Genomic DNA, 57671 nt, shown 5'->3' with positions numbered 1-57671 from the left:
CATCGACGAGGTCGAGCGCGTGCGCGAACAGTTCGACGTGCCCGACCGTGTCGTCGATGGCCACGACGTCGTCCACGACGTGACGCCGCGTGAGCAGTACCGAAGCGTCCACGACGACGGTGTCCACGCGGTCGAGGAGGCGCAACGCGTCCGGGTCGAAGGTCAGCGCCCGTGCTCTGGACAGGTCCGTGTCGAGTTGGGCGGCGAACGCCTCGCGGCCCACCTTCGCGGCCCGTGACACGCCGGCGATCAGGGCGGCGAGGGCGCGTTCAGGGCTTCGACCGACGGTGCGCCCGACGGCGAAGCCCGCGAGGCCGAGCACGGCCGAGGTGTTCGCCACCCGCTCGATCGGGCCGTCGGGAAGGGGGCTCGGACGCGGGACCTCGTCGACTGGCTCGGCGCGGTGTGCCTCGGGCAGGTCGGCGACGCTCGACTCCCACCGTTGCCAGGCCTGTCGTCTGGCCGTCGCCTCACGTTGCAGGCAGTACCGGTACGCGGCGTCGGCGAACAGGACGACCGGCCGCCGCGACAGGGCGACCCCCACCGCGCCGCCGATCCCGAGCAGGGTGTCGGTCGCCTCCCTGCCGAGCGCCGCCTCCACCTTCGCGCGCAGCCGCGGTGCGGTGTCCACGACACCGATCAGTGCGGGTATCAGGGGCGGGAGCCCGCCGACCGGCAGCACCCGACCCAACACGGCGTAACCGAACCCGACCAGGTCGATGCCCAGCGCGGCGACCTCGCGAAACCGCGGGCTGTCCATGTCACCGGGGTGGGTAGCGCTCGACGGTGGTTCGTCCAGGTGCAGGCCCAGCTCCCGCTCGATCTCCGCCACCAGGGCGGTCAGCGCCTCGCTGTCGAGCACGGCCGGGTCGTGGCCGACCACCACCCGGCCGAGGACGCCGTTGGCCGCCGCACTGCGCACCCCGGGCAGCGCGGTCAGCCGTTGGCACAAGATCCCTGCCGCGTCCTCGCTACCGGGCCGCCGCAGCCCCCGCACCTCGATGTGCGTCCGGTCGCCGGACGTCCACACCCGGCGGTCAGGGCCGGTCGGCCGGACTGTCGTCGTGATCAGCCCGGTGATCTTCGAGGCCAGCGCGCCGAGGATCCCCACCGGTCGTCAGCCGGTCGGCTTCGCCGTGCTCCCGCGTTTCGTCGCGGAAGTGTCCTCACGGCCGCGTTGCTCTCCGCGCGGCGCGAGGGCCGCTCCGACGCCGATGGCCGCGGCGACCGGCCACTCGATCACTTCCAGGGCGGCCATCACGGCGAGGCCGCCGAAGTACAGGACGGTGCGCGGTTCGGGCAGGAACGAACGCACCGTCTGGACGACCGCGCCGACGTCCTCGCGGCTGGGGGCGTGGATCTGCGGCATGTGCAGCTCCGGTGCGCGGAACTGCGCGGTCACGAAGGGCAGGTTCACGGTCGCGGTTCGTGCAACCCCTCGTTCGCCGTCGGTCCGGGTGCCCCCGGTCCTGGATTCCTGGGTCCTGCTTTCCGCGGTCTTGCTTTCCGCGTCACGGCGCGGGCGGGCCTGGGCACGTGATGTTGTCGTCGCCATCAGGTCTCCCTGGGGCAGTGTGGAGTCAGGACGTACAGATTTTACGCGGAGATGAACATCGAATGAATCGCCGGTGGCGTCCAGCTGGAATATTCACTCGTGCGAATGACAAGATCCGCGCCACCGTGGACGGTCTGCGCACACAGGCGCACACATTCACAGCATTTTCTTGGAGTCCGTGATCGGTCTCGGACGTTGAGCGGGTGAGGCCGTCCGTCGGGGGATCGGCCGGACGACCGAGGAGGAACGGCTGTGCTCACCACCATGCACTTGTCGTTGACCGGCCACACCACGTTCGACGCGGCCGGAGACCGGGGACCGCGCGACATCAACGCCGACGCCGTCGCGACGCACACCGACCCGGTGACGGGCCGCATGGCGTTCGCCGTCGCGGACGGGGTGGGCGACCACCTCCTCGCCGCGCGCGCCGCGCGGCTGGCGGCGACGACCGCCGCGACCACCGCAGTGCACCACGGCGCACGCGGCGGCCTGCTGTGCGCCCAGCGGGAACTGCTGCGGCAGTTCAGCCAGAAGCAGGCCGACGCGGTGCTCGTCGTCGCCGTCCTCCCACCCGCGGGCAGTGCCGAGGAGGTCGCGGACATCGCGTGGGTCGGCGACTGCCGCGCCTACCGGTGGAACGGCCACGTACTGCACCAGGTCACCGTCGACCACACGCTCGCGCAGTTCTGGCTCACGCGCGGCGTGATCCCGGCGCCCCGCGCGGAGCACGTGGTGACCGACTCCGTGCGCACGGCGAAGCCGTCCGACATCGGACACGCCCGCATCGGCGCCGGTCCCGGCACACTGCTGCTGACCAGCGACGGCGTGCACAAAGCGCTCGACCTCGTGCGGATCAAGACCATCCTGGCGGAAGCACCCACCGGGACGGCCGCCGGCGCCCTCGTCACCGCCGCGAGGACGCTCGGCAGCACCGACAACGCGACCGCCGCCGTCATACACCGGTACCCGGCCACGGCCGTGGCGGGCGTGGGCGATCAGCGACCGGGGTGATGGCCGAACCGGTCAGATGGCGAGATCCACGGTCGCTACATCCGACACCGCGACTCCTCCCTGTCGGTCGACCCGCACACCAACACCGACCTCTTCCGGCAGGACTCGTCCTTCACCGCGATCGCCCCGTGACGTGGTGACCGGACGGTGCGGGAGCGGCGCCCTCAGGCGATCACGTTGGTGAGCTCGCCGCAGGCCTCGATCTCGATCCTCACGACATCGCCCTTCGTCAGGTAGTCGCCGCGAGGCATCCCGACGCCGGCCGGGGTGCCGGTGGCGATCACGTCACCGGGCAACAGGGTCAACTGGTGGCTGAGCCACTCGATCTGCTCGTAGACGTCGTGGATCAGCTGATCGGTGCTCGAATCCTGCTTCAGCACGTCGTTGACCCACAGCTTGGCAGTGAGGTCGTGGCAGTCCTCGACGTAGTCCGCCGGCGTGATCCACGGTCCCATCGGCGCGGCGCCGTCGAAGCACTTCTGGCCCATCCAGTCGTAGGTCATGACAGGTGGCCGGTCGCTTCGGGGCATCAGGTCGCGCGCGGACAGATCGTTGACGATCGTGTATCCGGCGATGAACTCGGCGGCACGGTCGGCGGTGACGTCGCGCGCGTGCCTGCCGATCACCACTGCGAGTTCCGCCTCCCAGTCGAGCTCCCGCGACTTCGCCGGCGGGTGGACACCGGCTTGATCGCCGACCACCGAATGCGCCCCGGTCTTGAGGAAGAACCAGGGATCCTTCGGCAGGGCGGCGACGGCCACCTCGGCGATGTCCTCGGCGTCGATGAACGCCTCCTCGCCGTCCCCGGCCGGCAGCCTCAGCTCGCCGCTCATGACCGCGTCCCGCAGGAAGTCCTCGCTGAAGTTCTGGAAGAACCACCGCAGCCGCAGCACGGTCCACTCCAGACCCGCTTCGGCCGGCGCGCGTTCCGCGGCCAGTACGGATTCCTGTTCCAAGCCGCCACCGTCGCCGGGTACGGACAGCAGCACCGCCCGTCGAACCCCGGCCGCCGCGGCCTGCCGGGTGAACGCGGTGACGGCCTCCGTCGCCCACGGACTGCCGAGGTCGGCGACGACCAGGTAGACCGCCGTCACGTCCCGCAGCGCCGGTTCCCACGTGGTGGGGTCCGCCCAGTCGAAGCGCGATGGGCCGGAACGGGATACCGCGCGAACCGGCACACCCCGCTCTTCGAGCAGCCGCACCACTCGGCGGCCGGTCTTGCCCGTGGCGCCCGTCACCAGGATCTTGTCGTCAAGCATGGGTCCAGGCAACCAGTCGCCGACGCCACCGGCCATGGCGCGCAGACTCGTCTCCATACGCGTTCGGCTACGGTGGCCTGCATGGATCCACTGACGGGTCTGCTGAACGGGGTGCGAACCAGTGGTGCGGTCTTCAACCAGTCGTTCCTCTCCGGCTCCTGGGCGCTGCGCTTCGAGGACGGCTCGCCGATGGCGCTCGCGGTGCTGCTGCGCGGTTCCGCCTGGGTGATCGCAAAGGGCGGCGACCCGGTACGGCTGGACCCCGGTGATGTCGCGGTGCTGACCGGCGGCGCGCCGTACGTGATCGCGGACGACCCGGCCGGCAGGCCGACGGTGGTGATCCGCTCCGAGGGCTGCACGACGGCGGACGGCGAGACGACGGCCGCTGCGACGGTGTCCGGCGTGGGCAGTTGGGGCACCGCCCGGCCGGACAGCACCCTGCTGGTGAGCGGTCTGTACACCGTGGACAGCGGTATGTCCCGCCCGTTGCTCGCGGCACTGCCGCCGCTGGCCGTCGTCAAGGCGGAGGTGGGTGTCTGCCCGGTGAGCCCGGCGGTCTTCGAGGAGATCACCCGCGAGGCGGCCGGGCAGCAGGCGCTGCTCGACCGGACGCTGGACCTGCTGCTCATCACCGCGCTGCGCGCGTGGTTCACGCGTCCCGGCGCAGAGATCCCCGCCTGGTACACGGCACACGCCGACCCCGTCGTGGGACCGGCACTGCGTCTCCTGCACACCAACCCCGCCCATCGCTGGACATTGGAGGCGCTGGCCGCGAAGACCGGCGTGTCCAAGGCGAACCTGGTCCGCCGCTTCACCACGCTGTTGGGACAACCACCCATGACCTACTTGCGGGAATGGCGCCTCACCATGGCCGCCGACCTGCTGCGCGAGCCCGACGCGACGCTCGCCGCCGTGGCACCCCGCGTCGGCTTCTCCACCGCTTTCGCACTGAGCGCCGCGTTCAAGAGGGAACGAGGCATCAGCCCGAGCGAGTACCGGACGGGCACGGCGCCGACTCAGCGCTGACGGCCGGAACATCCACCCTGACCTGCACTGATGGACTATTTCTCCGGCGGGACCCGAGAAAGAGGTACAGACTCGACCGCGCAAGTCAATCAGTTGATTTAAATTCTCGCCTTCGGTTGACTGCTCCAAACGGCAGGTCGACCTTGGAGGAGGCTCTCGTGACCGAGAGCGATGGCGCGCAGACGTTGGACTACCCGCTTGCCAGGCCGGGGACGGCGTTGGAGCCACCAGAGGAGTGGGCGCAGCTGCGGCAGCAGTGCCCGGTCGCACGGGTGAAGCTGCCCAGCGGGGACGAGGCGTTGCTGCTCACCCGTTACGACGACGTCAAGCAGGTGTTGTCCGATCCGAGGTTCAGCCGGGCGTTGAACGCCGACGACGCGGCCCGGATCACCGAGTCGGGCGCGGTGTTCGACGACGAGAGGTCGGAGGCCATCCCGCAATCCGGCGAGGGGCACCAGCGGTGGCGCCGACGACATGGACCTCGGCCGCAGCCCGAACCCGCACCTGACCTTCGGCGCCGGACCGCACTCCTGCCTGGGGCAGTTGCTGGCGCGCACCGAGCTGCAGGCCGTGCTCGACGTGCTGCTGCGCAAACTCCCCTCGCTCGACCTCGCCGTTCCGGCCGACGACCTCCGCCGGGTGGAAGGACTGATCGTCGGCGGGCTGACCGAACTCCCGGTCCGCTGGTAACACCGGACGATCGCGCACAACGGCCGGACGTAACGCCGCCTGGTGACAGGCCCTTCACAGCACACCACCGAAACACCACACAGGACGGTCGTCATGCAGGACGTCATCCGGTCGCCCGGCCTGCTGAACGCCTCTACACCCGGCACATCGCCGTCAACCCCAAGGTCGCTTTCGTCGTCGACGACCTGACCACCGAACCCACCTGGACACCCACCGGCATCACCGTCAAGGGCACCGCCACAATGCACACTCAAGGAGGAGAAGTCCTCGGCCCGGGTTTCGGACCCCACTGGATCGAGATCACCCCGACCTGGACGTCCTCCTGGGCATCGACGCCCACCACACGCAGCCGACCGTCCCCAGGAAGGCATGACCACCGACATCAAACCGGGCGGCCTTCGCGTCGACGGCGATCAAACACCGAACACCGGAACGATGGCGATGGGTTCCTCGTGCACCTGCCCGTCCTCGATCCGGAACGAGCGGATTTCGATGTTGTCCGGGTCGCGCGTTGAAACGAAGACATGATGGACGTCCGGGTCCGCGAACCGCACGTCCATTTTCGACGGGTACGCCTCGGATTCCGGGTACGAGCGGTACACGATGATCGGCTCTTCGCCTCGGGCTTCCAGAGCGCGGTAGACCTCGAGTTGCTGCCCGGTGTCGAACTGCCAGTAGACGGAAGAGTCCTCGGCGTTGACCATCGGGATGAATCTCTCCGGGCGGTCGGAGCCGGCCGGACCGGCAACCAGTCCACACGCGATCCGGGGGTGGTCGGCGCGTGCGTGCCCGATGATGGCGTCCACGATCGCCTGGCCGATGGTCATCATCGAGGCATTCTACAGAATAGATCATGACGCTCGCCCGGCGATTCACGGAGCCCTTGGGCTCGCGATGCCGGCGATACCGAAGTCGTTCGCCGTCCGTCGTCACCGGGCGTGCGCGTTACCGGGCGTGCGCGTTCTCGTCCCCGGCGAGCTGTGTCGGTTCGGATTCGTCCGCGCCCGCCCGAACCAGGTGGTCGGAGAGCCCGGCGGTGGCGTGGACCAGGTCGATGACCTTCATGACCTCGGGTGAGGCGATCAGGGTGAGGTCCATGCCGCGATCGCGGCACAGGTCCGCCGCGTGCAGCAGCACGGCCAGCCCCGCGACCGCCATGAACGTCACGGCGCCCAGGTCGAGCCGGATCCGGGTCGGCCCCGCCCCGTCCCACACCAGGTGGTCCTGGATCTCCTCCGCGGCGCGGATGTCGACTTCCCCGGACACCGTGATCATCGTCGTGCCGTCACGGGTCTGGCAGTCGCACGAGAAAACCGTGCCCGAATCGTACGTCCCAGCGTTGAGTGCCACCGTTCGCCTTTCCATTTCCCGCTGCGCCGGAACTATTCAGGCGAGTCGGACTTCGGCCCAGACCGTCTTGCGGTCGCCGCGGGGTTGATGTCCCCAGTTGACCGACAGCCGGTTGACCATGAGCAGGCCGCGACCGTGCGCCGGGGTGTCGAGCCGCCCCAGGACCGGCAGCAGGCTCGGGCTGCCGTCGTCGACCTCGACCCGGACCAGGCCGCGGTCGGGCAACCGGCGCAGCCGCAGCCGTCGTGGCGCGAGCGCGTGCCGGTAGGCGTTGCCGACCAGTTGCGCGGCGACCACCTGGATGTTCACGAGCTGGTCGTCGCCGGTTCCGGGGAACGTGCCGGCGACCAGTCTCATCAGCTCGTTGGGGGTGGGAGGGGTGTCGGGCAGGTCGAGATCCACCCCGTCCCGAGGGAGATCGACAGTGCTCATGGTCCACCCCTCCCGTGCCCTGTGGTCTCAAGGCAGAAGCACGGCGGTAGTACCCAGCCGGACCGTCGGCCAAACGCACGGGGCGACGTGGTCACCAAGAGGCGACCGCGGCGTGCTGCGCTGCCCGGGTGGACGGCCTGCTCGGAGGCCGCCGGCGCGATCACGGCGAGCGGCCGGCGTGGGCAACGGCGTCGTCGGCGGACCCGCTCGATGATGTGCCGGTGAGCACACGTCGGGAACGCCGCCGGGCGTCGCGGGCAGGAACCGGTGTGCGAAGCGACGTGGCGCCGATGGCGCCGACACCGTCTCCGACCAGCCGCTTTCCGCCGATCAGTACCGCTACGTCCGCAGCCGGCACCGGGCCATCACCCTGATCGGCGGCACCGACGACGCCTACACCGCCGGGGTGCTCAACGAGCAGTGGATCCCGGCCGACCCGCCACGGGACTGGTTGGAACGCCAGACCGACGACGGCCCCACCACCTGGCTGCCCGGCCACGAGGCGCCGGCACTCCCCCGGGCAACCCGATCGCCCGCAACGGCGAGTTCCGCGCGCCGTGCGGCAACTTCTCCTACTTCGCCGCAGGCAGCCCCGACCGGTGCACGCACGGTGACTGGAGGCGTCGCGCTCGGTGTGCGGGTCGGTGAGGACTTCGACGAGATCATCATCAACCCGGCCGACGGCGCGTTCATCGGCTGGCGCGACGTGGTGCTCGTCGACGGTGCCCTGCCGAAGGGAACGGTCCGCCAGTCCAGCGCCACCACCGGCGTCGCCGACACCATCGGGGCGCGTGGACACATCCGACTGCCCGTCGAGGGCACCATCCGCCGTCACCGCGTCGACCGGCTGTTCACCAGGGTCGAGCACGGATTCGCCCTGCTCCACATACCGCCGTGTGGCACGATCTCGCACGTGACCAGCAGACCTGCCGAAGCTCAGCGCCTGGGCGACCTCGCGCTGCTGCGCCGCGTTCGCGACCGGATCGACCGGGAGTACGCGCAGCCACTGGACGTCGAGGCGCTCGCCCGCGGCGTGAACATGTCGGCCGGGCACCTCAGCCGCCAGTTCCGGCTCGCCTACGGCGAGTCACCGTACGGCTACCTCATGACGCGGCGCATCGAGCGCGCGATGGCGCTGCTGCGTCGTGGCGACCTCAGCGTCACCGAGGTCTGCTTCGCGGTCGGCTGCCAGTCACTGGGCACCTTCAGCACCCGCTTCACCGAGTTGGTCGGTGTGCCGCCCAGCGTCTACCGGCGGGACGCGGCGCGCGCGACGGCGGGGATGCCGCCGTGCCTGGCGAAACAGGTGACCAGACCGATCAGGAATCGAGAAGCGCCGTCACCGAGCCTGACCTAGCGTGATCGCCATGGACCTCACCATTCACCAGACCTACCTGCCGCAGAACGACCCGGACGCCGCGCTGGCCTTCTACCGCGACACCCTCGGTTTCGAAGTCCGCAACGACGTCGGGTTCAAGGGGATGCGCTGGATCACGGTCGGCCCCCCTGACCAGCCCGGCACGTCCATCGTCCTGCACCCGCCGGCCGCGGACCCCGGCATCACCGAGGACGAGCGCCGCACCATCGTCGAGATGATGGCCAAGGGCACCTTTGCCGCCATCAACATGGCCACCAAGGATCTCGACGGCACCTTCGAGCGGCTGCAGGCCGGCGGCGCCGAGGTCGTCCAGGAGCCGACCGAGCAGCCGTACGGTGTTCGCGACTGCGCCTTCCGCGATCCCGCGGGCAACCTGATCCGCATCCAAGAGCTGCGCTGAGCCGTCCGGCCACCACAGCCGCCCCGCTCCCGCGCCGCCGTACCCGGTACCGCTTGTACTCCGACCGGGACGGCGAGGCGCTGGCGACGGCCACGCCGCACCGCTGGTTCCGCATCTCCCCGCGCCATCTCCCCGCGCCGCAGCCGGGCCCGGCCCGAGGTGAACGAGATGCCGGACCCCGAGCTCATGCACGACGGCCGCTGGTTGGTCTGACGCCTCGGCCGCGCGCGCCGAAGCGGAAGAGAACACGGACGTACGCTCGAAGCCGATCGGATCGAGCCAGGCGACGACACCGGCGGAGACCGCGAAGGCGGCCCACCCGACAGATGGAGACACGATGAGCACGGCCACCATGAGGGACACGCAGTCGCCTGCGCCGCACGTTGCCGACAGCCACGATCTGATCCGCGTGCACGGCGCGCGCGTGAACAACCTCAAGGACATCAGCCTGGAGATCCCCAAGCGCCGGTTGACGGTGTTCACCGGCGTCTCCGGCTCGGGCAAGAGCTCGTTGGTGTTCAGCACGATCGCCGCGGAGTCGCAGCGGCTGATCAACGAGACCTACAGCGCCTTCGTGCAGGGCTTCATGCCGACGCTGGCGCGGCCCGACGTCGACGTGCTCGACGGGCTGACGACCGTGATCATCGTCGACCAGGAGCGGATGGGTGTCGACCCCCGCTCCACGGTCGGCACCGCCACCGACGCCAACGCGATGCTGCGCATCCTCTTCAGCCGGCTCGGCAAGCCGCACATCGGCTCACCCCAGGCATTCTCCTTCAACGTCGCCTCGATCAGCGGAGCGGGTGCGGTCACGATCGAGAAGGCCGGGCAGAAGACGAAGGAGCGGCGCAGCTTCAGCATCACCGGCGGCATGTGCCCGCGCTGCGAGGGCCGGGGCCACGTCAACGACATCGACCTGACCCAGATCTACGACGACAGCAAGTCGCTCAACGAGGGCGCGGTCACGATCCCCGGCTACAGCATGGACGGCTGGTACGGCCGCATCTACCGCGGCTGCGGCTTCTTCGACCCGGACAAGCCGATCCGCAAGTTCACCAAGAAGCAGCTGCACGACCTGGTCTACAAGGAGCCGACCAAGATCAAGGTCGACGGGATCAACCTGACGTACGCCGGTCTGGTCCCGCAGATACAGAAGTCGTTCCTGTCCAAGGACGTCGACGCGCTGCAGCCGCACATCCGCGCCTTCGTGGAGCGGGTGGTGACGTTCATGACCTGCCCCGAGTGCGACGGCACCCGGCTCACCGAGGCCGCCCGCTCGTCGAAGATCAAAGGGGTCAGCATCGCCGACGCGTGTGCGATGCAGATCAGCGACCTGGCCGACTGGGTCGGCAAGCTCGACGAGCCGTCGGTGGCACCGCTGCTCGCCAAGCTGTTGCACACCCTCGACTCGTTCGTGGAGATCGGGCTGGGCTACCTCTCGCTCGACCGGCCGGCGGGCACGCTGTCGGGCGGCGAGGCGCAGCGCACGAAGATGATCCGCCACCTCGGTTCCTCGCTCACCGACGTCACCTACGTCTTCGACGAGCCGACCATCGGCCTGCACCCCCACGACATCCAGCGGATGAACGACCTGCTGCTCCGGCTGCGCGACAAGGGCAACACGGTCCTCGTCGTGGAGCACAAGCCGGAGGCCATCGCGATCGCCGACCACGTCGTCGACCTCGGCCCCGGCGCCGGCACGGCGGGCGGCACCATCTGCTTCGAGGGCACCGTCGAAGGGCTGCGGGTCAGCGACACCATCACCGGCCACCACCTCGACGACCGGGCCGCCCTCAAGGACACGGTGCGCACACCCACCGGCAAGCTGGAGATCCGCGGCGCGACCACCCACAACCTCCAGGACGTCGACGTCGACATCCCGCTCGGGGTGCTCTGTGTGATCACCGGCGTCGCCGGCTCCGGCAAGAGTTCGCTGATCCACGGCTCCGTCCCCGCCTCCGCGGGCGTCGTGTCGGTCGACCAGGCGCCCATCCGCGGCTCGCGGCGCAGCAACCCGGCGACGTACACCGGACTGCTCGACCCGATCCGCAAGGCCTTCGCGAAGGCCAACGGCGTGAAGCCGGCGCTGTTCAGCGCCAACTCCGAGGGCGCCTGCCCCAACTGCAACGGCGCCGGCGTCATCTACATGGACCTGGGGATGATGGCCGGCACCGCCGTCACCTGCGACGTGTGCGAGGGGAAGCGGTTCGAGGCATCGGTGCTGGAGTACCACTTCGGCGGCCGTGACATCAGCGAGGTGCTCGCGATGTCGGTGAACGAGGCCGAGGAGTTCTTCGGGGACGGCGAGGCGCGCACACCGGCCGCGCACGCCGGCCTCGGCCGGCTCGCCGACGTCGGGCTCGGCTACCTCACCCTCGGCCAGCCGCTGACCACGCTGTCCGGCGGCGAGCGGCAGCGGCTCAAGCTGGCCACCCACACGGCCGAGAAGGGCGGCGTCTACATCCTCGACGAGCCGACCACCGGCCTGCACCTCGCCGACGTCGAGCAGCTGCTCGGCCTGCTCGACCGGCTCGTCGACTCCGGCAAGTCGGTCATCGTCATCGAGCACCACCAGGCGGTCATGGCGCACGCCGACTGGATCATCGACCTCGGCCCCGGCGCCGGCCACGACGGCGGCCGGATCGTCTTCGAGGGCACCCCCGCCGACCTCGTCGCCGCCCGCTCCACCCTCACCGGCGAGCACCTCGCGGCCTACGTCGGCACCTGACCGAAACCCCGCGGACACCGTGTGGTGAAGCCGCGTGCACGCGGCTCTGCCGTGGGCACGCGGCTCAGCGGGCGGTCAGCGGCCGGTCAGCGCGCATTCAGCGGTCCCCCTCACCCTGGGCCCACCAAGCCCCGGCACCAGGGAGGCACCATGAAGGCGATCAACCACGCGGCTGTGGTCGCGCCGCCCGCCGGCCGCGGCGGAAGATCCCGCGGGTTCTAGCGATGGTCGATCAGAAGGTCCTCGAAGCGCAGCAGTGGGTGAACGCCACCTACGGCGCGGTGCCGGGTTACACCCGGTGCGCGGAAGACGGCCGCACCGGCTGGCCGACGATGCACTCGCTCACCAGGGCTCTGCAACACGAGTTGGGCATCACCACGCTGTCGGACTCCTTCGGCCCGACGACGCTGGCGAAGCTCACCGAACGCGGACCGGTCGGTCCCGGCTTCGCCGACCCGAACATCGTGCGGATCGTCCAGCACGCCCTGTTCTGCAAGGGCTACTGGGCAGGCGAGACCACGTCGGGGACGTACGGCGCGACCACCCAGAACGCGGTCGTGCGGATGAAGGCCGACTGCGGCGTCACGGCCGCCGGCGTCCTACAGCCCAAGTGGTTCAAGGCGCTGCTGACGATGGACGCCTACATCCTGGTGTCGGGCGGCAGCACCGAGGTCCGGGCCATCCAGCAGTGGCTCAACCACCGGTACCTGGATCGGTCCACGTTCTTCGTCGTCCCCTGCGACGGCCGGTTCTCCCGGGACGTGCAGGTGGCCCTGATGAAGGCCATCCAGTACGAGAGCGGCATCCCCGACGACCAGGCGACCGGCAGCTTCGGCCCCGCCACCCGCGACGCCCTGCGCCGCAACACCGTCGGTCCGGGCTCGCCCGGCACGTGGGTGCAGCTGTTCAGCGCCGCGTGCGTGTTCAACGGCGACGTCAACGGCGCGGCCACCGTGTTCAAGGCCGCCTGGGACGACCGGCTCGCCGAGTACGTGCGGGTGTTCCAGGAGTTCTCCGCGCTCGACCGCACCGGCGTGGGCGACTACCGCACGTGGGCGCAGCTACTGGTCTCCACCGGTGACCCCGACCGGCCGGCGAGCGCCTGCGACACCCGCTTCCACATCAGCACCGCCCGCGCCCAGGCCCTGCGCGCCGCCGGCTACACGGTCGTCGGCCGGTACCTGGACGAAGATCCGACCAGCACGCTGAACAAGGAACTCCAGCCCGGTGAGCTGGACGCGATCTTCGCCGGCGGCATGCGCGTCTTCCCGATCTCCCAGTACGACGGACGCGAACTCACCAAGTTCAGCTACCAGCAGGGTTACCAGCACGGGCTGCGTGCGCACGAACGCGCCGTGCACTACGGCTTCAACCGCGGCACCGTCATCTACTTCGCGGTCGACTTCGACGCCACCGACGAGCAGATCACGTCCAACGTCCTGCCCTACTTCCACGGCGTCCAAGCCGCCCTGGCCAACCAGGGCAAGCGGTACGTCGCCGCGGTGTACGGGTCCCGCAACGTGTGCGCCCGCGTCACCAACCAGGCGTACGCCCGGTACTCGTTCGTCTCCGGGATGTCCTACGGCTTCTCCGGCAACCTCGGCTTCCCGATGCCCGCCAACTGGTCGTTCAACCAGATCAAGGAGTTCAAGTTCACCAGCGGGACCGACACCTTCGACCTCGACCGGGACGTGCACCGGCCGTTCAGCGACCCCGGCGTCGGCCCGGAGAACGTCGGCGGCACCACTTCCCCCGTCGACGCGTTCCTGCACTACGTCGAGCAGTTGTACGCCACGGCGGTCGCGTACGGTCCGGGTGATGCCAACCTGAGGGTCCTGGAGTACCTGCGGTACCCGACCTACGTGGACGTCTACAGCGGCTGGCAGAACCTCATCGGCGACGTCGACCGGGCGTGGATCGACTACGCGAAGGCCAACGGGCCCGGTCGGGTCGAGAGCTACCGCGACCCCTCGCTCGGCGTGACCGTCAACGTCGACCACCTGGGCGCCACCGCCAACGCCGTCTACCTCAAGGGCAACGTCAACGGTGTCACGGCCAACCGGGGCGACTTCGGCGGCTGGGGCGGCGACCTCGCCACCTTCTACGGCGAATGGCGGGCCAACAGCGAGTCCTACCCGTCCGGTTACGCGTTCTGCGCCGATCGTCTGGCCAAAGTGGACGTCCGCTCGTCGTTCCCGCTCGGCGACCTGATCGAGGACGTCGACGGCCACCTGCTCGGCCTGTCGCTGCGGATCGGCGGCCGGGTGGACGAACTGCTGCGACTGCACCTGGCCGGCACCGGGCACGTGGGCCGGTTCGCCCGCTTCTTCGGCGCCCGGTACGACGCCAGGAACGCCGACATCGTCGCGGCCGCGAGGAACATGCTGATCAGCGACGGCACCGATGCCGAACTCGGCGGGCTGTGCACGGCGGCGATCCGCACCACCGGCGGCTGGAACTGCCTGCTGCCCGGGATGCTGCCGGCCGACAAGCTCGACCCGTTCCTCCAGGGCTACGCCGACACCATCGAAAAGCTGGCCCGTGGCTGACCTCCGACCCCGCGAGGACACCGTGAACCGATCTCCAGTCCACCACCTGGCCCGACGGACCTTCCTCACCGGACTGCTCGCCGCCGGCGGCCTGGCCGTGCTGGAACCGGCGCCCGCCGCCGCGGCGGGCGCACCTGCCGAAGCCCGCCCCGGCCCCACGCGGTTCGGCATCGTCGAAACCCACGTCATCGAGGGGTCCGCGGCATCGGCCGCGCTCCTCTCCGGCCCGGCGGCCACCCTCCTGCTGCACGTCGCCCGCAGGTTCCACTACGAGATCGCGGCGCTCGGGCCGGGCGACGCGGTCGGCTCGGCGGACGGCACCGCGCTCGTGATCCGCCCCGGTGCGTACCCGCGCGGCGCCACGGGCTGCCTCTTCCCGCACGAAGTGGCAGTCGTCCGGGACATCCTGGCCGACTGCGGCGGCGCCGTGCGGTGGGGCGGCGACGACCGGGACACGCCGTGGGAAGGGCACTTCCGCGTCGACGCCCGGCCGGACACCGCACTCGCCGCCGCCGCGGCACGCGGACCGATCAAATCTCTGGAAAGAGGGAGACCATGGGAATGACATCACGCGTCGTGGCACGCGTCTGCGCAGCACTGCTGATCGCCGGGGCGTCGCTGGTGGGGGCGACCGGCACGGCTTCGGCGGCGGAGGTGTTCCAGACGTTCCGCAACGTCCACAGCGGTCTGTGCCTGGACGACAGCAGGGAATTCAGCGTGCGCACCTTCCACTGCAACGGAACCAACTACCAGAGGTGGGGGGTCACCGTGTGGAACGACGGCACCCGGCAATTGCGCAACGTGGCCACGAACAGGTGCCTCGGGGCGAGGAAGTACGGAGCCGGCGGTGTCCTGACGTCCGGGGCGTGCGGGCCGTCGAGTGTCATGAGCTGGTACGTCCGCCGCGCGCCCAACGGGATCTGGTTCGAGAGCCAGGAGGTCCATGCCGACTGCCTGGTGGACGACGGCGGCGACTACGCGGGCGGGAACTACGTCGGCCTCACGTCGTGCATCGGTGGCCACTACCCGACCGACATCGCGTGGGGGTGACCGAACCGGGTATGTCCCGGCGGGTCGGGGTGTCGAGCGGGTGACGAACCCGCTCGGCGGCCTCGACCCGCTACCACGCCCGGGTGTCCCCGTCGAGCGCGTCGAGTTGTCGCCGCACCCGTTCGGCGTCGGCATCGCGGCCCTGTTGTCGGTACAGCTCAAGGGCTTCCTGCCACACCGCGCGGGCCTGCTCGCGCTCGCCGAGGGCGGCGTAGGGGTGGCCGAGGCTTTTGAGCGTGTCCGTGGCCTGGTCGGTGTTGCCGTGGTCGCGGCGCAGGATGAGCGCCTGTCCGTAGTGCTCGACGGCCTGGCGGTGATGGCCGGTGTGGTGGTCGATGTAGCCCAGGCTGTCCAGGGTGGCCGCCTCGCCTTCGGGGTCGCGGTGGCGGCGGTGCAGGGTGAGGGCGGCTCGGCAGTGGACACGGGCGGTGTCGTAGTCGCCCAGGCGGGCGTTGAGCCAGCCCACCGAGTTGAGCGTGATGGCTTCGAACACCGGCCGGTCGAGTTCCCGGAAGAGGGCCAGGGCGCGTTGGGCGTGCTCCAAGGCCTGCTGGTCGTCCCCGTGCCGGGTCCAGGCCAGCGCGAGGTCGTGGTGGGTGTGGGCCTGTTCGGTGGTGTCGCGGTGGTACTGGGCCAGAGCCAGGGCCTGGTGCAGGTGCCCGGTCGCCTCGTCGTGGCGTTCCAGCCGGGAGTAGGCGATACCGAGGCCCCGGTGAGCGCGGATGTGGACGGCGGGGGCGGACAGGTGGGCGGCGGCGTCCACGGCGGCCTGCCACACGGCCACGTCGTCGTGGCGATGCCCCCGTCGGACGTGGAAGGTGGTCAGTGCCCAGGCCAGCGGCCACACGAGGTGGTGCCACCGGTGGGTGGCGGCGAGGTGCTGCGCGGCCAGCAGGTTGGCGTGCTCGGTGTCCAGCCAGGCCAACGCCGCCGAGACGTCGACCAGCGGGTGCGGTCGGGTGCCGGGTGCGGTCGGATCAGGCGGCGGGAACGTGCTGTGGGGGTTCAAGAGGCGGTCGGCGGCGTAGCTCGTGTGGACGTAGAAGTCCACCACTCGCCGCAGTGCCGGCTCCCGCACGTGCTCGGCCAGGTCGTGCTGGGCCGCGGCGGTGGCGTAGCCGCGGATCAGGTCGTGCATGGTGTAGCGGCCGTGGGCGTCCCGGGTGAGCAGGGAGGCGTCCTCCAGGGTGCGCAGTGCCTTGCGTGCCTGTGGGAGGGGCAGGGCGGTGAGGGAGGCGGCGGCGGGAAGTCCGATGTCGGGTCCGGGGGCGATGCCGAGCAGGGCGAACACCTGCCGCAGCTCCGGGGTCAGCGCTCGGTGTGACCAGGACAGCACCGCGGGCAGGCTGGCGGTCGGGTCTTCGTCGTCCAGCGCGTCCAAGCCCAGGTCGAGCAGTTCGGCGGCGACGGCGGCCAGGAGAAGGTGCGGACGGGTGTGGGCGTGTGCGGCGATGATGCTCAACGCCAGCGGGAACCCGCCGCACACCCGGACGAGTTTCTCCACCGCCGCGGGTTCGGCGTCGACCCGGCCGGTGCCGAGGCGGTCGGCCAGCAGGGCGCGGGCTTCGGAGTCGGTCAGGACGTCGAGGGACACGTGCTGCGCGCTGTGGCCGGTGATCAGGCCGGGAAGCCGGTTGCGGCTGGTCAGCACCACGGTGCAGGTGCGGCTGCCGGGCAGCAGCGGGGTGATCTGAGTGGTGTCGGCGGCGTTGTCCAGCACGATGAGCATCCGCTTGTCCGCCACCAGGCTGCGGAACAGCGCGGCCTGGGCGTGCGGTTCGACCGGGATCCGGCCCGGGTCGACGCCCAGGGCGTCGAGGAACCCGCGCACCGCCACCGCCGGCTCCATCGGCTCGCCTTCGGGGCTGAAGCCGCGCAGGTCCACGAACAGCTGCCCGTCCGGGAACCGGTCGGCGTGGCGGTGGGCCCAGTGCAACGCCAGCCACGTCTTGCCGATCCCGCCCGCGCCGCCGATGGCGGTGATGAGCACCGTGGTGGCCTCACCCGCGGTGTTCAACGCGGTGTCCAGGCGGTCCAGCGCATCGTGGCGACCGACGAACGGCGCGGGAGCGGCGGGCAGTTGGCGTGGCACCACGGTGTGCCCGTTCCCGCCGGGAGGTGCGGGCTCGGTCGTGGTCAGCGAGGCGTCGGCGGTGAGGATGCGCTGGTGCAGCTCCCGCAACGCCGGGCTGGGATCGGTTCCCAACTCCTCGGCCAGCCGCTGCCGGGCGTGTTGGTAGTGCTCTAGTGCGTCGGCTTGGCGTCCGCCGCGGTACAGGGCGAGCATCAGCAGCCCGGTCGGGCGTTCCCGCAGCGGGCGCTCGGCCACCAGCGCGCGCAATTGCGGTATCGCCTCGGCGTGGCGCCCGGAGTCGACCTCCGCGGCCAGGCAGTCCTCCAGCACCGCCAGCCGCTCCTCGACCAACGCCTGCTTGACCGATGCCAATCCCGGGACGTCGGCCAGCGGCTCGCCCCGCCACAGCTCCAACGCCCGGCGCAACAGCACCACCCGGTCGTCGGCGCCGCGCGCCCGCGCCACCAGCGCCCGGAACCGGTGGAGGTCCACCCGCTCCGGCTCCACCTCCAGCACGTAACCGGGCGGCCGGTGCGCCAAGCCGACCTCCGGGTCGACCGCCACCAGTTTCCGCAGCTCGGACACGCACTTCTGCACCACGTTGCGCGCCGTGCGCGGCACAGCGTCGTCGTCCCACAACGCGTCGACCAGTCGCTCCAGGGACACCACCCGGCCGGCCTCCGACACCAACACCGCCAGCAGGCACCGCTGCTGCGCGCTGCCGACCGCCAGCTGCCGGCCCCCGTGCCAGATCGTCACCGGACCCAGCACCCCGAACTCCACCCCCTCCCCGCGGACACCGGGATCACCGGATCCCACGGGGTGGCCGTGGGTCACCACGTCGGTGGGACGCGAGTGCTCGGGCAGAGCGGGTGTCTCGGCCGACATGCTCACGTGGCGATCTCCCTGAACGTCAAAACCACTGTGGTCGGGAGTCTGCCCGTCGCCGCCCCCAGGGGGCCGGTCACCCCGGGCAGGGGTTCGACCGGTCCAGGCCGAGCAGTTCGATCTCCGCCGCGGTCAACGCGTCGAGCGGACCGAGGTCGACTTCCTCGGTACCGGTCAGGTCCAGCACGAGCCGGCGCAGGCTGGGCAGCTCGGCCAGCTCCGCGACCTCGGCGGCGGTGAGCGGTCCGAGGACCGAGACCGTCTCCAGCGTGACCAGGCGTCGCACTCCGAGGAGCGACCTGGAGTGCGCGGGCGAGTCGACCACCAGCTCGGTCAACGGCAAGGAGTCGGGCAACGCGTGCAGCCCGTCCCGCAGGTGGGGGTGTTTGATCGTCAGCTTCCGCACCGCGGCCCCGTCGAGAGTGGCCAGGTCCGCCACCGGCCCGCCCGCGTACGGACGACCGAGGAGTCGCAGGTCGGTCACCGGCAGGTGGGCCAGCGCGGACAGGTCCTCCAGGGCGCTGTAGCCGGACACGATCAACGTTTCGAGCCGCCCGCAGCCGACGAGGCCGTCGAGCGACCGGCAGACCTCGTTGGCGCGGATCTCCAGACTGCGCAGGTCCGGCAGTTCGGCAAGGGGACGCAGCCCCGCCCTCATGTCGGCCAGTTGCAGGTCCCCGGCCACGAGCACGTGGCGGAGGGTCCGCAGGTGGCGCAACCCCCGCAGCATGTGCCAGCGGTGGACTTCGAGGACGCGGTCGCCGAAGTCGACCGGTCCGAGGTTGTCGGCGGCGTAGCGCTCGGAGTACTCGGTGTTGCGCCAGGCGCGGAGCAGCTCGTTGGTGACCGCGCCCCCGTAGGCGTGGGTGAACGCCTCGATGTCGCCCCAGCCGCCGATGATCGCCAGCACGCGGATCACGTACCTGGCGATCTCGGCCGGATCGGCGCCGGTCTCCGCCGCGAACTCGTCGACCTCGGCCGGACCGGGCAGCAGTTCGAGCACGAACGTCCCGGCCCGTGCCAGGAGTTCGGCCTCGTTGTAACTGCGCGGTGGAACCAGCTCCCGCACCGTGTTGATCACGTCGGCGCGCACGTGCTCGGGCTCGATGACGTCCACGTAGCCGAGCGAAGCCGCGGCGAGCAGGCGCAGCCGGTGCACCTCGGAGGTCGTCCTCTTCCGCTTGTCCGCCTTGGTCAGCAGGCCGCGCAGCAACTCGCCCGCTTCGTGCGCGCGGGCCTGCGCGGCGGCCATGAAGATCACCTCGTCCAGTTCCTTGCCGGCGTCGTGCGCGTTGTCCACGAGGTAGCCGAGCTCACCGGACTTGACGAAGTCGCCGGCGGCCAGGAAGTCGCGGAAGATGCGGTGCACGAACCGGATCTCGCCGTCGCCCTCGTCGTCGCGCAGCAGTCCGGTCCGCTCGACGAGGTGGCGCAGCACCTCGTGCGCGTCGAGGTCGGTGGACCGCAGGCCGGTCATCGCGCGTTCGATCCGCCGCACCGCCGCCGAACGGCTCACCACGTGCTCGCCGTTGCGGACCATCGGTGCGGCGAACCGTTCGAGCAGCACGACCTTCTCGTTGCCGGTCATCTGCAACTCGGTCTCGACCCGCACGCCGCGGCGCACGTCCCACTCGCCCAGCAGCAGTTCCAGTGCCCGGTAGAGCAGGTCCTTGCGGCTGTGCGGGAGGTACATGTTCTCCCGGCGGTAGAGCGCGCACAGCAGGGAGCACAACAGCGGGCTGGAGACGAGCCTCTGCACGTCCGGCCGGTTCTGGAGAGCACCCTTGAGCTTGCGCTCGCACCGCGACAGCCATTCGTGCGTCGATTGCGGCTCGCCCACGCGCACGGCGGCGAACCAGTTGCTCACCAGGTCGCGGATGCCCGGCCCGCTCAGCGGCATGACCTCGAACCGCATGAGACCCGGATCGCCGAGTTCGGTGGGCGCGAGCCAGGTGTCGTCGACCGCGGACGGCCGGGTCGTCACCACGTACCAGGCATCCGGGTAGTTCCGGAGCAACCCGCCCAGCCACGACCGCACTTCTTCACGCCGCTCCAGCAGCAGTTCGTCGATGCCGTCCACCAGGACGAGTGCCCGGCCCTCGTTGAGCAGGGAGGTGACCCAGCGCTCCGGCTTCTCACCCGCGAGCGCCGGCGTCGTAACCCGGACGAGGTCTTCGGCCAACGGCAGGTCACGGTCGGCGAACTGGCGCAGCGGCACGTAGAACGGCACCACGCCTTCCCAGAGGCTGTCGACATCCCCCTTCCGGGTGCTCTGTGCCGTCACGTGCGCGAGCCACTGCAAGAAGGTCGTCTTGCCCGCTCCGGCCCGGCCGAGCAGCAGGACCCGACGGGCCTCCGCGATCGTGTGCGCGCTGTTGACGCCCTGGCCGGTCAACGCCGTGTCGGCCTCGGAGCGCTGCCACCGGTCGATGGACGGCGGCGCGTAGAAGGAGGCGAAGTCGTGCTTGGTGGGACCGCGGCCCCGGTTGCCGACCTGGAACAGCTCGAACCGGGCGAACTGGTCGGCCACCTCGGCGAGGTACCGCTCCTCGAACCGCGCCCGTTCGTCCCGGGCCCGCCGTTCCGGCGCTTCGGCGAGGTCGTTCAGCGATGACCGGACCCCGGCGAGTCCGCCCAAAGTCCGCTTGACGTCCGAACCGATGTCGGCCAACCCCGCCGCCACGGCCGAACGCCAGATGCTGTTCACCTGCCGGGCGTGCTGGGCGATCTGCTCGCACGTCTCGAACAGCAGCCGCTGGTACGCCTGGGCTTCCGCCTCGCTCATCCCGGCGACCGAGGTCGCCGACACGAGCCTCCTCAGCCTGGCCGCATCGGTGACGTCCGCGGGCGCGAGCTGGGCCAGGCGGCCGATCGAGGAAGCGGTCAGCGTCTCCGCGGCGGCTTCCGCGGTGAGGGTCCACTCGGCATCGGTCAGGGTCGGGAACTCGATGCGCCGCAGCGCCGCCAAGTCCTCGACCGCGGCGGCGACCTGCCGATCGACGTTGCCGAGCCGCTGGTTGCGGCGCTCCAGGGCGCCGTCGACGACCCTGGTCAACACCCACTGGTGCAACGCGGAGAAGGTCGTACCGAGCACTGCGGTCAAAGGATCGGTCACCGTTACCCCCGGCTTGCACGCACCTGCGGCGATGTCACCAAAGTAGCGAAACCGGACCGGGCGCGGGCCGAGCTCACCGCCAAGATCCTCGGTTGCAAAGAGCTACGCCCGACTCGGTATCTGCCCGCCGGCGGGGCTGGTGGCCGCGCACTCCTCCGGCGGGCCCCCGTCCCAGCCCGCACAGGAGCGTTGACAGAGCGCCACCGTCTCGGATCAGCCGATCACTTCGGCCCGTAGGCCGCGTGCACCGATGGCGCCGCCAGTGCGGCCTCGGCGGCTTGACCAGCGTCGGGGCGAAGTACGAGGAGATCGGCGACACCGGTCTCCGTCAAGGGCCGCAAAGCGGCACGTCGGTCGACCGCCACGGCGAACCCGACACCCAGCGCCTCGGCCCGGTGGCGGGCCTCGATCAGCAACGACAGCCCGATCGACCCGAAGACCACCACGTCGTTGAGGTCCAGCACCAACGCCTTCGGCCGCTCCCGCAGGCGTTGGACGACCTCGGCGCGCACCTCGTCGCAGGTGTCGTTGTCGATCTCCCCCTCGACCTGGATGACCAGCGCACCGTGGCGCCGCTGCGTGCGCACCGTGACCGGTCCGCCGGTCTCAGCCTGACCACTCATGGGAATGTGCCTCCTGACACCACCGCACATCACCCTGCGGAACCGTGTCGGAACCGTGTCGACGTCCGGCGCCTCCACCGTCGCCTGCGGACGGGTCGGGCCGGACCCTGCAACAGGCCATCATGCCACGCGCTGACGGGCGTTCCCACTGACTGAATTGTCACCGACAGTGACATGGCCGATACAGTGCGACGCTCAGCGACTACACCTCCGCCCTGCCCGCGGAACTCGTCGGCACGATCGGGCACGATGGTGTTCGGCTCTGGCGCGACACGACGTCGAGGGAACCACGGCGGGTGATCGCGGCGTACGCGAGCGCGCTCAGCAGGCTCGCCAAGGCGAGTGCGATGCCCAGTGGCAGGCCCGGCGGGGCCCATGTGAGGCGCACCTCCCCCGCCTCGGCGTCGGCCGGGAGGTCGACGACCAGCAGGCCGGCGGGACCCTGGCGGGTCGTGAGGTGCGCGCCGTCGAGTTCGGCGCGGTAGCCCGGCCACGCCAGTCTGGCGAAGACCAGCGTGCCCGGTCGTCCGCGCGGTTTGGTGAACCGGACGTGCTCGTGCCGGTCGTCGGGTGACACGTCCCGGCCGACCTCGACCGTCGCGTGCGCCAACCTGCCCTCCGGCCACTCGATCGGCGCGATGCGGCGCAGCACGACCCGGGTGTCCGTCCGATCGGTCAGCTGCCACCCCGGTGGAGCGGCGACATCGGGCAGCACGTCGCGCTGCACGACGATGGTCTCCGCGCGCATCAGGTCGGCCAGGGTGCGGCCGTCGAGCTCGGTCGGCGTGAAGATCCGGCGCAGGCTGTCGGCGCACGTCGCGCCCTTGTAGTCCATGCAGGTCGCGGCGGCGAAGGCGCGGAACGACATGCCGGTGTACGAGCCGACCGACGCGTTGCCGGTGACCAGGCCGACGTTGCCGGGGTCGAGGGAACCGACCGGGAACGTCGTACCGCTTCCGCGAGCTTCGGCCCGCAGCACGCTCACGGACCGGGAGAACCCGTAGTCCGCCACGTCCCAGTTCCTCGGGAACCACGAGGTCTGCAGCGACAACGTCGCCGCCACACCGAGGACCAGCACGGCGCAGACGCCGCGCCCGGCGCGGGCGCGGAACACGGCCAGCGCGGTGCCGACCGCCAGCAGGCCCACCGACACCAGGTGCCGCTGCCACTGCCACGTCCCGGCCGCGAACGTCAGGTAGGCGGACAGCACGAGCACTCCCGCCGTCACCAGCACACGCCGCCGAACGTGGTCGAAGCGCAGCCCCGCCGTGAGCAGCACCGCGAACAGCACCCCGACGGCCAGGAACACGACCTGCACGTGACGCAGCGGGAAGCGGAACATCCAGGCGTTCGACGGGCCCAGCAGCAGCACCAGGTACACCAGGCCGACCGTGAACACGCTGACCAGACCGCGCCACCGCTGCCGCAGCAGCTCCCACCGCAACCACGGCAGCAGCGGCACCACGAACCAGGCGAAGTACACCCCGGGCACGGTCAGCCGCAGGTCGTCGGCGAACGTGCGGATCAACGGCAGGTGGCTCGGCACGCTCAGGTGCAGCAGGTCCGACAGCCTCGGCATGAGCAGCCCGTTGCTGGCGAAGCCCTGCCCCGCGCGGACGGTCACCTCCGAAGTGCCCAGCAACGGCAGGTAAACCAACGGCACGAGCAGTCCGACCAGCGCGCCGACCACCAGCAGGCGCACGAGGACCACCCGATCGCGGCGCAGCCACGTCTCGACCACCAGCCCCGCCAACACCACGCACACGCCCAGCAGGCCGTACGGGTTGCCCGATGTCACCGCGAGCGCACCGAACACGAACGGCCACAGTGGACTGCCGCCGCCGACCAGCCGCCTGGCCGCCCACCACGTGAACACCACCCACGTGAACGCCATGAGCCCCGACGCCCACGACGCGGCGTCGTAGTAGAGCGTGAACCCGCTGAACGGCAACGCGATCCCCACCGCCGCGGCCGGCCCGCGCCCCGTGCCGTACTCGCGGCACAGCAGGTACGTGCCCAGGGCCAGCAGCGCCAGGAACTCGCTCTTCACCACGAGCGCGGCGAGCGCGAGGTCGTCGAACGACGACACCAGCGCGTAGTTGGCCAGGTTGACCGGGTTCCAGATGCCGAACAACGCCTCGGCGGCGAGGTTGCCGCCCATCCAGTTGTCCGCCTCCAGCAGCAACGGCCACTGCCCGCTGGTCAACCGGCCGCCCAGGTGGTGCCACATGGGCAGGAACTGCGCCGCGCTGTCGTCCCACGCGTAGAACAGCCGGTTGCGCAGGAACGGGACCTGCGCGAGCAGCAGCACGGTGACGACCACGCCGGCGGCCACCAGCGGACCGGGGAACGACCTGCGGACGAGCGTGGTCATGCGGTGCGTTCCCCAATGCCTGACGGGTGGCGGGTGTGCGTCGAACGCCCGACGAGCACGAACTGCGCCACGATGAACGTGCACGGGATCGCCGCCGCCGACGCGAGCAGCGGCGCGACCCGCTGGTCCACGTCGAGCCAGGAGACCAGCAGGTACAGCCCGCCGGTGCTCACCACGAGGTTCGTCGCGTTCGACAGCGGGAAGAGCAGGAACGTCCGCAGCGCCGGCCGGGTGCGGAAGGTGAAGTGGCAGTTGAGGAAATAGGACCCGACCATCGCCAGTCCGAACGCGACCGCGTGCGCCGCCAGGTACGGCGTGAAGGCGTGCAACACCAGGTACAAGCCGTAGTAGACAGCGGTGTTGAGCACTCCGACGAGCCCGAACCGGACGACGCGGCCGAGGCGATCGGTCACCGGGCGATCCCCTGTGCGAAGGGTTCGGCCACGACCTCTCCCACCTCGGGCCCCGACGGCAACGTCACCGGCGCGCGTCCCGTGCCGCCCGACTCCTTGACCAGGAAGTGCGGCCGGCGCTTCGTCTCGGCGTAGATGCGGCCGACGTACTCGCCGATCACCCCGAGGAACAGCAGTTGCAGACCGCCGAGCCCGAGGATGCCGCACATCACGGTGACGTAGCCCGGCACGTCCACACCGTGCCGCACCGCGCGCGCCACGACCCACGCGGCGTAGCCGAAAGCCACGGTCGTGACCAGGGCGCCCAGGTAGATCCCGAGGCGCAGCGGTCGGGAGTTGAACGACAGCACGCCGTCGATGCCGTAGTTGAGCAGCTTGCGCAGGCTCCAACTGCTGTCGCCCTGCCGGCGCTGGACGTTGTCGTAGTCGATCACGGCGGTGTCGAAGCCGATCCAGGCGAACAGGCCCTTGGAGAACCGGTTGTACTCGCCGAGCGACAGCAGCGCCTGCACCGCGCGCCTGCTGAGCAGCCGGAAGTCGCCCGCGCCGTTCTGCAGCGTCACGTCGACGACCTTGTTCACCAGCCGGTAGTAGAGCGTGGACACGAGCCTGCGCACCGGTCGCTCACCGCGTCGGCTGCGCCGGGCGACGACCTGGTCGTAGCCCCGGGCCGCCAGGTCCACCATCCGCGCCAGCAGTTCGGGCGGGTGCTGGAGGTCCGCGTCCATGAGCGCGACCACGTCGCCGTCGGCGTGCCGCAGACCGGCCAGCATCGACGCTTCCTTGCCGAAGTTGCGGCTCAGCGCCAGGTACTTGAACCGGGGGTCGCGTGCCGCGATGCGGCGCAGCACGGCGAGCGTCCCGTCCGCGCTGCCGTCGTCGACCAGCAGGACCTCGAAGTCCTCGCTCACGGTGGGCAGCACCCGCGTCAGCACGGCGTACAGATCCTCCAGCCCGCGCTCTTCGTTGAAGCACGGGATGACCAGCGAGATGCGCACAGACCCTCATCCGAAGGAGCCAAACGGCACGGGACGGCCGCGACTATGGCACGGCGGGCCGGTCCAACCCGCTCCCGTCGCGGGCGTGACACGGACTTCCACCCGATCGAGCGACACCCCAGCGCGTCGCCGTCTTCCACCGCTAACGTCCCGGCCGTCGAGACCGAAGGGAACCGGGAACAGCGGATGGCACGTGCACGACCCGTCGCCCTGCTCGTCGCGCTCGTGCTCGCGGCACTCGTGGCGTGCGGCGACCCGCCGGTGCCGCGCGCTTCGACGGATGTCGCGTTCCTCCAGGTGGTGGCGCACCACGACGACGACCTGCTGTTCATGAACCCGGACGTCCGGGACGGGGTCCGATCCGGGCGGCGGCTGATGACGGTGTTCCTCACCGCGGGCGAGTCGGACGTGCCCGATCCGGGCCGGTACTCGGCGTCGCGGCAGGCCGGCGCCCGCGCCGCCTACGCGCGGATGGCCGGGGTGGCCGACCGGTGGCAGGGGTCCGCGCTGCCGGTGGCGGACGGGCAACTGGTCGAGCGGTACGTCCTCGAAGCGCGCCCGCAGGTGCAGCTGGTGTTCCTGAACCTGCCGGACAACGCGAATCCCAGGGCCACCGGCGGCCGGCACGCGCTGATGCGGTTGTGGAACGACCGGAGCGGGTTGACGCGGGTGGACACCGTCGTGCCGACCGGCGGCCAGGTCGGCGTTCCGTCCAGCTACACCAGGGGTGCCCTGTTGCGGGTCCTCGTGGAGCTGATGGCCGCGTTCCAGCCGACGGTCCTGCGCACCCAGGACGGCCGTCCCGACCCGGTCCACTCGCCGCGGGGGTCCCGGTACTACCACCCCGACCACGTGACCGGCGCGTGGTTCGCGGAAGAGGCGGCGCGGATCCACTCGGCGTCGTCCACCGCGCCCCGGCTGGTGCGCGTCCGCTACCGCGACTACAACACCGACCAGGTGCCGGCCAACCTCGGCCCGGCCGAGCAGCAGGACAAGGTGGAGCACTTCGGCACGTACGCCCGCCATGACGACCAGATCGGCGGCCACCCCCTCTACGACCGGTGGTCCCGCCGCATGTACTACCGCTGGCCGCGCGGCACGTCGTGGGTCGGTCGTGCGGCCGACGGCCGGCTGCACGCGTTCGCGGTGGTCGACCGGCACGTCCTGGGCTGGCGGCAATCCGGTGACCGGTGGGAGGTCTTGGACGACCTCGACCCGCCCGGCGGTGCGCTCGCCACCGGTCTCGCGGTGGCCGCCGGCCCACGTGGGCTGACCGTGTGCGGGCGTCGGCTCGACACCGCCGAGATCACCTGCCACGACGACGACGGCTGGACCGGACTCGGCAGCCCCGACCACGCCGACCCGAGGGTCGGCACACCCGCGCTGGCCGCACGCGGCGACGGCAGGCTGGTCGCGTTCGTGCGGGACGCGACGGGCGGCATCAGCCGGGTCGACCAGGACGGCGACGGCGGTTGGGGCGACTGGACCCGGTTGGGAGGGTCGGACGTGCAGGACGGCCTCAGCGCCGTGACCGGGGAGGACGGGGAGGTCGAGGTCTTCGCCGCCACCACGACCGCCGTGGTGCACTGGGACGAGTCGGGCTGGGACCAGTCGTTCCCCCGGACCTCGCCGGCCGGACCACCGGTCGCGGTCACCGAACCCGACGGCTCGGTGACCGTGGTGCACCTCGTCGCGGACACCGGCGAGATCGCCGTCACGACCAGGCGCGACACGTGGTCACCCCCGGTGCTCCGGCCGGGCCCCGGCGGACCGGGCGGGCCGGCGGCGGTGTTCGCCAACGGCGCCGTGGCGGTCGTCGGCCGGGACGCCGCCGGCACCGCGACCGTCAACGCGACCGGCGGCTGGGTCGGCATCGGCGGCACGGTCCTGGACCACCCGGCCGCCGCCGTGGACGGGAACGGTCGCCTGGTGGTGCTGGCCATCGGGCCGGACGGCCGGCTGCACACCACGACCCAGGACGAGCGCGGGCAGTTCGCCCCGTGGCAGGCCGCACCTTGACCCGGACGTCCGGAGCAGGATCGCTGATCGACGATCAGGGATTGGGCGGGGTGTCGAAAGGCCCGCGCAGGACGCAGAACTCATTGCCCTCGGGATCGGCCGGCACCGCCCACCCACGGCCATCGGGCTGAACTGCCGACCACGGTGTCGATCATGACCGGAAGCCATGATCGACCTCACCGTTGATAACGATTATCAGGTGCGGTTAAGCTCGCGCGGTCTCCGGTGCAGAGTGATCGGCTTGCTCATGGTTGTTCGTCCGCAGTCGTCCGCGCCGTCGGTCGACGGTGACCGGCGGGCGCACGTTCGCCGGTCACGGGTTGTGCAGCGGGTGACGGTCGCGGTCCTCGGCGTCGCGATCCTGGTCATGCTGGTCGTCTCCGGCTCGGTCGGTACCGTCGAGGTCGGGTTCGTGGACGCGGCGCGGATCGCGGTCGGGCACCTGGTCCCGAACATGCCCTGGATGTCGGATGGCAGCCTGACCGTGTTGCAGGACCAGGCTGTGTGGCAGTTCCGCCTGCCCCGTGCGTTGCTGGCCGGGCTCGCGGGTGCCGGTCTGGCGTTGGCGGGGGCGATCATGCAGGTGATCGTGCGCAACCCGCTGGCCGAGCCCTACCTGCTCGGTGTGTCGTCCGGCGCGGGGGTCGGCGCGGTCCTGGTCATCACCCTCGGCTCGGCGGCTGTCGGCGGTCTTCCGCTCGGCGTCGCGGCATTCGCCGGGGCGCTCGTGGCCAGTGCGTGTGTCGCGCTCGCCGCCCGGCATCGCGGCGTCCTGTCCCCGACCAGGATGATCCTGTCCGGTGTCGCCCTCGGTTCCCTGTTCAGCGCCGTCACGAGCTACCTGACGTTGACGACCGAGGCGCAGAACGTGTTCAGCGTCCTGTTCTTCCTGCTGGGCAGTGTGTCCGCCGCGTCGATGGGTTCCTTGGTCGTGCCCGCGGTGGCGTTCGCGGTCGCGTGCGTCGTCGTCGGGCTGCGCACCCGGGCGATGAACGCGTTGCTGACCGGTGACGAGTCCGCGACCGCGTTGGGTGTGGACGTGAACCGGCTGCGCGCCGTCCTCCTGGTGACCTCGGCGTTGCTGACCGGGTCGATCGTGTCGGTGAGCGGCGGTATCGGCTTCGTCGGTCTCGTGATCCCGCACGTGGCCCGCATCCTCGTGGGCGCGGACCACCGGCGGATGCTCCCGGTCGCGGTGCTCGGCGGCGCCGTGTTCCTGATGCTCGCCGACCTGCTGTCGCGCACGGTCGCGGCACCCGCCGAGGTGCCGATCGGCATCCTCACCGCGGTGGTGGGAGCGCCGTTCTTCCTGTGGCTGATGCGCCGGGACACGGCGTCGAGGGCGGGACTGGACCGGTGAGGGTGCGCTTCGACCACGTCAGCGCCGCTCTGGGTGGCCGTGAGGTGCTGCGCGACGTGGACATCGAGATCCGCCCCGGCCGGTTCCTCGGGCTGGTCGGCCCCAACGGCAGCGGCAAGTCGACGCTGCTGCGCACGCTCTACCGGACCGTCGCGCCGTCGTCCGGCCGCGTGCTGCTCGACGAGCGGGACGTGTGGCGGACCGACCGGCGGGCCGTCGCCCGGACGGTGGCGGTCATGACCCAGGAGACGTCCACCGAGTTCGACCTGACCGTCCTGGACGCCGTGCTGCTGGCCAGGGTGCCGTTCCAGCGCGGGTTCGGCCGCGACACCGACGCCGACCTCGACCTGGCGTGGACCGCGCTGGAGCGGGTGGGCGCCACCGACGTCGCCGACCGGCCCATCGGCCGGTTGTCCGGCGGGCAACGGCAGCGGGTGATGCTGGCCCGCGCGCTCGCCGCGGACGCCCCGGTCCTCGTCCTCGACGAGCCGACCAACCACCTCGACATCGCCTTCCAGCTCGAGCTCATGCGGATCGCGGCCGGTCTGGACCGCACGATCATCGCCGCACTGCACGACCTCAACCTCGCCGCCACCCACTGCGACGACATCGCGGTCCTCGACGGTGGACGGCTCGTCGCCACCGGAACACCGGCCGAGGCGCTCACGCCGCGCGTGGTCGAAGACGTGTTCGGGGTCGCCGTCGACCAGCTCACGCACCCGCGCACCGGCCGTCCCGTCCTGGTCTTCGACCACCCGCCGCAGACCCGCCAAGATCCCACCGACCGCAGAGATGAGATCAATGCGTAACACCCTGTCCCTGCTCGCACTCGGTGTCAGCGTCACGCTGGTGGTCGGCTGCGGCTCCTCGGTCACCCCGAACACCCCGGCGAACTCCTCGGCCAACGCCGGCCAGGCGGTCACGATCACCAACTGCGGCCGGGACGTCACCGTCGACGGCGCGCCGAGCGCGGCGGTCGGGCTGAGCCCGTCGCAGACCGCGCTGCTGTTGCGGTTGGCCTCGCGGACTCGCTCGTCGGGCAGGCGCAGACGGCCACCGCGCCGCTGCCCGACGACGTGGCAGGCCTGGCCGCCGACGTCCCGGTGCTGAGCGAGTCCGGGCCGCCGAGCCGGGAACAGCTGCTGAACGCGAAACCGGACTTCGTGTTCTCCCCGACCATGTACGAGTTCACCGCCGAGCAGGGTTTCGCGAGCCTGGAGCAGCTGAAGGAGGCCGGCGTGGCGGCGTACGTCGCCACGGGCGGGTGCGCCGAGCGCCGCATGAAGGGCACGGTCGAGGACGTCTTCACCAATCTGGAGAACCTCGGCCGGATCTTCGCCGTGCCCGACAAGGCCGCGCCGCTGATCGAGAAGGGCAAGGCGGACCTGGCCGCGGTGGACAAAGCCGTCGCGGACCGCGCCGAACCGACCGTCGCCCAGGTGTACCTGGAGGGCACCACCGTGACGGCGATCGGCGCCGGCATCGAGTACGACATCATCCGCCGGGCCGGCGGGGACAACGTGTTCTCGCCGGAGGACCCGCAGTTCGCCAAGTTCTTCGCCGCGCAGATCACCCCGGAGGCGCTCGCCGCATCGAACCCCGCCGCGATCGTGTTCGCCGTCAACTCACCCGAGCACCAACAGGCGACGATCGACTACCTGACCCGCACGTTCCCGGACATGACCGCCGTGCGCGAACAGCGGCTGATCCCGATCGACGCGGCCGACACCTATCCGGGCACCCTCGGGAACGTCTCCGTGGTGCGGGAGATCGCCGAGCGGCTCCACCCGGACGCCTTCACGTCGTGATCCACCGCAGGCTCCTGCAGCTGGCCGGTGTCGTCGCCGGACCGGTCGCGCTCCTGGCGGCGTTGTCGACGCTGGTGTCGGCTTGTCACGTCGCCGGAGCCGTCCTGGCAGCCGCCGTCCTCGCCGACCTCACCGGCGGGGACGGCGCCGACGTGGCGCCCGTGATCGCGGTACTGGTCGGTGTCGTCGCCGCGCGTGCGGTCCTGGTGTGGTTGCGGGAGGTCGCCGCCGCCCGGTTCGGCATCGCGATTCGCACCCGGCTGCGCGGCGAGCTGCTGCGCCGCATCGCCCTGTTGGGACCGGCGTGGGCACAGGGAGAGCGGTCCGGCGCGATCACACACACCGTCGTGGACGGTGTGGAAGCCCTCGACGCCTACTACAGCCGCTACCTGCCGCAGCTGCTCGTGACCTGTGTCGTGCCCGCGGCCGTCGCCGGATGGCTGTTCACCGTCTCGGTCCCGGCCGCCGCTGTTCTCGCCACGGCGGTGCTGTGCGCCGTGGTCGTCCCCCGCTTCTGGGACGCCCGGCTGCTCAGGATGGGACGAACCCGCTGGCGCGCCTACGAGAAGTTGGCGGCGGACTACCTCGAGGCCACGCAGGCGGTCGGTGTCCTGCGGGTGTTCGGCGCGGGCCGGCGGACCGGCGAGGCGCTCGCCGAACGCGGCGAGCACCTGCACCGCTCCACGATGACCCAGCTGCGGGTCTCGCTCGTGGAGGCCGGCGTCAGCGCGCTCGCACTGCACCTGGGCACCGCCGCCACCGTCGTCGTCGCCTGCGCGGGGGTTCTCGGCGGGTTCGCACCGGCCGGGTCGGTGTTCCTGTTCCTGTTGTGCGCCAGGGAGTGCTTCCGCCCGGTGCTCGACCTGTCCGCCCACTGGCACCTCGGCTACCAGGGGCTGGGCGCGGTCGAGGGCATCGACGAGATCCTCACCGCGCACCCGGCCGTCGCGGACACGGGCACGCGCACCGATCCCGCCCGTCCGGGGGCGCGACTTCGGCTGCGGCAGGTCGGTTACCGGTACCCGAACGGGGCAGGCGTCGCCGACGTCAGCTTCGACTGCGCACCGGGGAGCACCACGGGAATCATTGGCCCGTCGGGTGCCGGCAAGAGCACGCTCGCCCGGCTCGTCGTCCGGCACGCCGACCCGCAGCAGGGGACGATCGAGCTCGACGGGACCCCGATCGCCGACTACACCCTCGCGGCCCTGCGCGCGAGCATCGGCGTCGTCGGGCAACACACCTACCTGTTCCACGGCACCGTGGAAGAGAACTTGCGCCTCGCCCGCCCCGACGCGACACCTCAGCAGGTCCGCACCGCCGCCCACGTCGCGGACGCGCTCGCATTCATCGAGGCGCTCCCGCAGGGCTTCGCCACGGTGCTCACCGAGAACGGGGCCCGGCTGTCCGGCGGCCAGCGGCAACGGCTCGCCATCGCCAGGGCCGTGCTCGCCGCGACCCCCGTGCTCCTGCTCGACGAAGCGACCTCCGCCCTGGACGTCGACACCGAGGAACGCGTCCTCACCCGGCTCGCCGAGCACTGTCCGGGCACCACCCGGATCGTGATCGCACACCGTGAAAGCGCCCTGCGCGACGCCGACACGGTCGTCACGATGGAGTCCGGCCGCGTCGCCGGCACCACCTCCCCGGCGGCACGGCGATGAGCGGTCCGCTCCGGCGCCTCCTCCCGGTCATCGCCGAGCAGCGGGCGAGTTTCGCCTGGACCATCACCGCCAACGCCATCGTCCAGCTCGGCGCGCTGACCACGGCCGTCGTCGGCACATGGCTCGCGGGACGGACCGCCGCCACCGGCACCGCGCCACTGGCCGCCGTGACAGCCGTCCTGTGCGGCCTCGCGGTCCTCACCGCCGCGATGACCTGGCGGGAGTCGTGGGTCTCCCACGACCTGGCCTACCGGCTGATCGCCGCCCTGCGCGCCCGCGTGTTCGACCGACTCCGGGTGAGCCTGCCCGACTGCCGGAAGCCGCGCCGCAGCGGCGATCTCGCCTCCGTCGCCTTCGCCGACGTCGACCGGCTCGAATGGCTCTACGCCCACACCGCCGCCCAGGTGCTCACGTGCGCCGTGCTGGTCGCCGCCACCACGACGTTGTCGTTGCTCGTCACGCCGTGGCTGCTGCTGGTCTGGGTGCCGTTCGTCGTCGTGACCGCGGCGCTGCCCTGGCTGTTCGGCCGGGTCGGCGCCCGGCAGGGCACCGAGCTGACCGAGGCCGCCGCAGCGCTCAACGCCGAACTCGTCGACACCGTCCGCGGGCTCGACGAACTCAGCGCCGCAGGAGCCCTGGACCGCCGCACCGCCGCACTCGACCGGCACACCAGCGTGCTGACCGCGGTGCAGGCGCGGATCGGCTCCCGGACGGGCGTGGAACGCGCGGCCACCGACGCGGCACTGTCCCTCAGCGCGATCGGTGCCCTGGCGGTCTGCGCGGTGAACCTCGACGCGGTCGGCCGCACGCTCGCGCCGGTCGCCGTGGTCCTGGCCACCGCGGCACTCGGTCCCATCGCGCAGATCTCCGACCTGCTGCGCAACCTCGGCACCCTGCGCGCCGCCGGAACGCGGATCGTCGACGTCCTCGACCGGGCCCCGGCGGTCCGCGAAACCCGCGTGCCCCGCCCCCTTCCACCCCGTGACCGCGCGACCGGGCTCGTGTTCGACCGCGTGACCTTCCGCTACGGCCACGACGGGCCACCCGCGCTGCGCGAGGTGTCCTTCACCGTCCGCCCCGGCGAACGAGTCGCGCTCACCGGTCCGTCCGGCGCCGGCAAGACCACGTGTGCGCTGCTCGCCGTCCGGATGTGGGACCCCGACGCCGGCCGCATCACCCTCGACGGTGTCGACCTCACCGAGTTGGCCGACGACGACCTGCGTGGCGCGATCAGCGCCGTGCCCCAGGACCCCGGTCTGCTCGCCGGGACGATCGCGACCAACATCCGGCTCGGACGCCCCGACGCCAGTGACCACGACGTCGAGGAAGTGGCCCGGCGGGCGGGAATCCTGGACTCACGGGCAGGTCTCCCCGACGGGCTCGACACACACGTCGGCGAGTCCGGCGCAGGACTGTCCGGCGGTCAACGGGCGCGAGTCGCCGTCGCCCGAGCCCTGCTGGTCAACCCGCGCATACTCGTCCTGGACGAGGCGACCGCCAACCTCGACCCCGACGCCGACGAGGCCATCACCGCCGCGCTCACCTCGGCCGACGACAACGTCGGCGTCCTCGTCATCGCCCACCGCCCCGCCACCCTGGCCCGCTGCGACCGAACCGTCGAGCTGGGGGAAGGGCAGCGCGCCACCTGATCCGACCGTCATACCAGTCGACGGCCATTGCGAAGACCGCGCCGTGGAACCGCGCACTGCGGAGGATTCGGCCGCGCTGCCGGTCGATGCTTCAGTGCGCCCCTCAAAGGGGGAGTCTGACCACGGTGGTGAAGAAGACGTCGATCTGGCGGATGAGGGCGGCGAACGCGTCGCCGTCGACCGGCTTGGCGACGTAGGCGTTCGCGTGCCGACCGTAGCTGTCCCGCACGTCCTGCTCGCTTTCGGACGACGTGAGCACGACCACCGGGATGGAGCGCAGGTCCTCGTCCGCCTTGACCTGCGCGAGCACCTCCCGGCCGTCCACACCGGGCAGGTTGAGGTCCAGCAGGACCAGCCTCGGTCTGGGCGCGCCGGCGTGCTCGCCTTCGCGGCGCAGGAACGCCATCGCCGAGGTGCCGTCGCGCACCACGTGGAGAGAGATCCGGTTGTCCGGCGCGGCCAGGGCTTCGGTGACCAGCAGCACGTCGCCGGGGTCGTCCTCGACCAACAGCAGGTCCAACACGGCCGGCGGGACGACTGCGGCACCGGATCCGAAAGGCTCTTCCACTTACGCACCGTATCGGGTTGCGGGTCCTTACGCGATCTTGACAGTCGCTCAGCGATCAACCGGTTGATCAGGGGAGACAACGACATGACCAAGCGACTGCCGGCGTCCGACGCCAACCGGTCAACCGGCCCGCGAGGAGGGGTCGGTTTTCGGTGAGGTCGAGGCTGAGGACGATCTCACCGCTGTCGACATCCCCGGTGGGCTGGAAACCGAACCGCCGGTAGAAGGCCACGGTTCGCCGTCACCGGGTGGTGCGTGAACAGCCGCGGATCGCCGAAGGCCGTAACCCGCAGCCCAGCGCAGGGCTGATCGACTCCCAGACGGTGAAGGGTGCCGACACCGCCGGGCGCGAGTCCCGCGGTCAGAATGTGGCGATCGGGTTGACCGGGCTGCCGGACGTACCGGCGAAGCGGACCGGCGCGACTGCGAGGTGGAAGTCCCACTGGCCGAGCTCGGCAGCCGTCGTCGCGCACACCTCCAGGTCGCAGTTGTCGAGCAGCCACAGACCCATCGCGACGAGGCTCACGGCGTGAACCGGCATCAACACGTCTTCGTACCCCGACGGCTGAACCTCCTGGGGGGTGTCGGCGCCGATCAGCGCGACCTCCCGTTCATGCAGCCACGGCAGGCAGGACGCGTGCCAGCCGGCCTGCGTGAAACCGCCGGCCTCACCGGCCTCGTGCCGGACGCGGCCATAGCCGGTCCGCAGGAGTACCGCATCGCCGGATCGCACCCGCACACCCTGGCGACGCTCGGCCTCCTCGAGATCGTCGGGAAACACACCCTGCCCCGGTTCCAACCACGGCACATCGCGGACCCTCGCGATGTCCAGCAGGACACCACGCGTGATGATCCCGTTCGCCGCCGCCGTGACGGCCGCCCACGCCGATCCCGTTGCGGCGTCGACCAACGAGTGCGACCGCCCGTTGTACATCGTGCCGTCCCAGAAGATGTGGCACGGCGAGTCGACGTGGGTGACGGTGTTGCCGTGGAACGTGATGCCGAGCCGCTCGGACGAAAAGCCCCAGCGCCGGTCGTCGCGGAATCCGGGCAGCGGCATGTCCTCGGCACCCGGCATGTCGGCGGCGCACGGGCACGTCGTCGTCGACCGCTCCATGTCTTCCGGTACCGCAACCTCCCAAGCGCACGACACGCTCCTGCCGTGGCGCACGGCCCGCGCCGCCGCCAGCCGGACGTCGTCGGTGATGTGGTTCAGAGTGCCGAGCTCGTCGTCGTCGCCCCACCGTCCCCAGTTCGACAGCGTGTTGAAGTACCCGAGCACGTCGTCCTGCGTGGGCATCGGTCGCCCTGCCGTCATCCCAGCATCGACTCCTCCGGTCACGCGGTTCGAGGCACCGCAGGCAGGGTATCCCGCCCTCTCCTTTGACATGCCAAGGCCCGCTGAACCGGCATGACACTAGATCAGCGGGCCAGCAGTCGGCCGGTCAGGAGGTGGGGTACGGCGCACCTGTGGTGCTGTGGCACCGGTAGCCGTTGATATTGCGTGCGAGGTACTGCTGGTGCAGTCACAGAGTGACAAAGCTTTGTAAGAGCGTGTTCGAGAAGATCGACTACTGGTGGTGAAGGTGCGTCGCTGCCGGCGGGTGGCGGGGCCTCCGCGGGCGATCCGGCGGGTGATGGTGTTGATCGCGGCCCAGCGGCACGGTGCTTGTCGCCGTGACGGTCGTGATGCTGGTGCGCCGCGCTTGGCACGCGCTCGTGCTCATACCGTTGGCCGCCGCGGTCGCGGTCGCGCTCGCCCCGGCATATGCGCTGGTGCCCGCGGCCGTCGACGCGCTGTTCCCCGTGGTGGCCGGATGACGCGCGTTCCCGGCGACCGACGCCCCGCCGACGGGTCGCTTCCGGCAAGCCGACCTCACCGCCGTCTAGACGGCCCCGGCCGGTACCGGCGCGTGGCCGCGATCCGAAGCCGCTTGTCCACGAGGACGTCAGTGCGCGGCTGGGCGGTGCCCGCGTGCCACGGCCAGGCACAGCGCGGCCAGTACCGCGATCATCGGTGCCCAGCCGTAACGTTCCCACGGGCTTGGCGAAGCCAGGTTCATCAGCATCCCTGCCGTGAGCAGTCCGACCAACGCCCACGTGCCGACCTTGGCGACTCGCTCCGGTACCCACCGCACGCGGTAGCCACCTCGCCGCAGCACCACCGCCGCGGCCACCAGCCAGAACACGGTGGCGACCCCGCTGGCTATCCGCAGAGCGGTGGGTAGCTCGGCCGCCGCGCCGCCCCATGCCGCTCGGCCCAACGGGATTCCGGCAGCCAGCAGTGCCTGAAACGCAGACACCGCCACGAAACCTGTCCCGGCAACGGCAGCGGCCCGTCTCAGCCGGCGAGTGAAAGCCATCGTCATGAGGTTCTCCCTGGTCGTGTTCTCGCCGGGTCGTCGAGTTCGGCAAGAGTGGACAGTGCGTCGTGAGCCCATGCCTGTGCGGCACGGGCGGAATGTTCTCCCGCGGAGACGGTGAGCAGCCAGTAGTCACGGTCCTCGCTGTCCTGGCCCTCGATCTCCGCGCGGATCTCCGCGTACCGCTTCAGCGCGTCCTGCGCTTCGGCCAACGCCGCCTGGACCAGCGTCCGACACGCGGCGGGACCGAGATGCCGGCCGAAGTACAGTCGCAGCAGCAGTCCGTTGCGCGGTGGCGCGGCCTGAACCGGCTGCGCCAGCAACTCTTCCAGGCGCCGGGTCCCCGATGGCGTGATCGCGAACGTGGACGCACCGGTCCGGGCCGCGTCCTGCCGGCGCACAAACCCCTGCCGTTCGAGGTTGGCCAGGGTGGGATAGATCTGACCGTAGCTCTCGCTCCAGAAATGCCCCAACACGTCCCGGATCGCTTCGCGCAGCGCGTAACCCGTCATCGGCTGGACGCTCAACCCGCCCAGCACCGCGACCTCGGTCTGACTCGCTCTGGCCATCCCCACTCCTCTCTGACAGATATATCTATCAGAGACATGGCCAGTCGGCAAGCCACTCGCTTCAACAACCGTGGTGGTCGGACACCCTCGACGTGTAGCCCGGCGAGGAGTCCTTGCGGATCCCGGTGATGCCGGGATCTACCGGCTCCGTCTGGCGTGAGGTGGGTGGTCGCGGTACAACCGGAGGTATGTCCGAGCACGCCGGGCGTCGTGACCCGCACCTCGCGGTGAAGCGTGAGGTGCTGGTGCGATATCTCGATGCGTGGATCCCGGCCGCTCTGCGATCGCACCGCGGTGCCACGTACGTCGCGTCCGGCGCCCCTGACTTCGTGGTGGACGCGTTTCGGGTCGTCGGGGAGTTCGCCGACCGGCTCGGCGGGCATCACCTCGACATGGTGATCATCGGGGCGGCGGCCGATCCGGCGGTGTTGCGCGAGTTGGGTGAGCCGCCGGCGGGCCTGTCGGTGCGGTCGGTCGCCGATCCCGGGGACCTCGCGGTGGCCGGGCCGGTGCTGGCGCACCTGGACGTCGTGGAGGACAGCGCGCTCACCGAGCCGGACGCGTGGCGGCTGGTCGCCTCACTGGCCCGGGGCAAGGCGCACGAGGTGCTGCTCACGGTGCCCGCGGCGGAACAGGCGATGGATCACCGCAGCCGACTGGGCGCGGTGGGGCTCGCGTACGTGGTCACCGTCGAACTGGTCGCCGACGACGGCCGGGCGCAGCTGCTGGTGTTCGCCACCGGGGACATCAGGCACCTCGCGACGTTCAAGGACGAACTGTGGGCGGTCGACGAGTTCGCGGGGATCCGCTACCGCGATCCGCGCGACGCCGAACGCACGCTGGTCGACATCTCGCTCACCCCGCACCTCGGGCCGTTGCGCCGGATGCTGCTGGCGGAGCTGGCGCGGCGGGGCAGCTGCACCGTCGCCGACCTGCAGCAACACGCGCTGCTCGAGACGATCTACCGCCCAGCCGACGCCATCGGGGCCCTGACCTCGGCGGCCTCGGCCGGTGCCATCACCCGGGAGCCGGAGAAGGGCCGCCTGACCCCGCGCACCACCGTCGGCCACCGCGAAGATCACCGACAACGGTGACCGGACAGGTCCGCGGCCAACGGCACCTCGGCTTCCGCGGTCCAGCCCGACGACGGTGCACGATCGCATCCGCTCGACGGGCGACTGTGCCAAGTGGACAAATCTGTGCACGTTCCCGGTCGCGTGTGCGTTTCCCGACCGCACGACGAACATCCTGTGAGCTTCTCCCGATAACCCGAGGCGGTGGTTACCTGGCTCCGGCCGGTGATGCCGGGATCGTAGTGGGCTCGGTCTGGGCGGTGTGCCAGGCGGCTTCGTACTCGTCGGGGCTGAGCCAGCCGAGGTCCTTCTGGATGCGTTCGGTGTTGTAGAAGCCGTCTATGTAGCCGGAGATCGCGTTCTCGGCCTCGTCGCGGGTACGCCAGGACCTGCGATAGACCAACTCGATCTTCAGCGTGGAGAAGAAATTCTCCATCAGCGCGTTGACGCTCCTAGTCCCAGCGGCTTGACTTCTACAGGAGCATCCTCCCGACCCGGCCAGTGCGTCGGCCACCCGACGCTCGTAGCGGCTGTGCACTCGCCTCGACTCGTGGCCACAACCGGTGCACATCGCGGTCCGACCGCGGTGTGCACCGCATCGGTTGTGTCAGTCCTGAATCAGCCCGAGGTCACTGAACACCTGCCGTCCCCAGGAAAGCGCGGTGGGCAGGTCGTCCCACTGCCGGTCCTCTTCGGTGAGGTAGGGGAACACATATGGCTCCGTGACCTCAGCGGGTAGGTCAGTGGCGAGGCATGTGAACGGGGGACGTCCGTAGTTGTCTGCATACATCGCCGCGGCGACCTCTTTTGGCTGCGCGTCCCATATGCCGAACCACAGTCGCCGCAGCATCGCCGGGTGCGCCATCGCGAAGATCAGCCTGCCCACGTCGAAGGGTTCGCCGGCCGAGATCACCCGTGCCACACAACAGGAGCGTTGGGGCCCATTGGGTAGATGCAGTACCCCGACGTCCCCGGACCAGATCTCCACGCTGTGGCCGGCGTCGATGATCGCGGCGCACAGCGTGGCCAGCGCCAAGCCGCGGTTGATGATCACATTGTGTTCGATCCGGTGCGAGTACGAGGACGGGACGAGGAACGTGATCACCTTGCCACGTCGGGAGACTTGCCGAGGTACCACGTCCACCATGCACTCCGGCAGCCCGGCCAGGTATGCGCCGACGTCCACCTCGCTGCCGGTCACGTCCCAGGTCGGTTCCAACACGGTGACCGCGTGGGACAGGCCGGCACTGTCGCGCAGTTGGCTGATCGTCACGTCGGCCTCCTCCAAGGCCAGCGGCCAGCCGTCGACGGCCAGCTGGACTGCCTCTTCCCAGGAGGCACCGTGCCATTCGACGCCGGTTCTCCTGCTGGTCCCGTAGTCGATGGACGGCGGAGCCGTTGCGGCATCCAGGAATTCGCGCCAGGACAGCAGCGGTGGCAACGTTGTGGTAAGCACAGGTCAGTCCAGCCCGAGTGCCTTGCGGTGCGCGTCGGAGAGGCCGCGCACCACCCGCCACTGCATCACCTGGTCCACGGTGGCGCCCGCCTCCAGCAGCTTGGCACCGTCGATGCTGGTCCGTGGCGAGAAGAGCACCGGTAGCTTCTTGTCCGCCACCAGCTTTCGCAGATCTCGGACTTCGGCGAGGAGTTCGTGCACCGCGTCCGGGTGCGATGGCGCGTGCCGTAGCGCGATTCGCTCTTCCAATCCCTCGTCGATCGGCACGTCGATCACCACAAAACGGTCCAGCGTGGCGGCATCCAGCGTCTGCCGGCCGACGTACTGCCGGTCACCCCCCGTGCCATACGTGTTTCCGGTGGCCACCAACCGGAAGTTCTCGTGCGCGTCCACCATGCGGTCCGCGAACGCACAGGTGCCCAGCGCGAGCGCTTGGTTCAGCTCGGCGAGCAGTCCGGGGTGGCCGTTGTCCAGCTCGTCCAGCAGCATCACACCACCGTGCTCGAACGCACGGCGGAACGGGGTGTCGCGGTACTGGCCGTGAGCGTCGTAGTAGCCGAACACCTTGCTCATCGGGGTGGTCGGGCCCAACGACAGCGCCTGGAACTCCAGGCCCAACGCCCCCGCGGCGTGCTTGGCCAGCATGGATTTCCCGGTGCCCGCCGGGCCGACCAGCAGCACGTGGCAGCGCGCGTGCAGTGCCACCAACAACTCCGGCAGCACCGTGTGCGTGTCCGCGCCCAGTTCCACCTCCCCGCCCTGTGGAAGCACTACGGTGACCACGTTCGGCGCGTACTGCGCGAACGCTTTCTCCGCCTCGTCGCGGACTGCGCCACGTACCGAGTTCAGCGCTTCCTCGGACACCTTGTCGACCACGCCCGGCAGGGCCTCACGGGTCGCCTCGCGTGCCATTTCGGTCGCCGCGACCGCAGCTTTGCCGGCCAGTTCGTCATGCAGCAGTCGCAGATCCGGAGTCGCTCCGGCCACCGCATCACGAGCGAGCCCCGGCAGTACTTCCTCCGCCGCCCGCTCCACCGCGTCGGCCAGCGAGCCGCGGACCTTTTCCGCCTCGTCCCGTACCGCCTCGGGTGCCGCGTCCTTGACTGCCGCGCGCACCACCTCGATCATTGCGGCGGACCCGGCGTGCACCAGCTCGTCACGCACCTCGTCACGGTCCGGGGTGGCCCTGGCGACCGCAGCGCGGGCCAGTTCGGAGATCACCTCCTCGGACTGCTGCGCGAGGGTGCTGGTGACCGCGTCGCGCACCTGGTCGGTAGCCTGACGCACCACGTCCGCCAGCACGTCCCCGGCCTGACCGCGCACGATGCCGGTCACTTCCGAGGCCACCGTGGCGACCAGTTCCTCGCGCAGCTTCGCCGCATCCGGTGTCGCGTCCCGCACCGCGGCCCTGGCCAGGTCTGGCAACAGACCGTCCGCGGCGCGGTTGACCAACGCCGGCAGTTCGGCCTCCAGCTCTTTCCGCGCTGCTCCCTCGACCGCGGCCTGCATCTCAGCCAGGTCCGGGGTGGCTTCGGCGACCGCGAGCTTGGCCAGGTTGGGCAGCGACGCCTGGGCGTGCCGGTGGATGGTCTCCGGCAGACGGGCCTGGATCTCGCTTTGCACCATCCACAGCAGATTGCTCTGCGTGAACAGAGCACGCGCTACCGCCTCGGAGATCTGGGCGACCTCCGCCTTCGTGCTGCTCCGCACGTTTCCTCCCCGTTCCACGTGGTGTCGCCCCGAGTATGGGATCGTTTCGGGGGACCCCCACAGAGATCGGCACGTTGCTGCCACAGTCGGCCGTCGCACTGTGGGCAGCCGATCACCCCGACGGTTCGGCGTCCGTCTCGTCACTCTTGACGTAGGCCGGGTGCAGGTGCACCGGTTCCTTGACCCGCTTGGCGCGCACGCGCAGGTTGAGGAACTCCACGAAGATCGAGAACGCGATCGGCCCGTAGACGTACCCCTTCGGGATGTGGTGGTCGAAACCTTCCGCGACCAGGCTGCCGCCGATGAGCAGCAGGAACGACAGGGCGAGCATCTTCACCGTCGCGTGCCGGTTGACGAACTCACCGACCGGCCCGGCCGACACCAGCATGACCACCATCACCACCAGCACCGCGGCGACCATGACGCCCAACTCGTCCACCATGCCCACGGCCGTGATCACCGAGTCGAGCGAGAACACGACGTCGAGCACGAGGATCTGGGCGACCACCGACGCGAACGACGCCTCAACCCTCGCTTAGCGCTATTGGCCTAACGAAGGGCGGACTCGCTGCCGGCGCAACCGCCACGGCCACGGCCAATGGAGACTGTGCGCGTCGAACGAGCGGCTCAGCTCGATGTTAGACCACGTCTCACGTGGCGTGCCCGGCCTGCGCCGAGGGCGCCAGTTCCAGCCTCGTGCTAACCATTCAGCATAGCGGGAGTGCCGGCGTTGGGGTAGCCACCGAGCGGCAACCGGACAGCCGACACGAGATCAGACCCATCAAAGCCATGAGAATGGTCATGCGCGAGGACTTTTCGCGTTTGCGCCTCTGCGCAGCGCGGTTGCAGACAGACCGCACCGAGGACGACGCCGACACCGCCCAGACCCGCGACGACCTGGCGGACCCGGGCGGCCCCGGCATGGTCCAACACCAGAACGGGCTCTCCGCCCTCGCGCCCTTGGTGGCGTTCATGTCCGTGACGGTGTGGCTCTTCGGCGAGTTCGATGGCGGCCATGTCCGTCACGCGGTCCGACGGCCGTCCCGGAACCATCAGGGTCACCGACGGCACGTCCTGCCGGGTGGTCGTGACTGCCGTCGACGAGTCGGGGTCCTGGCACGCCGCGGTCGCCGCCAAGACGAGGACGAGTGCGGTGAAGATTGTGATCATCCGAGTGCTGAGGTCGGTCATGGCGCACCTCCTGCCCACTACTGGAGAAGAGGACGGACCCCAACGGGTGAATACCCGCCAGCCGAAGACAGGCAGGGAATCAATCCGGAGCACCGACGCGGGCCATGGCTGGCTGACTGGCCGAGACTCGGTTGCCCGTCCGGTTCTGTGCCGAAGGGGGTGGTGGCGGTTGGAAGCGGCTGCCGCAGACGTGGTGGTGCTCGATGAGCTCGCGCCGCCGTCATCAGGTCCGGCAACCGCGCCGGTGGCAGGCCCCAGGTCCGCCCGATGACGAAGCCGGCCCGTCGCTGTCCCCAGGACCGTCACGAGCAGGGGAACCAGGAACGCTTTCATGGCCTGCTCGCGAGGCCGGCACCCCTCAGCGGTAGAGCAGGACGATGCCGACGAGCGCCACCACGCCGCTGGCGGTGAGGGCGAGCGGCACCAGGTCGTCCTTGATCACGTCGACGCCGTCGATGTCGGGCATCCCGAGATCGAGCACCACGACATCGGGTTTCCCGGCGGCGGCGACTTCCAGCGCAGTCCTGCGGTCGTGGGCGGTGAACGCCTCGTGCCCGCGCGCCGACAGGTCGATCCTCAACGCGCGCACGATCTGCGGTTCATCGTCGACCACCAGCACGGTCGTCATGCCGGGGGCTCCTCGCCGTTTTCGTGGACCGGCAACGAGATGACGATGGTGAGACCGCCGCCCGGGGTGTCCTCGGCGGTGATCGTGCCGCCCATCGCCTCGGTGAAGCCCTTCGCGACGCTCAGGCCCAGTCCGACACCGGGTGTGGCGTCGCGGTCACCGAGCCGCTGGAACGGGGTGAACACGGAGTCCAGGGCTTTCTTGGGGATGCCGGGCCCGTGGTCCACCACGCGCAGCTCGACCTGGTCGCCGTGCGTGCTGGCCCGCACGGCGATCTCTGGTTCGTCGGCGACCACCTTCCCGTCGCCGTCCACGTCGACCGCACGTCGCGGGCGGAGCCTGCCGTGCCGCAGGGCGTTGTCGATGACGTTGGCCACGACCCGTTCCAGCAGCCCCACGTCGGCCAGCACCTCGGGCAGCCGCTCGTCCACGTCGACCGACACGGTGCGCCGCTCGTCGATTCCCGACAGTGCCCTGGCCACGATCTCGTAGTGGCTCACCGGGCGCAGTTGCGGCGACACCGAGCCGGTGGCCAGGCGTGAGGAGTCCAGCAGGTTGTCGATCAGCCCGGTCAGCCGGTCCGCCGATTCCTCCACCGTGGCCATCAGCTCCGCGGTGTCCTGGGTGGACAGGCGCAGTTCGGGGTCGCGGAGGCTGCCGATGGCGGCCTTGATGGACGTCAACGGTGTGCGGAGGTCGTGGCCCACCGCGGACAGCAGCGCCGTGCGGAGTTCGGTGGCCTCGGCACGCCGTTGGGCTTCGGCCGTCTCGGCCGCCATGCGTTGCTGGCGCAAGGCCATGAGCGCCTGCCCGGCGGCGGCCTCCAGGACGCGCTGGTCGCTGGCGGGCAGGGTCCGGCCCCTCAACGCCAGGTGCACGTCCGCGGTCACCGGGACGTCGGCGTCGGCCTCGTCCGGGTCGTCGCACGGGTGCGGGCCGACGCACGCGACGCGTTCCCACTCCCCGTCGCGCCGCTCCAGCAACGCCACGGACTCCAGCCCGAAGTTCTCCCGGACCTTCTCCAGCAGGCGAACCAACGGGTACGGGCTGGTGAGCACCGTGCGGGCGTAAGAGGCGAGCAACGCGGCCTCGGTGCGTGCCCGCGCGCCCTGCTCCGCGAGCCGGGCCGCGCGGTCCACCACGAGCGCGACGATCACCGCGACGATCACCATGGCGATCAGCGTGATCACGTTCTCCGGCCCGGCGACCGTGAGGCTGTAGTAGGGCCGGGTGAAGAAGAAGTTCAGCAACCCCGCACCGAGGAGCGCGGCGAACAGCGCCGGCCCCAAGCCGCCGGACAGCGCGACGACGCAGGTGGCGAGGAGGAACGCCACCAGTTCCGTCGAGTAGGCCACCTCGTCGCGCCACAGCACGCCCAGGCCCGTGATCACCGCGGGCAGCAGCACGGACATCGCCCAGCCGGTGACCCGCCGTGACCTGGTCAGCAGGTTGCGGCCGAACTGCCAGCGCAGGCCGCGGCGGGCCTCGTCGTGGGTGACCATGTGCACGTCGATCGGCCCGGACGCCTGGACGACCGCCTGCCCGATGCCCTCGTCGAACACCCTGGCAAGCCGCGAGCGCCGGGACGTGCCTAGCACGAGCTGGGTGGCGTTCACACCACGGGCGAACTCCAGCAACGCGGTCGGCACGTCGTCCCCGACCACGGAGTGGAACGTGGCGCCCAGGTCCTCGGCGACCCTGCGGCACTTGGCGACCACCTCGGGCGAGGCGCCCGTCAGGCCGTCACCGCGCATGACGTGCACGACGAGCAGCTCGGCACCCGCACGCAGCGCGATACGCCGTGCGCGGCGGATCAACGTCTCGCTCTCCGGCCCACCGGTGATCGCCGCGACCACCCGTTCACGGGTCTCCCACGTGTCGGTGATGGCCCGTTCGGAGCGGTACCTCTGCAAGGCCACGTCGACCTGGTCGGCGACCCACAGCAGCGCCAGTTCGCGCAACGCGGTCAGGTTGCCGACCCGGAAGTAGTTGCCCAGCGCCGCGTCGATCTTGTGCGCGGCGTACACGTTGCCGTGGGCGAGCCTGCGCCGCAGTGCCTCCGGGGTGATGTCGACCAGTTCGAGCTGCTCGGCGCGGCGCACCACCTCGTCCGGCACGGTCTCGCGCTGCTGGACGCCGGTGATGCGCTGCACGACGTCGTTGAGCGATTCGAGGTGCTGGACGTTGACCGTGGACAGCACGTCGACGCCCGCGTCCAGCAGCTCCTCGACGTCCTGCCACCGCTTGGCGTTGCGCGAGCCCGGCACGTTGGTGTGCGCCAACTCGTCCACGAGCGCCACCTCGGGCCTGCGCGCCAACAGGGCGTCGACGTCCATCTCGGTGAACTCGGCATCCCGGTGGACGAGCCGCCTCCGCGGCACGACCTCCAGACCTCCGAGCAACTCGGCGGTCTTGACCCGGCCGTGCGTCTCGACGAACCCGACCACGACGTCGGTACCCCGCTCCCGGCGTCGGTGCGCCTCGCCGAGCATGGCGAAGGTCTTGCCGACACCGGGCGCGGCGCCGAGGTAGATGCGCAGCTCACCGCGTCTGGGTTTGGTGTCCACGCCCTCAGCCTGGTCCATTCGGCCCAGCTCTCTCATCGTGCGGCTTCGAGTGCGCGGTTGATCTCGGTGACGTTCACCGTCTCGGTGAAACCGCTGCTGGTGGCCGCCGCGACCAGCTGCCGCACGGTCTGCTCGGACAGGCCTGTCTCCCGTGCCACGCGGGGTACCTGCAGCTCCGCGTAGGCCGGGCTGACGTGCGGGTCCAGGCCGGACGCCGACGCGGTGACGGCATCCTGCGGCACCCGGTCCTCGGACACGCCCTCACGTTGCGCGATCGTGGTGCGCCGCTCCGCGACGACCTGGTCGTAGTCCGCGTTCAGCTCACCCTTGTTGGAGCCACCCGACGCGGGCAGCGTCGCCGCCGACGGCCTGGTGTGGAACCACTGGTCGCCTTCGCGGTCGACGCCGACGAGGGTGGTGTCGACGGCCTCGGCGTTGGCGTGGAGTCCGGGGATCCGGCTGACCGTCCAGACCGCGGCCGGGTAGAGGATCCCGGTGATCACCGTGAGCACCAGCAGGACACGCAGTCCGGCGGATGCCTGCTTGAGGAAGTTGGTCACTGCGGGGTCACCCGATTCCAGGGATGAGACGGACGAGCAGGTCGATCAGCCAGATCCCGGCGAACGGCGTCACGATCCCGCCCAGGCCGTAGATCAGCAGGTTGCGCCGCAGGAGAGCGGAGGCGTTGGAGGGCTTGTAGCGGACACCCCGCAGCGCCAACGGGATCAGCACCACGATGACCAGCGCGTTGAAGATCACCGCCGAGAGGATCGCCGACTGCGGCGACCCCAACGCCATGATGTTCAGCTTGTCCAGCTGCGGGTGGATCGCGGCGAACATGGCGGGCAGGATCGCGAAGTACTTGGCCAGGTCGTTGGCCACGCTGAACGTCGTCAGCGCACCACGCGTGATCAGCAGCTGCTTGCCGATCTCCACGATCTCGATCAGCTTGGTCGGGTCCGAGTCGAGGTCGACCATGTTCCCGGCCTCTTTCGCGGCCGAGGTGCCGGTGTTCATGGCGACGCCGACGTCGGACTGGGCCAGCGCGGGCGCGTCGTTGGTGCCGTCGCCGGTCATCGCGACCAGCTTGCCGCCTTCCTGCTCCTTGCGGATCAGGGCCATCTTGTCCTCGGGCTTGGCCTCGGCCAGGAAGTCGTCCACCCCGGCCTCGTCCGCGATCGCCTTGGCCGTCAACGGGTTGTCGCCGGTGACCATGACCGTGCGGATGCCCATCGCGCGCAGTTCGGCGAACCGTTCCCGCATACCGGGCTTGACCACGTCCGACAGCCGGATCACGCCCAGCACCAGGTCGTTCTCCGCGACCACGAGCGGCGTTCCGCCCTGGGCGCTGATCCCGTCGACGACGTGCTTGGTGGCGTCGTCAATGGTGAACGCACTGGCGGCGCCCTTGCGGATGCTGCTCCCGTTCAGGTCGACACCACTGGTGCGCGTCTGTGCGGAGAACTCGATGAACTGACCGCTCTTCTCCACGTCCGACGCCTCGGCAGCCAGCCCGTACTTCCGGGCGCACAACTCGATGATGCTGCGCCCCTCGGGCGTTCCGTCGGCGAGGCTGGACAGGCGCACGGTTCGCGCCAGCACCTGCTCGCTCGTGCCGTTGACCGGGATGAACTCGGTCGCACGCCGGTTGCCCCAGGTGATGGTGCCGGTCTTGTCCAGCAGCAACGTGTCGATGTCGCCCGCGGCCTCCACGGCCTTGCCGGAGGTGGCCAGCACGTTGCGCTGCACCAGCCGGTCCATGCCCGCGATGCCGATCGCGGACAGCAGCGCGCCGATCGTGGTCGGGATCAGGCACACCAGCAACGCGGTCAGCACGATCACCGACTGCTCGCCGCCGGAGAAGATCGCGAACGGCTGCAACGCCACCACCGCGAGCAGGAAGATGATCGTCAACGTGGACAGCAGGATGGTCAGCGCGATCTCGTTCGGCGTCTTCTGCCGCTCCGCGCCCTCCACCAACGCGATCATCCGGTCTACAAAGGACTCACCCGGCTTGGTGCTGATCCTGACGACCACGCGGTCTGACAGCACGGTCGTGCCACCGGTCACCGCGGACCGGTCGCCGCCGGACTCGCGGATCACGGGCGCGGACTCACCGGTGATGGCCGACTCGTCCACCGTGGCGATGCCCTCGACCACGTCACCGTCGCCGGGGATCACCTCACCCGCCTCGACCACCACCAGGTCGCCGACGCGCAGTTCGGTGCCGGGAACGCGTTCCTCGCCGCCATCTTCGGTGAGGCGGCGGGCTACAGCGTCCTTCTTGGTCTTGCGCAACGAGTCCGCCTGCGCCTTGCCCCGCCCTTCGGCGACGGCCTCGGCCAGGTTGGCGAACAACACCGTGGCCCACAGCCACACCGCCACCGCGATGGTGAACACGCTGGGGTCGCCGACTGCGAACACCGTGACCAGCAACGATCCCACCCAGACCACGAACATGACCGGGTTGCGCAGTTGGTGCCGCGGGTCGAACTTGCGCAGCGCGTCCGGCAAGGACTTGATCATCTGCCTGGGGTTGAAAATGCCGGCGGCGACCTGGTGGCCCAGGTTCTCCGCGTGGCGTTTGCGGATCTCGTCCGGAGTCCGCTTGGGGTGATCGGTCGTGGTGGTCACAGCAGGGCCTCCGCGATGGGACCGAGAGCGAGAGCGGGGACGAAGGTCAGTGCGGCGACCAGCACGATGCTGCCGCCCAGCAGGGTCGCGAACAGCGGACCCGTCGTGGGCAGCGTCCCGGCGGTCTCCGGCACCTTCTTCTGCTCGGCAAGGGAACCGGCCAGGCACAGCACGGCGATGATCGGCACGAACCGGCCCAACGCCATGCACACGGCCAACGAGGCCTGGAACCAGTCGCTGGTGACCGTGATACCGGCGAACGCGCTGCCGTTGTTGTTCGACGCGGACGCGTAGGCGTACAGGATCTCCGACAGGCCGTGCTCACCCGGGTTGTTCAATGCCCCCTGCGTGCCGGGCAGGATCGCCGCGATCCCGGCGCCGATGAGCAGCACGGTCGGCATGGCCAGGATCGACACCGCGGCGGCGGTGACCTCGCGTTTGCCGAGCTTCTTGCCCAGGTACTCCGGCGTGCGGCCGACCATCAGGCCCGCCAGGAACATCGCGATGACCGCCATGACGAGGATGCTGTACAAGCCGGTGCCGACGCCGCCGGGCGTCATCTCGCCGAACAGGATGTTGAGCATCGCGCCACCGCCACCGAGACCGGTGAAGCTGTCGTGCATCGAGTTCACCGCGCCGGTCGACGTGCCGGTGGTGGAATTGGCGAACAGTGCCGAAGCGGGGATGCCGAACCGCATCTCCTTGCCCTCCAACGGCCTGATGCCGTTGGCCTCGGCCCACCAGATCACCGTCAGCATCAGCGCCCACAACACGCCCATCACGCTCAGCAGCACGTAACCCTGCTTGCGGTTGCCGACCAGCGTGCCGAACGTGCGGGTCAACGACACCGGGATGACCAGCAGCAGGAAGATCTCGATCAGGTTCGACCACGAGTTCGGGTTCTCGAACGGGTGCGCCGAGTTGGCGTTGAAGATGCCGCCACCGTTCGTGCCCAGTTCCTTGATGGCCTCCTGGCTCGCGGCCGGCGCGATCGCCACCTGCTGCCCGTCCACGGTGACACCCGACTTCAGGCTCATCACCACACCCGCGGCCACCAGCACGGTCGCGAACACGAACGCCACCGGCAGCAGGATGCGGACAACGCCCCGCGTCATGTCCACCCAGAAGTTGCCCAACCGGTCGGTCCGGTGCCGCGCGAAACCGCGCACCAACGCGACCGCCACAGCCATACCGACCGCGGCGGACACGAAGTTCTGCACGGTCAGGCCGACCATCTGCACCGTGTGGCCCAGAACGGTCTCCGGCACGTAGGACTGCCAGTTCGTGTTGGTCACGAAGCTGACGGCGGTGTTGAACGCCATGCCGGGTGAGACCGTGCCCCGGTCGAAGTCGAACGGCAGCAACGGCTGGAACCGCTGCAACAGGTACAGGAACGCGACACCGACGAACGAGAAGCCCAGCACGGCCAGCGCGTAGGTGCCCCAGCGCTGCTCGGAGTCCGGGTCGACCCGCGCGGTGCGGTAGATCACCCGTTCGACCTTCGTGTGCCGGGTGCTGGTGTAGACGCGCGCCATGTAGTCGCCGAACGGGCGGTAGACCACCGCCAGCGCGGCGATCAGCAGGCCGACCTGCACCAGGCCGGCCACAGTCGAGGACATCAGAACTTCTCCGGCCTGATCAGAGCGACGAACAGGTAGCCGATCAACAGCAGGGCGAGCACGCCGCCGACGACGTTCGCCGCCACACCGGTGCCGCTCACAACTTCTCCAGTCCGCGCACCATCAGCGCCAACACCAGGAACACCCCGACCAGCAGCAACGCGTAGGCCAGATCGGCCATGAACGCGCTCCCTTCCCCGACAACAGACCGAACCGCCCTCGGCGGCCAAATGACCCGCACAGCGTGCGGCACGAACTCCGGCGTTCGGGCGGGCCTGATGCCTCCTTGATGCACCCGAACGTGTCATTGACGCGTTCTTGACGGGGGCCGTGACACCCGTCATCCACCGACATCGGAGCAGCGCGGCCGTTTTGACGAAATCTTGATGCCCAGGGCCCGAATCCTGATGCCGTCCGAACGGCTGTTCGTCCCCGCGACGGTCGCCGCAGGTCATGCGGAGAGGTCCTGCATGCTGTACGGCGAAGCACGACCCACGACGGGGAGACACGGCATGACCGCTACACCAAAGCCCGCTGTTCCGGCGCGCGTGGACAGTCCGGTCCGGCGGCCGGCGCCGTCGACCGCGTTCGGGCGTTGGCTGTTGGAGCACCGCGTGCAACCGGTGGTCGGCCCGGAGAGCGACGGGCAGCACGCCAAGCCCCACACGTGGTGGAAGGTCATGTGCCTCACCGGCGTGGACTACTTCTCCACACTGTCCTATTTGCCCGGTATCGCCGCGTTGGCGGCCGGTGCGCTGTCACCGTTGGCGACGCTGCTGATCGTGGCGCTGACCTTGCTGGGCATGTTGCCGATGTACCGCCGGGTGGCGAAGGAGAGCCCGCACGGCCAGGGGTCGGTGGCCATGCTGGAAGACCTGCTGCCGTTCTGGCGCGGCAAGGTATTCGTGCTCGTGCTGCTCGGGTTCGTGGCCACGTCGTGGATCATCACGATCACGCTGTCCGCCGCCGACGCGTCCGTGCACGCGCTGGAGAACCCGCACATCCCCGCCTTCCTGCACGGACAGGAAGTCCTGGTGACCATCGTGCTGCTGCTGATCCTCGGCGGCGTGTTCCTGCTCGGGTTCAGCGAGGCCGTCGGCGTCGCCATCCCGCTGGTCGCGGTGTTCCTGGTGCTCAACGCCGTGGTCGTGGTCGCCGGTGTGGTCGAGGTGCTGGCCGAGCCGGTCGCGCTCGACCGCTGGGTGGACGCGCTGACGTCCGGCGGCGGCGGGATCACGGGCGTGATCGGTCCGGCGATCCTGGCGTTCCCACTGCTGGTGCTGGGCCTGTCCGGTTTCGAGACCGGCGTGAGCATGATGCCCCTGGTCGCCGCCAAGGGTGAAACGGCCGAGCAGCGGTTGGAAGACCGCATCCGCAACACCCGCAAGCTGTTGACCGCCGCCGCGCTGATCATGTCGGTCTACCTGATCGCGACCAGTTTCGTCACCACGGTCCTGATCCCGGCGGACGCGTTCCAGCCCGGTGGCGAGGCCAACGGTCGTGCGTTGGCCTACCTGGCGCACGGACTGCTCGGCGAATGGGTCGGCACCGCCTACGACATCAGCAGCATCCTCATCCTGTGGTTCGCGGGCGCGTCCGCGATGGCCGGGCTGATCAACATCGTGCCCCGCTACCTGCCCGCGTACGGCATGGCGCCGGACTGGACGCGGGCCGTGCGGCCGGTCGTGCTCGTCTACACCGCGATCTGCGTCCTGGTCACGATCATCTTCAACGCCGACGTCAACGCCCAGGCCGGCGCCTACGCCACCGGCATCCTCGCGATGATGGTGTCCGCGTCGGTCGCGGTAACGATCTCCGCCCTGCGTCGCAGGCAGCGTCGTTCCGCGACCGCGTTCGCGGTCCTCACCCTGATCATGCTCTACGCGCTGGTGGAGAACGTGATCGAGAAGCCCGACGGCCTCACGATCTCCGCGTTCTTCATCGTCGGCATCATCGCGATCTCCCTGATCTCACGAGTCAGCCGCACCACCGAACTGCGCGTGGAACACATCGAGTTCGACGAACCCGCCCGCCGGTTCATCACCGACTCCATCGCCCACGACAACGCCCTGACCATCATCGCCAACCGCCGCCAGGCCGGCGACGACGCGGAGTACCACGCCAAGGAACTCGAACAACGTGGGACGAACCCCGTGCCCGGCCCCGCCGACATCCTGTTCCTGGAGGTCGACGTCGTGGACCCCTCGGACTTCAGCGACGTGCTGAAGGTGCGGGGCGTCGACGTCGACGGACACCGCATCCTGCGCGCGGACAGCCCGGCCGTGCCCAACGCCATCGCCGCGATCCTCCTGGCGCTGCGCGACACCACCGGCATCCGCCCCCACTGCCACTTCGCGTGGAGCGAGGGCAACCCCCTCGGCCACCTCTTCCGCTACCTGATCCTGGGCCGCGGCGACACCGCCCCCGTCGTCCGCGAGATCATCCGCACCAGCGAACCCGACTCCGACCGCCGCCCCGGCATCCACGTCGGCGGCTGAGACCGCCCCACGACGACCACATGCTCGCGGTCTGCGAAGCGGCCGGGTTCACCGGGCGGGATGCGGGACAGGCGAAGGTCGTCTTCGCCTGGTGAGAGGCGGCAGCAAGTCGGTGACGCGGCACCGACACCGATTGCAGAACTGCTTGAAGAAGCTCTGCCCGGCCCAGCGCACCCTCAGCCGCAGTGCTGCGTGCATTCGCGTGAACCGGCTCCGCCGCAGACGTCGGGCGCGCACCGGCGACGCCGTCGGCGCCGAACCTCGCCAGGGCCGCGTCGCGGATGCGGGCTCGGGCGGTCAAGTCGGACGAGCCTTGGCAAATAGGTTATTGACTAACACTTGTTAGTGACTAACACTTGTCCCGTGAGTGTTGTCGTCGTAGGTGCGGGACCGACCGGTTTGGCCGTGGCGTGCGCGCTTCGTGCGCGGGGCGTGCCGGTGCGGGTAGTGGACGGGGCCGCCGGGCCGGCCACCACGTCGCGGGCGTTGGGTTTGCAACCCCGGGGTGGTGAGGTGCTGGGCAGGCTCGGCGCCCTGGGTGATCTGCCGCAACGGTCGGTGGGCATCGGCCGGGTCGTCATCCACGTCGGTGGCAGGCGTGCGGGCGAGCTGCGCGTCGGGCAGCCGACGAAGCTGGTGCGGCAACCCGGACTGCTGGTGTCCCAGGCCGAGGTCGAGGCCCGGTTGCGGCAGCGGCTGGAGCAGTCGGGCGTCCGCGTCGAATGGGACACCCAGGTCGTCGGTGTCGAACAGGACGATGGCGGAGTGGTGTTGTCCACCTCGGCGGGTCGGGTGACCGCGGAGTGGGTGGTGGGCTGCGACGGTGCGCACAGCGCGGTGCGCAAGGGGGCCGGTATCGGGTTTCCGGGTGTGCCGCTGGTCGAGGGGTTCGTGCTCGGTGACGTCCGGGTGGAGCTGCCGTTGCCGCGTGACGCGGTCGGGGTGTGGGTGCGGGGCGAGGAGATGTTCTCGGCGTTCCCGCTGCCGGACGGGGTGTGGCGGTTCATGGCGCCCGCACCCGGTGTGGCGGTCGAGGACGTCCCGGCGTTCCTGGCGGCCTGCGCCGACCGCCACGCCGGTCTCCGGATCGGCGCGGGTGACCGGTGGGTGTGGACGTCGGTGTTCCGCATCCACCGGCGCCTGGCCGAGACCTATCGGCACGGCCGGGTGCTGCTGGCGGGGGACGCCGCGCACATCCACAGCCCGTTCGGCGGACAGGGCATGAACACCGGGCTGGGCGACGCGGAGAACCTGGCGTGGCGGCTCGGCCTGGTGGCCTCGGGACGTGCCGGGCACGGCCTGCTCGACGGCTACGAAATCGAGCGCAGGCCGGTGGCCGCCGACGTGCTCGACTCGACCAGCGGCCTGACCGGCCTGGTGCTGGGCGAATCGGCCCTCGCCCGGGTGGTGCGCGACCGCGTGCTGTTCCCGCTCATGGGACTGGCGCCGGTGCGGAAGCTGATCTGGGAGCAGGCCTCGCAGCTCAAGACCAGCTACTCCCGCACCCGCTTCGGCAGGCGCCCGCGGGTCGGCGACCGGGTGGCCGAGTTCGCCTCCCACCCCGAGTTCCGCTGGACGCTCGCCGCACCGGCAGGCAATCCTTGCGTGTCGGTGGCGCGTGACCTGCTGGGCGACGTGCGCGAGGTGCACCGCGACGGCCACGCGCTGCTCGTCCGCCCCGACGGGCACCTCGCCTGGCGCGGGAAGGCCGAGCCGGACGCGCTGCGCCGAGCACTGACGGCCATGCTGGACCGGTGACAACGGACCAGACCAAGCCCGCCGGCGGGCTGCGCGAGCAGCGCAAGGCGCGCACCCGCCGCGCGATCCAGGAGCACGCCTTGCGGCTGTTCCTGACCAAGGGCTACGACGAGACCACCGTGGAGGAGATCGCCGCCGCCGCGGGCGTGTCGCACATGACCTTCTTCCGCTACTTCCCCACCAAGGAAGCCGTGGTCGAGAACGACGACTACGACCCGCTCATCGCCGAACTGGTCCGCAACCGGCCAGCCGGCGAAAGCCCGCTCACCGCGCTGCACGCCGCACTGCGCACCGGCCTGGACGCCGTGCTCGCCACCGACCGCGACGCCGTCTACACGCGAACCCGCCTGGTCGTCACCAACCCGGCCCTGCGCGCCCGCCAATGGCGCAACACCGCCACCACGCAATCCCTCCTGGCCCAGGCACTGGCCGACCGCGAACAACGACCCGTCGACCTCCGACTGAGGGTCATCGCCGCCGCGGCCACCGCCGCGCTCATCACCGCCCTGACCACGTGGGTCGACGGCGAGGGCACCGAAGACCTGCGGACGCTGGTCGACCAGGCGTTCGCCGCACTGGGCGCCGGACCTTCAACCTAATCCGATGCTGCGGAACACGGCCGTGTCGTCGCTGACGCGGTCGCGCAGGCGATCGCGGCTCGCCCGGGTGAGGCGATGACGCCCCCGAGGAGAAAGAAGGCCCTCGTCGCGCGGATCAAGGTCACCTTGCCACGGTGAACTGCTGCTTTTCCCTATGATTTCGCAGGTGAAAGCCACTATCTCCTAGGTACCTACTATACCTGCGCTGTTAGCGTCGGGGCATGATGACGCTTCCCGCCCGCAACGGTGACCGGCCGACGACCGGGCCGTCCGTGCCGCACGTGCAGTTGAGCCAGAACAGCCCGGCCCGGATCACCGAGGCGCTCAAGGAGTGGATGACGACCTCACTGCCGGGAACCGTGATCCGGCCGAGCGAGGTCTCCGAGCCCGACTCGCTCGCGTTCTTCCTCGACGGCACACCACCCCCGCCCGGCGCGGTGCTCATGCCACCCCGGCTGACCGCCGAGTTCGCCCACGTCCACCCCGACGGCAGCCTGCACCTGACACTGTCCACAACGGACCTGGACGCGCTGGTCGCCGCCGGCTGGGGCGAACGGCATCCGCTGTACTCACCCGTGATCAACGTCGTCATGCTGTACGGCCCGCGCACCGACGACGAACTGGACGTCGCGAAGACCGTCATCGCCGCGTCCTACCGGTACGCCACCGGACGGACCCTGGAACTCAGCCCCGCCTGATCCGAGAACACATCTGGGGGCGCCCACCGGGTGCTGTGTCACGGCGGCGCCGTGGCCCATGCCGTCGTACGTGACGAGTGTGGAGTGGTCCAGTTGGCCGGCCACCCGCCGCGCGCCCTCGTGCGGCCGGCGGTGCCGGCCAGGAGTCGCCCTGGACTCGTAGTCACGGGCGGGTGGTCAGATCTGTCCGGTCAGGTACATCGGGTCGTCGCCGGAGCCTCCGAAAGAGGTGTTGGTGTTGACCAGCCTTCCGTTCACCATGATCGATGCGGTGACCTCGCCCCGGTTCAGCACGAGCAGGCTGATCTGTTGCGGGCCTTGGCCTACGGGGAGGGAGAACGACTTGGTCCAGGGCAGTGGGACGTTGTCCTCCTGGATGGTGGTCGTCTTCCCGTCGGTGACGTACTTGATCCAGGCGACCGGTCCGGGGCCGGTGACCTCGTAGACCACGGCGTTCGTCGTGGCCGCCGAACTGCTCGGCGGACCCGGTTCCGCGTCGGTCTGGTTCGTGGCGGTACCGGATCCACCCGCGCAGCCGGCCACGGTCAGCGCCAGGACCGGCAGGATCCGCATCAGGCGACGGCGGTGCGTCGAGAACGAAGTCATGCACGCATCGTCCCGAGTCGAGACCGTCGGAGCCTGGTCCTGGCCTCAACCGGCCACTGACAACCGGAACGCAGGCCGCATCACCGGCGGATGGACGCGAGGACACCGACTGCGGGGAGTGCGCCGGCGGCGAGCATGGCGGAGCCTTGGTGGAGGAAGTCGTGGCCGCTGACCCAAGCTTCCAATAGGTCACCGGAGGGGAGTTCGGCGTCGAGCAGGCCCGTGTCGAGAGCGCCACGTCTTGGTGGCGGCTGAGTGTTGAAGGCATAGGGGAAGCACTTCGGCGTTACCGCACCACCACGATGGGCGGGTCCTCCGCGCCCTCGGACACCGAGATCACGTACGCCCCCAGCATGACCTGCACCAGTCCTTGGGGACAGGCGCCGCCGCGCCGCGAACCACAGCTTCCGCGCACGTCGGACAGTCCCGCGGCCGCGGGCAAGTTCTGCCTGTGGCAGGACTACGACGCAACCGGCAAGCGCGGAGACCGACGCGGACATCTTCGAGCGCATCGAACAAGGACAGTGACGTCAGACCTACCGCAGCCGACACCGGTGGCTACCGCACGATGCTGTCTGCGTCGGGCGCCCGGACTACCGGTAGTTTGTTAACTTGGTAGACTGATCGGTTGTGGTGTTGTTGTGCCAGCAGGTCGATCGACTGGGCAGGTGAGGTACTGATGGCGCGAGTGGCGTGCCCGGTGGCCGCGGGTCCGTTGGAGGAC

50 protein-coding genes and 4 pseudogenes (1 of these 54 running past the window's edge) are annotated in these 57671 nt (G+C 70.3%); 23 read left to right on the top strand and 31 right to left on the bottom strand.

Annotated features, from left to right (window positions below; genetic code table 11):
• Both FM051_RS32645 and FM051_RS32640 read right to left on the bottom strand, forming a co-directional pair.
• Positions 1-1111, bottom strand: the 5' portion of a protein-coding gene (locus FM051_RS32645) for a cation-translocating P-type ATPase (protein WP_158850162.1). Its footprint begins 3245 nt before the window's first position; the window shows 1111 of its 4356 coding nt (coding positions 1-1111); it begins with the start codon at positions 1109-1111; its stop codon lies off the left edge, out of view.
• A 6-nt stretch (positions 1112-1117) separates the two neighbouring features.
• Positions 1118-1417, bottom strand: coding sequence for a hypothetical protein (locus FM051_RS32640; protein WP_158850160.1), 300 nt, complete (start codon positions 1415-1417; stop codon positions 1118-1120).
• Between the two features lie 390 nt (positions 1418-1807).
• On the opposite strand from FM051_RS32640, the gene FM051_RS32635 reads away from it, so the two are divergent.
• Both FM051_RS32635 and FM051_RS54105 read left to right on the top strand, forming a co-directional pair.
• Complete coding sequence (locus tag FM051_RS32635) at positions 1808-2566, top strand: PP2C family protein-serine/threonine phosphatase (RefSeq protein WP_238412812.1); 759 nt, start codon at positions 1808-1810, stop codon at positions 2564-2566.
• A 24-nt stretch (positions 2567-2590) separates the two neighbouring features.
• A complete protein-coding gene (locus FM051_RS54105; RefSeq protein ID WP_158850374.1) occupies positions 2591-2698 on the top strand; it encodes an AbfB domain-containing protein in 108 nt (35 codons plus the stop codon).
• A gap of 32 nt (positions 2699-2730) precedes the next feature.
• Here FM051_RS54105 and FM051_RS32625 read toward each other — a convergent pair whose 3' ends face one another.
• On the bottom strand, positions 2731-3825 hold the full coding sequence (locus FM051_RS32625; RefSeq protein WP_158850158.1) for a fumarylacetoacetate hydrolase family protein: 1095 nt from the start codon (positions 3823-3825) through the stop codon (positions 2731-2733).
• 81 nt (positions 3826-3906) lie between these two features.
• Between FM051_RS32625 and FM051_RS32620 the strand changes: the two genes are divergently transcribed.
• Both FM051_RS32620 and FM051_RS54100 read left to right on the top strand, forming a co-directional pair.
• Entirely contained in the window at positions 3907-4851 is a 945-nt protein-coding gene (locus tag FM051_RS32620; protein ID WP_158850156.1) for an AraC family transcriptional regulator, read from the top strand.
• A gap of 465 nt (positions 4852-5316) precedes the next feature.
• Positions 5317-5541, top strand: a pseudogene (locus FM051_RS54100) (cytochrome P450); the annotation flags it as partial.
• Between the two features lie 413 nt (positions 5542-5954).
• On the opposite strand, the gene FM051_RS32610 reads toward FM051_RS54100, so the two are convergent.
• From FM051_RS32610 to FM051_RS32600, 3 genes are all read right to left on the bottom strand, one after another.
• The gene (locus FM051_RS32610) at positions 5955-6371 is read right to left on the bottom strand and encodes a M67 family metallopeptidase (RefSeq protein ID WP_158850154.1); all 417 of its coding nucleotides are present in this window, start codon (positions 6369-6371) and stop codon (positions 5955-5957) included.
• A 115-nt stretch (positions 6372-6486) separates the two neighbouring features.
• Positions 6487-6906 (bottom strand): STAS domain-containing protein, encoded by a 420-nt coding sequence (locus tag FM051_RS32605; protein ID WP_274383798.1) that lies wholly within the window; start codon positions 6904-6906, stop codon positions 6487-6489.
• Positions 6907-6927: 21 nt separating this feature from the next.
• Complete coding sequence (locus FM051_RS32600) at positions 6928-7323, bottom strand: ATP-binding protein (RefSeq protein WP_158850150.1); 396 nt, start codon at positions 7321-7323, stop codon at positions 6928-6930.
• Positions 7324-8236: 913 nt separating this feature from the next.
• On the opposite strand from FM051_RS32600, the gene FM051_RS32595 reads away from it, so the two are divergent.
• From FM051_RS32595 to FM051_RS32570, 6 genes are all read left to right on the top strand, one after another.
• Complete coding sequence (locus FM051_RS32595; protein ID WP_158850372.1) at positions 8237-8680, top strand: helix-turn-helix transcriptional regulator; 444 nt, start codon at positions 8237-8239, stop codon at positions 8678-8680.
• A gap of 10 nt (positions 8681-8690) precedes the next feature.
• Positions 8691-9101 (top strand): VOC family protein, encoded by a 411-nt coding sequence (locus FM051_RS32590; RefSeq protein WP_158850370.1) that lies wholly within the window; start codon positions 8691-8693, stop codon positions 9099-9101.
• 337 nt (positions 9102-9438) lie between these two features.
• Positions 9439-11829 carry an ATP-binding cassette domain-containing protein gene (locus FM051_RS32585; RefSeq protein ID WP_158850148.1) on the top strand — a complete coding sequence of 797 codons (2391 nt, stop codon included), beginning with the start codon at positions 9439-9441 and terminating at the stop codon, positions 11827-11829.
• 224 nt (positions 11830-12053) lie between these two features.
• Positions 12054-14378, top strand: a complete 2325-nt coding sequence (locus tag FM051_RS32580) for a glycoside hydrolase domain-containing protein (RefSeq protein WP_158850146.1) — start codon at positions 12054-12056, stop codon at positions 14376-14378.
• A 22-nt stretch (positions 14379-14400) separates the two neighbouring features.
• Positions 14401-14943 carry a hypothetical protein gene (locus FM051_RS32575; protein WP_158850144.1) on the top strand — a complete coding sequence of 181 codons (543 nt, stop codon included), beginning with the start codon at positions 14401-14403 and terminating at the stop codon, positions 14941-14943.
• Entirely contained in the window at positions 14940-15428 is a 489-nt protein-coding gene (locus FM051_RS32570) for an RICIN domain-containing protein (RefSeq protein WP_158850142.1), read from the top strand. Before FM051_RS32575 ends, FM051_RS32570 begins: the two co-directional genes overlap by 4 nt.
• 70 nt (positions 15429-15498) lie before the next feature.
• Here FM051_RS32570 and FM051_RS32565 read toward each other — a convergent pair whose 3' ends face one another.
• The 6 genes from FM051_RS32565 to FM051_RS32540 all read right to left on the bottom strand — a co-directional run bounded on the left by FM051_RS32565 (position 15499) and on the right by FM051_RS32540 (position 25913).
• Positions 15499-18390, bottom strand: a complete 2892-nt coding sequence (locus FM051_RS32565; RefSeq protein WP_158850368.1) for an AfsR/SARP family transcriptional regulator — start codon at positions 18388-18390, stop codon at positions 15499-15501.
• A 76-nt stretch (positions 18391-18466) separates the two neighbouring features.
• Positions 18467-21505 (bottom strand): NACHT domain-containing protein, encoded by a 3039-nt coding sequence (locus tag FM051_RS32560; RefSeq protein ID WP_158850140.1) that lies wholly within the window; start codon positions 21503-21505, stop codon positions 18467-18469.
• Between the two features lie 221 nt (positions 21506-21726).
• The gene (locus FM051_RS32555) at positions 21727-22128 is read right to left on the bottom strand and encodes an STAS domain-containing protein (protein ID WP_158850138.1); all 402 of its coding nucleotides are present in this window, start codon (positions 22126-22128) and stop codon (positions 21727-21729) included.
• A gap of 202 nt (positions 22129-22330) precedes the next feature.
• Positions 22331-24502 (bottom strand): hypothetical protein, encoded by a 2172-nt coding sequence (locus FM051_RS32550; protein ID WP_158850136.1) that lies wholly within the window; start codon positions 24500-24502, stop codon positions 22331-22333.
• Positions 24499-24915 (bottom strand): GtrA family protein, encoded by a 417-nt coding sequence (locus tag FM051_RS32545; protein ID WP_158850134.1) that lies wholly within the window; start codon positions 24913-24915, stop codon positions 24499-24501. The genes FM051_RS32550 and FM051_RS32545 overlap by 4 nt, the downstream gene beginning before the upstream one ends.
• A complete protein-coding gene (locus FM051_RS32540) occupies positions 24912-25913 on the bottom strand; it encodes a glycosyltransferase family 2 protein (RefSeq protein WP_158850132.1) in 1002 nt (333 codons plus the stop codon). Before FM051_RS32540 ends, FM051_RS32545 begins: the two co-directional genes overlap by 4 nt.
• 186 nt (positions 25914-26099) lie before the next feature.
• Between FM051_RS32540 and FM051_RS32535 the strand changes: the two genes are divergently transcribed.
• A complete protein-coding gene (locus FM051_RS32535) occupies positions 26100-27932 on the top strand; it encodes a PIG-L family deacetylase (RefSeq protein ID WP_158850130.1) in 1833 nt (610 codons plus the stop codon).
• Positions 27933-27966: 34 nt separating this feature from the next.
• Here the strand turns inward: FM051_RS32535 and FM051_RS54095 are convergent.
• A pseudogene (locus FM051_RS54095) lies at positions 27967-28059 on the bottom strand (VOC family protein); the annotation flags it as partial.
• A 120-nt stretch (positions 28060-28179) separates the two neighbouring features.
• Here FM051_RS54095 and FM051_RS32525 point away from each other — a divergent pair.
• The 6 genes from FM051_RS32525 to cydC are packed head-to-tail and all read left to right on the top strand — an operon-like array spanning position 28180 to position 34410.
• Positions 28180-29292, top strand: a complete 1113-nt coding sequence (locus tag FM051_RS32525) for a FecCD family ABC transporter permease (protein WP_158850366.1) — start codon at positions 28180-28182, stop codon at positions 29290-29292.
• Positions 29289-30101, top strand: coding sequence for an ABC transporter ATP-binding protein (locus FM051_RS32520; RefSeq protein ID WP_238412811.1), 813 nt, complete (start codon positions 29289-29291; stop codon positions 30099-30101). Before FM051_RS32525 ends, FM051_RS32520 begins: the two co-directional genes overlap by 4 nt.
• Positions 30094-30402 carry a hypothetical protein gene (locus FM051_RS52210; protein WP_238412810.1) on the top strand — a complete coding sequence of 103 codons (309 nt, stop codon included), beginning with the start codon at positions 30094-30096 and terminating at the stop codon, positions 30400-30402. Before FM051_RS32520 ends, FM051_RS52210 begins: the two co-directional genes overlap by 8 nt.
• A complete protein-coding gene (locus FM051_RS32515) occupies positions 30357-31100 on the top strand; it encodes an ABC transporter substrate-binding protein (RefSeq protein ID WP_238412830.1) in 744 nt (247 codons plus the stop codon). The genes FM051_RS52210 and FM051_RS32515 overlap by 46 nt, the downstream gene beginning before the upstream one ends.
• Positions 31097-32761, top strand: a complete 1665-nt coding sequence (locus FM051_RS32510; RefSeq protein WP_158850128.1) for an ABC transporter ATP-binding protein/permease — start codon at positions 31097-31099, stop codon at positions 32759-32761. The genes FM051_RS32515 and FM051_RS32510 overlap by 4 nt, the downstream gene beginning before the upstream one ends.
• Positions 32758-34410 (top strand): thiol reductant ABC exporter subunit CydC, encoded by a 1653-nt coding sequence (gene cydC / locus FM051_RS32505; RefSeq protein WP_158850126.1) that lies wholly within the window; start codon positions 32758-32760, stop codon positions 34408-34410. Before FM051_RS32510 ends, cydC begins: the two co-directional genes overlap by 4 nt.
• Before the next feature lie 103 nt (positions 34411-34513).
• Here cydC and FM051_RS32500 read toward each other — a convergent pair whose 3' ends face one another.
• Positions 34514-34978: a response regulator gene (locus tag FM051_RS32500; RefSeq protein WP_158850124.1), complete on the bottom strand. Its 465-nt coding sequence runs from the start codon at positions 34976-34978 to the stop codon at positions 34514-34516.
• Positions 34979-35339: 361 nt separating this feature from the next.
• On the bottom strand, positions 35340-36296 hold the full coding sequence (locus FM051_RS32490; protein ID WP_238412809.1) for a cyclase family protein: 957 nt from the start codon (positions 36294-36296) through the stop codon (positions 35340-35342).
• A 359-nt stretch (positions 36297-36655) separates the two neighbouring features.
• Between FM051_RS32490 and FM051_RS32485 the strand changes: the two genes are divergently transcribed.
• Positions 36656-36799: a hypothetical protein gene (locus FM051_RS32485; RefSeq protein ID WP_158850122.1), complete on the top strand. Its 144-nt coding sequence runs from the start codon at positions 36656-36658 to the stop codon at positions 36797-36799.
• Positions 36800-36927: 128 nt separating this feature from the next.
• Here FM051_RS32485 and FM051_RS32480 read toward each other — a convergent pair whose 3' ends face one another.
• Positions 36928-37281, bottom strand: coding sequence for a hypothetical protein (locus FM051_RS32480; RefSeq protein WP_158850120.1), 354 nt, complete (start codon positions 37279-37281; stop codon positions 36928-36930).
• Between the two features lie 62 nt (positions 37282-37343).
• Complete coding sequence (locus FM051_RS32475) at positions 37344-37910, bottom strand: PadR family transcriptional regulator (protein ID WP_158850118.1); 567 nt, start codon at positions 37908-37910, stop codon at positions 37344-37346.
• Positions 37911-38098: 188 nt separating this feature from the next.
• On the opposite strand from FM051_RS32475, the gene FM051_RS32470 reads away from it, so the two are divergent.
• Positions 38099-39004 (top strand): hypothetical protein, encoded by a 906-nt coding sequence (locus FM051_RS32470; protein WP_158850116.1) that lies wholly within the window; start codon positions 38099-38101, stop codon positions 39002-39004.
• 187 nt (positions 39005-39191) lie between these two features.
• On the opposite strand, the gene FM051_RS53345 is transcribed toward FM051_RS32470, so the two are convergent.
• From FM051_RS53345 to FM051_RS32410, 12 genes and pseudogenes are all read right to left on the bottom strand, one after another.
• Positions 39192-39554 carry an IS3 family transposase gene (locus FM051_RS53345; RefSeq protein ID WP_274383796.1) on the bottom strand — a complete coding sequence of 121 codons (363 nt, stop codon included), beginning with the start codon at positions 39552-39554 and terminating at the stop codon, positions 39192-39194.
• Between the two features lie 36 nt (positions 39555-39590).
• Positions 39591-40424, bottom strand: coding sequence for a DUF7192 family protein (locus tag FM051_RS32460; RefSeq protein WP_202919134.1), 834 nt, complete (start codon positions 40422-40424; stop codon positions 39591-39593).
• Between the two features lie 18 nt (positions 40425-40442).
• A complete protein-coding gene (locus FM051_RS32455) occupies positions 40443-42149 on the bottom strand; it encodes an AAA family ATPase (RefSeq protein WP_202919133.1) in 1707 nt (568 codons plus the stop codon).
• A gap of 112 nt (positions 42150-42261) precedes the next feature.
• Positions 42262-42663 (bottom strand): annotated as a pseudogene (locus FM051_RS32450) (TerC family protein); the annotation flags it as partial.
• A gap of 185 nt (positions 42664-42848) precedes the next feature.
• Positions 42849-43340 (bottom strand): hypothetical protein, encoded by a 492-nt coding sequence (locus FM051_RS32445; RefSeq protein ID WP_158850110.1) that lies wholly within the window; start codon positions 43338-43340, stop codon positions 42849-42851.
• A 436-nt stretch (positions 43341-43776) separates the two neighbouring features.
• Positions 43777-43968, bottom strand: a pseudogene (locus FM051_RS32440) (response regulator); the annotation flags it as partial.
• Positions 43965-46553 (bottom strand): sensor histidine kinase, encoded by a 2589-nt coding sequence (locus FM051_RS32435; protein ID WP_158850106.1) that lies wholly within the window; start codon positions 46551-46553, stop codon positions 43965-43967. The gene FM051_RS32435 and the pseudogene FM051_RS32440, both read right to left, overlap by 4 nt.
• 14 nt (positions 46554-46567) lie before the next feature.
• Positions 46568-47095 carry a potassium-transporting ATPase subunit C gene (locus FM051_RS32430; protein ID WP_158850104.1) on the bottom strand — a complete coding sequence of 176 codons (528 nt, stop codon included), beginning with the start codon at positions 47093-47095 and terminating at the stop codon, positions 46568-46570.
• A 7-nt stretch (positions 47096-47102) separates the two neighbouring features.
• Positions 47103-49169 carry a potassium-transporting ATPase subunit KdpB gene (gene kdpB / locus FM051_RS32425; protein WP_158850102.1) on the bottom strand — a complete coding sequence of 689 codons (2067 nt, stop codon included), beginning with the start codon at positions 49167-49169 and terminating at the stop codon, positions 47103-47105.
• Entirely contained in the window at positions 49166-50788 is a 1623-nt protein-coding gene (kdpA, locus tag FM051_RS32420; protein ID WP_158850100.1) for a potassium-transporting ATPase subunit KdpA, read from the bottom strand. Before kdpA ends, kdpB begins: the two co-directional genes overlap by 4 nt.
• On the bottom strand, positions 50788-50889 hold the full coding sequence (kdpF, locus tag FM051_RS32415; protein WP_158850098.1) for a K(+)-transporting ATPase subunit F: 102 nt from the start codon (positions 50887-50889) through the stop codon (positions 50788-50790). Before kdpF ends, kdpA begins: the two co-directional genes overlap by 1 nt.
• Entirely contained in the window at positions 50886-51041 is a 156-nt protein-coding gene (locus tag FM051_RS32410; RefSeq protein ID WP_158850096.1) for a hypothetical protein, read from the bottom strand. The genes kdpF and FM051_RS32410 overlap by 4 nt, the downstream gene beginning before the upstream one ends.
• A gap of 259 nt (positions 51042-51300) precedes the next feature.
• Between FM051_RS32410 and FM051_RS32405 the strand changes: the two genes are divergently transcribed.
• From FM051_RS32405 to FM051_RS32390, 4 genes are all read left to right on the top strand, one after another.
• The gene (locus FM051_RS32405; protein ID WP_158850094.1) at positions 51301-53286 is read left to right on the top strand and encodes an APC family permease; all 1986 of its coding nucleotides are present in this window, start codon (positions 51301-51303) and stop codon (positions 53284-53286) included.
• A gap of 363 nt (positions 53287-53649) precedes the next feature.
• Positions 53650-55044 carry an FAD-dependent monooxygenase gene (locus tag FM051_RS32400; protein WP_158850092.1) on the top strand — a complete coding sequence of 465 codons (1395 nt, stop codon included), beginning with the start codon at positions 53650-53652 and terminating at the stop codon, positions 55042-55044.
• On the top strand, positions 55041-55643 hold the full coding sequence (locus FM051_RS32395) for an acyl-CoA-like ligand-binding transcription factor (RefSeq protein WP_158850090.1): 603 nt from the start codon (positions 55041-55043) through the stop codon (positions 55641-55643). The genes FM051_RS32400 and FM051_RS32395 overlap by 4 nt, the downstream gene beginning before the upstream one ends.
• A gap of 221 nt (positions 55644-55864) precedes the next feature.
• Positions 55865-56341, top strand: coding sequence for a luciferase domain-containing protein (locus tag FM051_RS32390; protein ID WP_238412808.1), 477 nt, complete (start codon positions 55865-55867; stop codon positions 56339-56341).
• A gap of 177 nt (positions 56342-56518) precedes the next feature.
• On the opposite strand, the gene FM051_RS32385 is transcribed toward FM051_RS32390, so the two are convergent.
• Positions 56519-56947, bottom strand: a complete 429-nt coding sequence (locus FM051_RS32385; protein WP_158850088.1) for a hypothetical protein — start codon at positions 56945-56947, stop codon at positions 56519-56521.
• 286 nt (positions 56948-57233) lie between these two features.
• On the bottom strand, positions 57234-57362 hold the full coding sequence (locus FM051_RS53340; RefSeq protein ID WP_274383793.1) for a hypothetical protein: 129 nt from the start codon (positions 57360-57362) through the stop codon (positions 57234-57236).
• Positions 57363-57671 lie beyond the last annotated feature (309 nt).

The organism is Saccharothrix deserti (genome assembly GCF_009769385.1).
In the GTDB taxonomy this organism is placed as follows: Bacteria; Actinomycetota; Actinomycetes; order Mycobacteriales; family Pseudonocardiaceae; genus Actinosynnema; species Actinosynnema deserti.
The sequence above is the reverse complement of the archived record's forward strand: the minus strand, read 5'-3'. Positions and strand labels throughout refer to the sequence as shown.

Coding starts and splice junctions, on each gene's coding strand:
- cydC (WP_158850126.1), top strand. CDS start 32,758: ATGAGCGGTCCGCTCCGGCGCCTCCTCCCGGTCATCGCCGAGCAGCGG.
- FM051_RS52210 (WP_238412810.1), top strand. CDS start 30,094: ATGCGTAACACCCTGTCCCTGCTCGCACTCGGTGTCAGCGTCACGCTG.
- FM051_RS32605 (WP_274383798.1), bottom strand. CDS start 6,906: ATGGAAAGGCGAACGGTGGCACTCAACGCTGGGACGTACGATTCGGGC.
- FM051_RS32600 (WP_158850150.1), bottom strand. CDS start 7,323: ATGAGCACTGTCGATCTCCCTCGGGACGGGGTGGATCTCGACCTGCCC.
- FM051_RS32390 (WP_238412808.1), top strand. CDS start 55,865: ATGATGACGCTTCCCGCCCGCAACGGTGACCGGCCGACGACCGGGCCG.
- FM051_RS32620 (WP_158850156.1), top strand. CDS start 3,907: ATGGATCCACTGACGGGTCTGCTGAACGGGGTGCGAACCAGTGGTGCG.
- FM051_RS32565 (WP_158850368.1), bottom strand. CDS start 18,390: ATGTCGGCCGAGACACCCGCTCTGCCCGAGCACTCGCGTCCCACCGAC.
- FM051_RS32535 (WP_158850130.1), top strand. CDS start 26,100: ATGGCACGTGCACGACCCGTCGCCCTGCTCGTCGCGCTCGTGCTCGCG.
- FM051_RS53345 (WP_274383796.1), bottom strand. CDS start 39,554: ATGTGCACCGGTTGTGGCCACGAGTCGAGGCGAGTGCACAGCCGCTAC.
- FM051_RS32580 (WP_158850146.1), top strand. CDS start 12,054: ATGGTCGATCAGAAGGTCCTCGAAGCGCAGCAGTGGGTGAACGCCACC.
- FM051_RS32490 (WP_238412809.1), bottom strand. CDS start 36,296: ATGACGGCAGGGCGACCGATGCCCACGCAGGACGACGTGCTCGGGTAC.
- FM051_RS32550 (WP_158850136.1), bottom strand. CDS start 24,502: ATGACCACGCTCGTCCGCAGGTCGTTCCCCGGTCCGCTGGTGGCCGCC.
- FM051_RS32570 (WP_158850142.1), top strand. CDS start 14,940: ATGACATCACGCGTCGTGGCACGCGTCTGCGCAGCACTGCTGATCGCC.
- FM051_RS32610 (WP_158850154.1), bottom strand. CDS start 6,371: ATGATGACCATCGGCCAGGCGATCGTGGACGCCATCATCGGGCACGCA.
- FM051_RS32525 (WP_158850366.1), top strand. CDS start 28,180: ATGGTTGTTCGTCCGCAGTCGTCCGCGCCGTCGGTCGACGGTGACCGG.
- FM051_RS32475 (WP_158850118.1), bottom strand. CDS start 37,910: ATGGCCAGAGCGAGTCAGACCGAGGTCGCGGTGCTGGGCGGGTTGAGC.
- FM051_RS32590 (WP_158850370.1), top strand. CDS start 8,691: ATGGACCTCACCATTCACCAGACCTACCTGCCGCAGAACGACCCGGAC.
- FM051_RS32585 (WP_158850148.1), top strand. CDS start 9,439: ATGAGCACGGCCACCATGAGGGACACGCAGTCGCCTGCGCCGCACGTT.
- FM051_RS32435 (WP_158850106.1), bottom strand. CDS start 46,553: ATGGACCAGGCTGAGGGCGTGGACACCAAACCCAGACGCGGTGAGCTG.
- FM051_RS32625 (WP_158850158.1), bottom strand. CDS start 3,825: ATGCTTGACGACAAGATCCTGGTGACGGGCGCCACGGGCAAGACCGGC.
- FM051_RS32445 (WP_158850110.1), bottom strand. CDS start 43,340: ATGACCGACCTCAGCACTCGGATGATCACAATCTTCACCGCACTCGTC.
- FM051_RS32555 (WP_158850138.1), bottom strand. CDS start 22,128: ATGAGTGGTCAGGCTGAGACCGGCGGACCGGTCACGGTGCGCACGCAG.
- FM051_RS32405 (WP_158850094.1), top strand. CDS start 51,301: ATGACCGCTACACCAAAGCCCGCTGTTCCGGCGCGCGTGGACAGTCCG.
- FM051_RS32385 (WP_158850088.1), bottom strand. CDS start 56,947: ATGACTTCGTTCTCGACGCACCGCCGTCGCCTGATGCGGATCCTGCCG.
- FM051_RS32470 (WP_158850116.1), top strand. CDS start 38,099: ATGTCCGAGCACGCCGGGCGTCGTGACCCGCACCTCGCGGTGAAGCGT.
- kdpA (WP_158850100.1), bottom strand. CDS start 50,788: ATGTCCTCGACTGTGGCCGGCCTGGTGCAGGTCGGCCTGCTGATCGCC.